General features: G+C 52.6%; 58 protein-coding genes (2 of these 58 running past the window's edge). 35 read left to right on the forward strand and 23 right to left on the reverse strand.

The features are described 5' to 3' along the window. Positions 1-410 carry the 5' portion of a MarR family winged helix-turn-helix transcriptional regulator gene (locus N9C89_RS00530; RefSeq protein WP_263951854.1) on the reverse strand. Its footprint begins 28 nt before the window's first position, so 410 of the gene's 438 nt are visible here — the first part of the coding sequence; it begins with the start codon at positions 408-410; the stop codon falls past the left edge of the window. Positions 411-574: 164 nt separating this feature from the next. On the opposite strand from N9C89_RS00530, the gene N9C89_RS00535 reads away from it, so the two are divergent. Beyond that, the gene (locus N9C89_RS00535; protein ID WP_263951855.1) at positions 575-1,426 is read left to right on the forward strand and encodes an MBL fold metallo-hydrolase; all 852 of its coding nucleotides are present in this window, start codon (positions 575-577) and stop codon (positions 1,424-1,426) included. A gap of 80 nt (positions 1,427-1,506) precedes the next feature. Here N9C89_RS00535 and serA read toward each other — a convergent pair whose 3' ends face one another. Both serA and N9C89_RS00545 read right to left on the reverse strand, forming a co-directional pair. After that, entirely contained in the window at positions 1,507-3,102 is a 1,596-nt protein-coding gene (serA, locus tag N9C89_RS00540) for a phosphoglycerate dehydrogenase (protein WP_263951856.1), read from the reverse strand. 80 nt (positions 3,103-3,182) lie between these two features. Continuing rightward, entirely contained in the window at positions 3,183-4,325 is a 1,143-nt protein-coding gene (locus N9C89_RS00545) for a phosphoserine transaminase (RefSeq protein ID WP_263951858.1), read from the reverse strand. 156 nt (positions 4,326-4,481) lie between these two features. Between N9C89_RS00545 and serB the strand changes: the two genes are divergently transcribed. After that, positions 4,482-5,360: a phosphoserine phosphatase SerB gene (gene serB / locus N9C89_RS00550; protein ID WP_263951859.1), complete on the forward strand. Its 879-nt coding sequence runs from the start codon at positions 4,482-4,484 to the stop codon at positions 5,358-5,360. After that, the gene (locus tag N9C89_RS00555; protein WP_263951860.1) at positions 5,353-6,111 is read left to right on the forward strand and encodes a TSUP family transporter; all 759 of its coding nucleotides are present in this window, start codon (positions 5,353-5,355) and stop codon (positions 6,109-6,111) included. Before serB ends, N9C89_RS00555 begins: the two co-directional genes overlap by 8 nt. Before the next feature lie 11 nt (positions 6,112-6,122). Here N9C89_RS00555 and N9C89_RS00560 read toward each other — a convergent pair whose 3' ends face one another. Further along, positions 6,123-7,130, reverse strand: a complete 1,008-nt coding sequence (locus tag N9C89_RS00560) for an asparaginase (RefSeq protein WP_263951861.1) — start codon at positions 7,128-7,130, stop codon at positions 6,123-6,125. Between the two features lie 184 nt (positions 7,131-7,314). Between N9C89_RS00560 and N9C89_RS00565 the strand changes: the two genes are divergently transcribed. The 3 genes from N9C89_RS00565 to rlmN all read left to right on the forward strand — a co-directional run bounded on the left by N9C89_RS00565 (position 7,315) and on the right by rlmN (position 9,446). After that, complete coding sequence (locus N9C89_RS00565) at positions 7,315-7,857, forward strand: invasion associated locus B family protein (RefSeq protein WP_263951862.1); 543 nt, start codon at positions 7,315-7,317, stop codon at positions 7,855-7,857. Positions 7,858-7,964: 107 nt separating this feature from the next. Then, entirely contained in the window at positions 7,965-8,150 is a 186-nt protein-coding gene (locus tag N9C89_RS00570) for a hypothetical protein (RefSeq protein WP_263951863.1), read from the forward strand. Positions 8,151-8,225: 75 nt separating this feature from the next. Next, the gene (gene rlmN, locus N9C89_RS00575) at positions 8,226-9,446 is read left to right on the forward strand and encodes a 23S rRNA (adenine(2503)-C(2))-methyltransferase RlmN (RefSeq protein ID WP_263951864.1); all 1,221 of its coding nucleotides are present in this window, start codon (positions 8,226-8,228) and stop codon (positions 9,444-9,446) included. 12 nt (positions 9,447-9,458) lie between these two features. On the opposite strand, the gene N9C89_RS00580 is transcribed toward rlmN, so the two are convergent. Continuing rightward, positions 9,459-10,304, reverse strand: a complete 846-nt coding sequence (locus N9C89_RS00580; protein WP_263951865.1) for a TIGR00730 family Rossman fold protein — start codon at positions 10,302-10,304, stop codon at positions 9,459-9,461. Positions 10,305-10,393: 89 nt separating this feature from the next. On the opposite strand from N9C89_RS00580, the gene dapD reads away from it, so the two are divergent. From dapD to N9C89_RS00620, 8 genes are all read left to right on the forward strand, one after another. After that, complete coding sequence (dapD, locus tag N9C89_RS00585) at positions 10,394-11,221, forward strand: 2,3,4,5-tetrahydropyridine-2,6-dicarboxylate N-succinyltransferase (RefSeq protein ID WP_263951866.1); 828 nt, start codon at positions 10,394-10,396, stop codon at positions 11,219-11,221. Between the two features lie 46 nt (positions 11,222-11,267). Beyond that, on the forward strand, positions 11,268-11,609 hold the full coding sequence (locus tag N9C89_RS00590; RefSeq protein ID WP_263951867.1) for a hypothetical protein: 342 nt from the start codon (positions 11,268-11,270) through the stop codon (positions 11,607-11,609). 92 nt (positions 11,610-11,701) lie between these two features. Beyond that, a complete protein-coding gene (dapE, locus tag N9C89_RS00595; protein WP_263951868.1) occupies positions 11,702-12,847 on the forward strand; it encodes a succinyl-diaminopimelate desuccinylase in 1,146 nt (381 codons plus the stop codon). Continuing rightward, on the forward strand, positions 12,844-13,266 hold the full coding sequence (locus N9C89_RS00600) for a GNAT family N-acetyltransferase (RefSeq protein WP_263951869.1): 423 nt from the start codon (positions 12,844-12,846) through the stop codon (positions 13,264-13,266). Before dapE ends, N9C89_RS00600 begins: the two co-directional genes overlap by 4 nt. Continuing rightward, positions 13,263-13,880 carry a TIGR04282 family arsenosugar biosynthesis glycosyltransferase gene (locus N9C89_RS00605; RefSeq protein ID WP_263951870.1) on the forward strand — a complete coding sequence of 206 codons (618 nt, stop codon included), beginning with the start codon at positions 13,263-13,265 and terminating at the stop codon, positions 13,878-13,880. Before N9C89_RS00600 ends, N9C89_RS00605 begins: the two co-directional genes overlap by 4 nt. Before the next feature lie 9 nt (positions 13,881-13,889). Further along, on the forward strand, positions 13,890-16,151 hold the full coding sequence (rnr, locus tag N9C89_RS00610) for a ribonuclease R (protein ID WP_263951871.1): 2,262 nt from the start codon (positions 13,890-13,892) through the stop codon (positions 16,149-16,151). Positions 16,152-16,252: 101 nt separating this feature from the next. Further along, positions 16,253-17,506, forward strand: a complete 1,254-nt coding sequence (locus tag N9C89_RS00615) for a lytic murein transglycosylase (protein WP_394358462.1) — start codon at positions 16,253-16,255, stop codon at positions 17,504-17,506. A 3-nt stretch (positions 17,507-17,509) separates the two neighbouring features. Continuing rightward, positions 17,510-18,175 (forward strand): DNA-3-methyladenine glycosylase I, encoded by a 666-nt coding sequence (locus tag N9C89_RS00620; protein WP_263951873.1) that lies wholly within the window; start codon positions 17,510-17,512, stop codon positions 18,173-18,175. Here the strand turns inward: N9C89_RS00620 and N9C89_RS00625 are convergent. After that, positions 18,172-19,218 (reverse strand): LacI family DNA-binding transcriptional regulator, encoded by a 1,047-nt coding sequence (locus N9C89_RS00625; protein ID WP_263951874.1) that lies wholly within the window; start codon positions 19,216-19,218, stop codon positions 18,172-18,174. The genes N9C89_RS00620 and N9C89_RS00625 overlap by 4 nt on opposite strands. Positions 19,219-19,476: 258 nt before the next feature. On the opposite strand from N9C89_RS00625, the gene N9C89_RS00630 reads away from it, so the two are divergent. Next, positions 19,477-20,571 (forward strand): glycoside hydrolase family 3 N-terminal domain-containing protein, encoded by a 1,095-nt coding sequence (locus N9C89_RS00630; RefSeq protein WP_263951875.1) that lies wholly within the window; start codon positions 19,477-19,479, stop codon positions 20,569-20,571. A 315-nt stretch (positions 20,572-20,886) separates the two neighbouring features. On the opposite strand, the gene N9C89_RS00635 is transcribed toward N9C89_RS00630, so the two are convergent. Further along, the gene (locus N9C89_RS00635) at positions 20,887-21,342 is read right to left on the reverse strand and encodes an NYN domain-containing protein (protein WP_263951876.1); all 456 of its coding nucleotides are present in this window, start codon (positions 21,340-21,342) and stop codon (positions 20,887-20,889) included. A 739-nt stretch (positions 21,343-22,081) separates the two neighbouring features. Here N9C89_RS00635 and N9C89_RS00640 point away from each other — a divergent pair. Genes N9C89_RS00640 through N9C89_RS00655 form a run of 4 tightly spaced genes read left to right on the forward strand, consistent with a single transcriptional unit; the run spans position 22,082 to position 27,254 of the window. Next, on the forward strand, positions 22,082-23,659 hold the full coding sequence (locus tag N9C89_RS00640; RefSeq protein ID WP_263951877.1) for an ABC transporter substrate-binding protein: 1,578 nt from the start codon (positions 22,082-22,084) through the stop codon (positions 23,657-23,659). 24 nt (positions 23,660-23,683) lie between these two features. Then, positions 23,684-24,658 (forward strand): ABC transporter permease, encoded by a 975-nt coding sequence (locus N9C89_RS00645; RefSeq protein WP_263951878.1) that lies wholly within the window; start codon positions 23,684-23,686, stop codon positions 24,656-24,658. Next, a complete protein-coding gene (locus N9C89_RS00650) occupies positions 24,658-25,563 on the forward strand; it encodes an ABC transporter permease (protein WP_263951879.1) in 906 nt (301 codons plus the stop codon). The genes N9C89_RS00645 and N9C89_RS00650 overlap by 1 nt, the downstream gene beginning before the upstream one ends. Then, a complete protein-coding gene (locus N9C89_RS00655; protein ID WP_263951880.1) occupies positions 25,563-27,254 on the forward strand; it encodes a dipeptide ABC transporter ATP-binding protein in 1,692 nt (563 codons plus the stop codon). Before N9C89_RS00650 ends, N9C89_RS00655 begins: the two co-directional genes overlap by 1 nt. Before the next feature lie 280 nt (positions 27,255-27,534). Here N9C89_RS00655 and gyrB read toward each other — a convergent pair whose 3' ends face one another. The 8 genes from gyrB to mutM form a co-directional block, all read right to left on the reverse strand. Beyond that, positions 27,535-29,952: a DNA topoisomerase (ATP-hydrolyzing) subunit B gene (gene gyrB, locus N9C89_RS00660; RefSeq protein WP_263951881.1), complete on the reverse strand. Its 2,418-nt coding sequence runs from the start codon at positions 29,950-29,952 to the stop codon at positions 27,535-27,537. Positions 29,953-30,021: 69 nt separating this feature from the next. Then, on the reverse strand, positions 30,022-30,651 hold the full coding sequence (locus tag N9C89_RS00665; protein ID WP_263951882.1) for a LysE family translocator: 630 nt from the start codon (positions 30,649-30,651) through the stop codon (positions 30,022-30,024). Then, on the reverse strand, positions 30,648-31,760 hold the full coding sequence (gene recF, locus N9C89_RS00670; protein ID WP_263951883.1) for a DNA replication/repair protein RecF: 1,113 nt from the start codon (positions 31,758-31,760) through the stop codon (positions 30,648-30,650). Before recF ends, N9C89_RS00665 begins: the two co-directional genes overlap by 4 nt. A 44-nt stretch (positions 31,761-31,804) precedes the next feature. Beyond that, positions 31,805-32,923, reverse strand: coding sequence for a DNA polymerase III subunit beta (gene dnaN, locus N9C89_RS00675; protein WP_263951884.1), 1,119 nt, complete (start codon positions 32,921-32,923; stop codon positions 31,805-31,807). A gap of 126 nt (positions 32,924-33,049) precedes the next feature. Continuing rightward, positions 33,050-34,408 carry a chromosomal replication initiator protein DnaA gene (gene dnaA, locus N9C89_RS00680; protein ID WP_263951885.1) on the reverse strand — a complete coding sequence of 453 codons (1,359 nt, stop codon included), beginning with the start codon at positions 34,406-34,408 and terminating at the stop codon, positions 33,050-33,052. Positions 34,409-35,009: 601 nt separating this feature from the next. Then, entirely contained in the window at positions 35,010-35,273 is a 264-nt protein-coding gene (gene rpsT, locus N9C89_RS00685) for a 30S ribosomal protein S20 (protein ID WP_263951886.1), read from the reverse strand. A gap of 94 nt (positions 35,274-35,367) precedes the next feature. After that, complete coding sequence (locus N9C89_RS00690) at positions 35,368-36,144, reverse strand: enoyl-CoA hydratase (protein ID WP_263951887.1); 777 nt, start codon at positions 36,142-36,144, stop codon at positions 35,368-35,370. A 61-nt stretch (positions 36,145-36,205) separates the two neighbouring features. Beyond that, positions 36,206-37,057 (reverse strand): bifunctional DNA-formamidopyrimidine glycosylase/DNA-(apurinic or apyrimidinic site) lyase, encoded by an 852-nt coding sequence (mutM, locus tag N9C89_RS00695; RefSeq protein WP_263951888.1) that lies wholly within the window; start codon positions 37,055-37,057, stop codon positions 36,206-36,208. Between the two features lie 86 nt (positions 37,058-37,143). On the opposite strand from mutM, the gene ubiE reads away from it, so the two are divergent. Then, a complete protein-coding gene (gene ubiE, locus N9C89_RS00700) occupies positions 37,144-37,896 on the forward strand; it encodes a bifunctional demethylmenaquinone methyltransferase/2-methoxy-6-polyprenyl-1,4-benzoquinol methylase UbiE (protein WP_263951889.1) in 753 nt (250 codons plus the stop codon). After that, the gene (gene ubiB, locus N9C89_RS00705) at positions 37,897-39,426 is read left to right on the forward strand and encodes a 2-polyprenylphenol 6-hydroxylase (protein WP_263951890.1); all 1,530 of its coding nucleotides are present in this window, start codon (positions 37,897-37,899) and stop codon (positions 39,424-39,426) included. On the opposite strand, the gene N9C89_RS00710 is transcribed toward ubiB, so the two are convergent. The 3 genes from N9C89_RS00710 to N9C89_RS00720 all read right to left on the reverse strand — a co-directional run bounded on the left by N9C89_RS00710 (position 39,423) and on the right by N9C89_RS00720 (position 42,819). Continuing rightward, positions 39,423-40,283 (reverse strand): aminoglycoside phosphotransferase family protein, encoded by an 861-nt coding sequence (locus N9C89_RS00710; RefSeq protein WP_263951891.1) that lies wholly within the window; start codon positions 40,281-40,283, stop codon positions 39,423-39,425. The two genes, ubiB and N9C89_RS00710, sit on opposite strands and share 4 nt — an antisense overlap. Positions 40,284-40,348: 65 nt before the next feature. After that, positions 40,349-41,011: a flagellar hook capping FlgD N-terminal domain-containing protein gene (locus tag N9C89_RS00715; RefSeq protein ID WP_263951892.1), complete on the reverse strand. Its 663-nt coding sequence runs from the start codon at positions 41,009-41,011 to the stop codon at positions 40,349-40,351. 11 nt (positions 41,012-41,022) lie between these two features. Beyond that, on the reverse strand, positions 41,023-42,819 hold the full coding sequence (locus tag N9C89_RS00720; protein ID WP_263951893.1) for a flagellar hook-length control protein FliK: 1,797 nt from the start codon (positions 42,817-42,819) through the stop codon (positions 41,023-41,025). A 109-nt stretch (positions 42,820-42,928) separates the two neighbouring features. Here N9C89_RS00720 and N9C89_RS00725 point away from each other — a divergent pair, with 109 nt between their 5' ends. The 5 genes from N9C89_RS00725 (at position 42,929) to N9C89_RS00745 (ending at position 46,959) form a co-directional block, all read left to right on the forward strand. After that, on the forward strand, positions 42,929-43,213 hold the full coding sequence (locus tag N9C89_RS00725) for a rod-binding protein (RefSeq protein ID WP_394358463.1): 285 nt from the start codon (positions 42,929-42,931) through the stop codon (positions 43,211-43,213). A 549-nt stretch (positions 43,214-43,762) separates the two neighbouring features. Continuing rightward, the gene (locus N9C89_RS00730; protein WP_263951894.1) at positions 43,763-45,289 is read left to right on the forward strand and encodes a flagellin; all 1,527 of its coding nucleotides are present in this window, start codon (positions 43,763-43,765) and stop codon (positions 45,287-45,289) included. A gap of 76 nt (positions 45,290-45,365) precedes the next feature. Further along, positions 45,366-45,743 (forward strand): flagellar biosynthesis regulator FlaF, encoded by a 378-nt coding sequence (flaF, locus tag N9C89_RS00735; RefSeq protein ID WP_263951895.1) that lies wholly within the window; start codon positions 45,366-45,368, stop codon positions 45,741-45,743. Then, positions 45,740-46,147 (forward strand): flagellar biosynthesis repressor FlbT, encoded by a 408-nt coding sequence (flbT, locus tag N9C89_RS00740; protein ID WP_263951896.1) that lies wholly within the window; start codon positions 45,740-45,742, stop codon positions 46,145-46,147. Before flaF ends, flbT begins: the two co-directional genes overlap by 4 nt. Next, positions 46,144-46,959, forward strand: coding sequence for a DUF1217 domain-containing protein (locus N9C89_RS00745; protein WP_263951897.1), 816 nt, complete (start codon positions 46,144-46,146; stop codon positions 46,957-46,959). The genes flbT and N9C89_RS00745 overlap by 4 nt, the downstream gene beginning before the upstream one ends. A gap of 31 nt (positions 46,960-46,990) precedes the next feature. On the opposite strand, the gene N9C89_RS00750 is transcribed toward N9C89_RS00745, so the two are convergent. After that, positions 46,991-48,316, reverse strand: coding sequence for a FliI/YscN family ATPase (locus N9C89_RS00750; protein ID WP_263951898.1), 1,326 nt, complete (start codon positions 48,314-48,316; stop codon positions 46,991-46,993). 82 nt (positions 48,317-48,398) lie between these two features. Here N9C89_RS00750 and N9C89_RS00755 point away from each other — a divergent pair, with 82 nt between their 5' ends. From N9C89_RS00755 to N9C89_RS00795, 9 genes are read left to right on the forward strand one after another with little or no spacing between them, the layout of a single operon-like run. Continuing rightward, complete coding sequence (locus N9C89_RS00755) at positions 48,399-48,782, forward strand: FlgB family protein (RefSeq protein WP_263951899.1); 384 nt, start codon at positions 48,399-48,401, stop codon at positions 48,780-48,782. Positions 48,783-48,798: 16 nt separating this feature from the next. Further along, on the forward strand, positions 48,799-49,191 hold the full coding sequence (gene flgC, locus N9C89_RS00760) for a flagellar basal body rod protein FlgC (protein WP_263951900.1): 393 nt from the start codon (positions 48,799-48,801) through the stop codon (positions 49,189-49,191). 12 nt (positions 49,192-49,203) lie between these two features. Then, on the forward strand, positions 49,204-49,494 hold the full coding sequence (gene fliE, locus N9C89_RS00765) for a flagellar hook-basal body complex protein FliE (protein WP_263951901.1): 291 nt from the start codon (positions 49,204-49,206) through the stop codon (positions 49,492-49,494). Between the two features lie 2 nt (positions 49,495-49,496). Next, positions 49,497-49,763, forward strand: coding sequence for a flagellar biosynthetic protein FliQ (locus N9C89_RS00770; RefSeq protein WP_263951902.1), 267 nt, complete (start codon positions 49,497-49,499; stop codon positions 49,761-49,763). A gap of 3 nt (positions 49,764-49,766) precedes the next feature. Further along, the gene (locus tag N9C89_RS00775) at positions 49,767-50,480 is read left to right on the forward strand and encodes a flagellar hook-basal body complex protein (RefSeq protein ID WP_263951903.1); all 714 of its coding nucleotides are present in this window, start codon (positions 49,767-49,769) and stop codon (positions 50,478-50,480) included. Positions 50,481-50,495: 15 nt separating this feature from the next. Next, entirely contained in the window at positions 50,496-51,281 is a 786-nt protein-coding gene (gene flgG / locus N9C89_RS00780) for a flagellar basal-body rod protein FlgG (RefSeq protein WP_263951904.1), read from the forward strand. Next, on the forward strand, positions 51,281-51,700 hold the full coding sequence (gene flgA, locus N9C89_RS00785; protein ID WP_263951905.1) for a flagellar basal body P-ring formation chaperone FlgA: 420 nt from the start codon (positions 51,281-51,283) through the stop codon (positions 51,698-51,700). The genes flgG and flgA overlap by 1 nt, the downstream gene beginning before the upstream one ends. A 7-nt stretch (positions 51,701-51,707) precedes the next feature. Further along, the gene (gene flgH, locus N9C89_RS00790) at positions 51,708-52,433 is read left to right on the forward strand and encodes a flagellar basal body L-ring protein FlgH (RefSeq protein ID WP_263951906.1); all 726 of its coding nucleotides are present in this window, start codon (positions 51,708-51,710) and stop codon (positions 52,431-52,433) included. Positions 52,434-52,441: 8 nt separating this feature from the next. Continuing rightward, a complete protein-coding gene (locus N9C89_RS00795) occupies positions 52,442-52,930 on the forward strand; it encodes a flagellar basal body-associated FliL family protein (protein WP_263951907.1) in 489 nt (162 codons plus the stop codon). Here N9C89_RS00795 and N9C89_RS00800 read toward each other — a convergent pair. The 4 genes in view from N9C89_RS00800 to flhA are tightly spaced (each overlapping or abutting the next) and all read right to left on the reverse strand, a layout consistent with a single transcriptional unit that may run on beyond the window. After that, positions 52,927-53,277, reverse strand: coding sequence for a hypothetical protein (locus N9C89_RS00800; protein ID WP_263951908.1), 351 nt, complete (start codon positions 53,275-53,277; stop codon positions 52,927-52,929). The two genes, N9C89_RS00795 and N9C89_RS00800, sit on opposite strands and share 4 nt — an antisense overlap. Beyond that, positions 53,274-54,344 (reverse strand): flagellar biosynthesis protein FlhB, encoded by a 1,071-nt coding sequence (locus N9C89_RS00805; RefSeq protein ID WP_263951909.1) that lies wholly within the window; start codon positions 54,342-54,344, stop codon positions 53,274-53,276. The genes N9C89_RS00800 and N9C89_RS00805 overlap by 4 nt, the downstream gene beginning before the upstream one ends. Then, positions 54,341-55,111 carry a flagellar biosynthetic protein FliR gene (locus N9C89_RS00810; RefSeq protein ID WP_263951910.1) on the reverse strand — a complete coding sequence of 257 codons (771 nt, stop codon included), beginning with the start codon at positions 55,109-55,111 and terminating at the stop codon, positions 54,341-54,343. Before N9C89_RS00810 ends, N9C89_RS00805 begins: the two co-directional genes overlap by 4 nt. Next, positions 55,108-56,064: the end of a flagellar biosynthesis protein FlhA gene (gene flhA / locus N9C89_RS00815; protein ID WP_263951911.1), read on the reverse strand. Its footprint extends 1,134 nt past the window's final position; the window shows 957 of its 2,091 coding nt (coding positions 1,135-2,091); its start codon lies off the right edge, out of view; the stop codon is at positions 55,108-55,110. The genes N9C89_RS00810 and flhA overlap by 4 nt, the downstream gene beginning before the upstream one ends.

The raw sequence follows: 56,064 nt of genomic DNA on the forward strand, positions 1-56,064 counted from the left end.
TCAGCAATGGCTTTGCGGAAGGAGTCCGGGCTGTCACCGAGCGATGCGAGGACCGCTTCCTCATACTCGAGCGCAAGTGGTGTAATTTCGTCGATCATTGTGCGGCCGTCAGGCGTTAGAGACAATTCGACCAAACGGCGATCCGTTTCGCTAACAAGCTTGTTGATCAATCCACGTTTTTCGAGACGCGCTGCGGCGCGGCTTATCTTTGACTTATCCATATGAACCATCTTGTGAATCTCACGCACACTTAGTGGTTCGGATTGTTGTGAAAGATGCGCAAGGATGCGCCATTCGGGAATGGTGATCCCAAATCGGTCTTGATAGATTTCAGAGAATTCCTGACTGATCTTTGCCGACAGAACGGCAAGCTGATAGGGCAAAAACTCTTTCAGGTTCAAATCGGTCAAGGGGCGGCCTTTCTCGGGGATTTATATCTGTTTGCACGAGTATACACGAGTTTTCAAGAATTCTTGCGAATGAAACGACTTGCGGGAATAGTAGAACAAGATGGTTTGCATATGCGTGAGCGTTGGGTGCGATATAGAGCCTATTCATGCATAAAAGGGAGAAAATGATGGGTGATAGAGTTGTGTTGCTTGGGACTAAAGGCGGGCCAGCTATTCGCCCAAATGGGCCAATGCCCACCTCCTCGCTGCTTGAGATGGACGGCAAGCGCATCGTCGTCGATTGCGGCCTTGGCGTTGCGAGAGGGCTCGTGAATGCGGGAATGAGCCTTAAAGAACTGGAAACGATTTTTATAACGCATCTGCATTCGGATCATCTCTTGGAGCTTGGGCCATTAATCCACACCGCATGGACGACGGGATTGGCACAGGAGGTGACCGTGTTCGGCCCAGAGGGAACGCGAGCCTATTTCGCGGGTTTCTTGCAATCGATGAGCTTTGATAACGCGCTTCGCGTGGCGGATGAGGGGCGCAGACCGCTTGAGGAGTTGGTTCAGATTGTCGAGTATGGTGAAGGTGAAATTGCAGGCTCTCCTGTATCGACCACCGCGCTGCGAGTTGATCATCCACCTGTCACGGATTGTTTCGCGTTGCGGTTTGAGGCCAATGGAAAACGCGTGACGTTTTCGGCTGATACGGCTTATTTCGAGCCACTATCCAAATTTGCCGAAGGAAGCGATTTGTTGATACACGAGGCGATGCTTGCCGAAGGTGTGGACGCATTGGTTGCCCGAACGGGCAGCGCCGATCGATTGCGCGCGCATCTAATGGCAAGCCACACGGTCGCAGAAGACGTTGGCAAGATCGCGACCGCTGCAAAGTGCAAGCATTTGGCCTTGCATCATTTGGTGCCCGCGGATGATCCGGATTTCAGCTTCAAAGATTGGGAGAAGGCGGTGCGCACCTCTTGGGATGGGGCGCTCACAATCGGTTTTGACGGTGTAGAGATACGTTACTAAGCGGCACTAATTTGGCTTAAAACGAAAAAGCCCGCCGGACTAAACCGACGGGCCTCACTGAATTTCAGTTGCCGGTGGGCCTAGGCAACATCAAACTCCAGCGGTTTCACAGACTGGAATAGTCCGGTATCGCAAAGCTCTTTGATAAGAGTTTCGTTCACTTTGCCATCGACATAGAGCAGCGCGATTGCGTCGCCGCCTTGCTCGGAACGGCCTAGGGTAAAGTTAGCGATGTTAACGCCGTTCTTACCCATGATGCCGCCCAGCGTCCCGATGATGCCCGGAGCGTCTTGGTTGGTGGTGTAAAGCATGTGCTCGCCAACTTCGGCGTCGATGTTGATGCCTTTGATCTGGATGAAGCGTGGCTTGCCATCGCTGAACACGGTGCCTGCAATAGACCGTTCGCGCAGATCGGTGACGACGGTCATCTTGATGTAAGCATCAAATGCGCCGGTTTGTTCCTGCGTGGTTTTGCTGATCTTGATGCCGCGGTCTTTTGCGATAACTGGCGCAGAGACCATGTTCACATCTGGGTTTGTGCTCTGCATGATGCCAGCAATTGCAGCACACTCGAGAGCGGCGAGGTTCATTTCGGCAACGGCGCCATCATATGTGATGTTGATCGCTTTGATCGGCTCGTCTGTAAGCTGACCGATAAACGCGCCGAGGTTCTCCGCAAGTTTAACCCACGGTCCCATGATCTTGGCTTCTTCGGCAGTCACGGATGGCATGTTGAGCGCGTTGGTCACGGCTCCGGTCAGCAGGTAATCCGACATTTGCTCTGCAACTTGCAGGGCCACGTTTTCCTGCGCTTCAGTTGTGGAAGCGCCGAGGTGCGGTGTGCAGACCACGTTCGGAAGGTTAAAGAGCGGGCTGTCCTTGGCGGGCTCAACCTCAAATACGTCAAAGGCCGCGCCGGCAACGTGGCCGGATTTCAGGGCCTCTGCGAGATCCTCTTCGATCACAAGGCCACCACGCGCACAGTTGATGATGCGCACACCTTTTTTCATCTTGGCGATGGCTTCGGCGTTGATCATGCCGCGCGTCGCATCTGTTGCAGGAACGTGCAGGGTGATGAAATCGGAACGCTCAAGCAGTTCGTCAAGCTCAACCTTGGTTACGCCAAGTTTGGCGGCGCGCTCTTCGGAGAGGAAGGGATCATAAGCGATCACTCTCATTTTCAGGCCAACCGCACGGTCGCAAACGATGCCGCCGATGTTGCCCGCGCCGATAACACCGAGCGTTTTGTTCGTAAGCTCAACGCCCATGAACTTCGACTTTTCCCATTTTCCAGCGTGGGTGCTGGCGGACGCTTCTGGAATCTGGCGCGCTACGGCGAACATCATCGCAATTGCATGCTCGGCAGTTGTGATCATGTTGCCGAATGGCGTGTTCATCACGATCACACCTTTCTTGGACGCCGCAGGGATGTCGACGTTATCAACACCGATACCAGCGCGGGCAACGACTTTGAGGTTGTCGGCAGCGTCGAGGATTTTTTCGGTTACCTTGGTCGCCGAGCGGATGGCGAGGCCGTCGTAATCTTTGATCTTGGCGAGCAGCGCGTCTTTGTCTTTGCCAAGGTTAGGCTCGAAATCAACGTCGATGCCACGGTCACGGAAAATTTGGACTGCAGTTTCAGAGAGCTTGTCGGAAACGAGAACTTTGGGTGCCATGATGAGGCTCCTTTGCTTTTCGGTTGCGCGATCTATGCGCGAAAATAAGGGGGAGAGGCGGGCCGCTTGGCCCACCGGAATTACTGTGCTTCGATTTCGGCGTTGAACGCCCAGTCAAGCCACGGCATTAGCGCTGCCACATCGGAGGCTTCAATCGTGCCGCCACACCAGATACGAAGGCCAGCTGGTGCGTCACGATAGGCGCCGATATCAAGCGCAACGCCTTCGTTCTCGAGCCGCTTTGCAACAGCTTTGGCAAAAGCCGCGCCATCTTTGATCCGCTCGTCTGTGAACTTAAGGCAAACCGAAGTTGTAGAGCGCGTGGCCGGATCAGTCGCGAGGAACTCGATCCAATCGCGCGCCTCAACAAATTTGCTAACTTCTGCTGTGTTGGCTTCGGCGCGGGCAATTAGACCCTTAAGGCCGCCTTGGGCGCGGGCCCAATCAAGCGCCACGAGGTAATCTTCAACGCAAAGCATCGACGGCGTGTTGATCGTTGCACCCGTAAAGATACCCTCGATCAGTTTGCCACCTTTGGTCAGGCGGAAAATCTTGGGGAGGGGCCACGCAGGTGTGTAGCTTTCGAGCCGCTCAACTGCGCGTGGCGATAGGATAAGAACACCGTGCGCTGCTTCGCCGCCGAGCACTTTTTGCCAGCTGAATGTGGTGACATCGAGCTTGTCCCATGGCAGGTCCATCGCGAATGCAGCCGAAGTTGCATCACAGATGGTGAGGCCAGCACGGTCCGCAGGGATTGCATCGCCATTGGGCATCCGAACGCCGGATGTTGTGCCGTTCCATGTAAAGACAACGTCATTATCATAGTTCAACGCAGCCATATCGACGATTTCGCCGTAATCCGCCACATGCGCGGTCGCTTCGATCTTAAGCTGTTTGACAACATCAGTGACCCAGCCCGAACCAAAGCTTTCCCACGCAACCATTTCCGCAGGGCGTTCGCCAAGGAGCGACCACATCGCCATTTCCATTGCGCCGGTGTCGGACGCCGGAACGATGCCGATTTTGTAGTCCGCTGGAATTCCGAGAACTTCACGCGTTCCTTCGATTGCAGCCTTGAGCTTTTCCTTGCCAATGGCAGCACGATGCGAGCGGCCAAGAGGCGCGTCAGCAAGTGATTCCAATGTCCATGTGGAAGGTTTGGCGCAAGGGCCAGAAGAAAAACGCGGATTTGCCGGCCGCGTGGCCGGGGTATTCGTAACCATTGATGCTATCCTCACAGATATATGCCCTTCGTTGGGGAAGGGTGTCCCACGGACGGACTTAGAGAGGTGAACGGGGTGGCGCAAGCCGTAAAATTGCGATAATCGGCGCCGTAGATCACAAAACTTGCGCAACGCGTCCACTATCGGAAACTTCCCATGTATATTGCAACGCTACTGACCAACCCTGAAAACCCTTCGCTAAGCCGCGAGACAGTCGAGTCGCTGCGCAATGCATGGGGTGGCGGGGATGCAATCTGGCTGGCAGTTGGTGAAGCGGCAGAATTTGCGCTGGGCGAGAAGCCAAGCAACCTTTGGGATGTATGGGAGAGCCTTCAAAGCATCGGTGTTGATCTGGTGGTGCAGCCGCGTGAGGGGCGCGTGAAAAAGATGCTGCTTGCTGATATGGACAGCACGATGATCCAGCAAGAGTGTATCGATGAATTGGCCGACGAAGCGGGTGTTGGCCCACGCGTTGCGGATATTACTGCGCGAGCGATGAATGGCGAGTTGGATTTCGACGGGGCGCTGCGCGAACGCGTTGGGCTGCTTAAGGGATTAGAAGCAAGTGTAATAGATCGTGTCCTTGAAACGCGCATCACTTTTATGCCAGGCGGCCGGGCGCTGTTGGCAACGATGAAGGATGCGGGGGCATTTGCTGCTCTTGTTTCGGGCGGGTTTACGGCGTTTACGAGCAAAGTTGCCTCTGAACTCGGATTTGACGAAAACCGTGCAAACACGCTTATTGTAAAAGACGGTGTTCTAACTGGTGAAGTCGGAACGCCGATCCTTGGTCGGCAGGCAAAGGTAGATGCGCTTGAGCAGATCACCGCGCGCCTTGGTATCTCCGAGGCCGATGTAATGGCTGTGGGCGACGGCGCGAATGATCTCGGGATGCTCGGCCGTGCAGGCTCTGGCGTTGCGCTTCATGCAAAACCGAGCGTTGCTGCGGAATGTGATATTCGTATCAATCGCGGCGACCTGACGGCGCTTCTCTATATCCAAGGTTACAGCAAGGACGAATTTAAAGGTGTTTGAAGTCGGGCTCGAGCTTCTTGCGCTTCTAATACTTGCTGGATTTTGTGCCGGATTTGTTGATGCCATCGCTGGCGGTGGCGGGCTGATAACGGTGCCTGTTTTGCTTTTGTCGGGCGCATCACCGATCGAAGCGCTCTCGACCAACAAGGTGCAGGGCGTATTCGGCGCGGGAACGGCCGCGCTTTCTTATGCCCGCGCGGGGCAAGTGAACCTGCACGAGCAAATTGGTCCTGCGGCCTTGTCTTTCGTCGCTTCCTTCTGCGGCGCGTTGCTGGTTGCTTATATTCCGGTGGATTGGATCAAGATTGTGCTTCCGTTCTTGATGGTGGCGATAGCGTTGTTTTTTGCTCTTAAGCCGGGGCTTGATGATGTGGATCGCGTTCGGCGCATGTCTATTCCGGTGTTTACCGTTGTGATGATCCCGTTGATTGCGGCCTATGATGGGCTCCTGGGACCAGGAACCGGCTCGTTCTTCATGATCGCGTTCGTGACGCTCGCTGGGTATGGCGTATTAAAAGCGACGGCGCATACCAAACTGCTGAACTTCGCCTCTAACCTTGGCGCAATCGTTGCATTTTCTGCCGTGGCCACGCCGTGGTGGTTTACGGGGCTTGCCATGGGCGCGGCGCAGATTGCAGGCGCGCAGGTCGGCTCTAAACTTGCGGTAAAAGTTGGCGCACGGGTGATTAAACCACTGCTTGTTGTCACGTCGGCGGCCCTCGCCGCGCGCCTGATTTGGGACTGGTTCTAGGGCAATTTAAGCTAGACTAGAGCCGATCCCGGCTTGATTGAGGCTGCCTTAATACCGCGACGATTCACCATGGGCGCATTCATGCGGCGCAAGGTCGCCGGATGGTTGGCATCCAGCACGCCGAGTTTCACCAGAATGGCTGCTATCGCACATTCGCTCGCGCGGGTTGCGCCATCAGTAACCTTTAGCGCGACACCAAGCTTTTGTTCGGGAAGGATTGCGGTAAACACGCCATCTGCGCCAGTCTTGATCGCAACCTTGCCCCCCATGGCCTGCATCAACTCTGTGCAAGCGCGCGTCGTTCCGGCAGCCAATTCTGGATGTGTAACCATTGCTTCTACAAGGCGTGCCGCGCTTGTCTCGCGCGTTCCTGCACCTTCACGCGCCGCTGCGAAAAACGCCATGGATCGAGCCAAACCATGCACAGAAGTCGCAAAGTTCGGTGCGCTACATCCATCTATGCCAAAGCCAGGGCTCGTTTCTTGAGTGACTTCTTCAAAGGCGTCTTTGACCGCGATTTGCAGAGGATGATCCGGCTCCACATATTCTGCCTCGCCGCCCATGTGCTTATTCAGCGTCAAGAAACCTGCGTGTTTGCCTGAACAGTTGTTGTGGCACTGGCAAGGCTCCTCATGGGCGCGGATCAGGCGATTACGCTCTTCGATGTCAGGTGCAAGCTGTGGGCCGCAGCGCAAATCACTATCGTCATATCCCAACGCCTCAAGCCAAGATTTCACGCGGGTTACATGCATTGCCGCGCCCTGATGGCTCGCGCAGGCAAGGGCAAGCTGCTCTGTTCCAAGCGAAGCCTGATCGGCAGAGCCCGAATCCAGCAGAGGTAGAGCCTGAATCATCTTACAAGAGCTTCGCGGGAAGATGATTTGATCTGGCTCCCCCCATGCCTCGACGATTTCTCCGCGCTCGTCACAGACAACAGCGTGGCCCGTGTGGATCGACTCCAATATCTCGCCGCGCCAGATCTCGGCCAGCGTTACCGGTGCGTTCTCTGTTAGTTTCATGGGCCACTCCTAAAAAACGTGATTGTCTTGGACGTAAAATTGCACGAACGGGGCTTTTAAACCGGTTCCGAATACGGATAGACTAGGCTTATCGAGATTGAAATCAGCAGGCCAGCGCAAAAGTCACCAGAGAGAGATAGCGCCCTGCATAAATTGAGGCCCTACAGTCCGGAGGCTGTGAGAGATGAATTCACTTATTGCAAATTTTCGGAGCGCTATTATCGGGAGCGCCGCATTGGCCATTGTTGCGGGCGGTGCTGCATTTGCGCAATCCTCGGAAAACCGCGTTGCAACCAACACCGACTGGAGCGTTTTTGTCGAAGATGATCCGACAGAATGCTGGGTTGTGTCCGCGCCAAAAGAAACCGTGAACAAGAAAGACGGCCGCGTTGTTGCTGTGCGTCGGAGTGATATCCTCTTGTTCGTGACATACCGTCCGGGATCAAATGTTGACGGTGAAGTTTCCTTTACCGGCGGATATCCTTTTGCGAACGGCTCCACCGTTAGTGTGAAGGTCGGAGAGTCAACGTTCGAGTTCTTTACAAAAGATGAGAATGCTTGGCCCGCGACTTCAGGCGACGACAAGAAAATCGTAACTGCGATGAAGCGCGGTACGTCCGCGATTGTCACAGGCCGCTCAACACGCGGAACAGTCACACAAGACACGTTTAGCCTTCTTGGCTTTACGGCAGCGATTGAAGAAGCTGAAAAACGCTGCGGCTCTTAATCGCTATATGTGGCTCTATTCCTGCGCTTTCGAGCGCAGGGTATGCTCAGAACATCGACGGCTTTGAGTTTTCGCTGGGCGACATTTCGCGCCGCTGCGAAATCGTCGTGATTGGTCCTGACATCGAAATTTCCTGTTCGCCCGAGCTTTGGCCGGTCGAACAGCTTTGTTCTGTTGCGCAAGATTCAACAGGGCTGGCCTATGTCGAGTGCATGGGCGGCGAGCTGGCCGAGGTTGAAGCGCGTTGCGAAGTTCTGATGTATGACGAGGACATCGGCGACCTGCTCTGTTAGTATTTCCGAAAGGCGTGATTTGGCTTTTGCGAAAATCCCCTGTATGACGCGCGCTTGAGTTTTCGGAGACCTGCCATGACTGATTCCAGCCCCAAGGGTGACGCCCCCAAATCCGCGCCAACTGCGCCGGTCACACAAGACGTGCGCACGTTTCCTCGCAAAGTTGAAGCGACCGACAAGATCAACCTTGTTGGGCTGACGCGCCCAGCGTTGCGCGAGGCGTTGATCGAGATTGGCACCAAAGAAAAGCAAGCCAAAATGCGCGCTGGGCAGATTTGGCAGTGGATTTACCAGAAAGGCGTGCGCGATTTTGATCTGATGAGCAATCTGGCCAAGGATTACCGCGCGCTCTTGGCGGAGAAATGCGAGATACGTGTTCCCGAGGTCGTGACCAAGCAGGTTTCCGAGGATGGAACGCGTAAATACTTGGTTCGGATTGCGGGCGGCCATGAGGTCGAGATCGTTTATATTCCAGAAACAGATCGCGGGACGCTCTGTGTCAGCTCACAGGTTGGTTGCACGCTGACATGTACGTTCTGCCATACGGGTACGCAGAAGCTTGTACGGAACCTGACTGCCGCCGAAATCATCGGTCAAGTTATGGTTGCGCGGGATGATTTGGGCGAATGGCCCAAGCTCGGAGAAGCCAATCCGCCCAAGGTTAGGCTCTTGTCGAACATCGTTTTGATGGGCATGGGCGAGCCGCTCTATAATTTCGAGAACGTCCGTGACGCGATGAATATTGCGATGGACCCAGAGGGCATCTCACTATCGCGCCGTCGGATCACCCTTTCTACAAGCGGCGTTGTCCCCGAGATTTGGCGCACCGCAGAGGAAATCGGATGCCAGCTTGCGGTGTCGTTCCACGCCACCACCGACGAGGTGCGCGATGTCTTGGTTCCGATCAACAAACGCTGGAACATCGAAGCGCTGTTGGAGGCTTTGCGGGCGTATCCAAAAGTGAGCAACAGCGAGCGGATCACTTTTGAATATGTGATGCTCAAGGATGTGAACGACAGCGACGAGGATGCACACAGGCTGATGAAGCTGATCGAAGGCATCCCGGCCAAGATCAACCTTATTCCGTTCAACGAATGGCCGGGTGCACCTTATCAGCGGAGCAGCAATAACCGAATTCATGCCTTTGCGGATATCGTGCACAATGCGGGCTATTCCTCGCCGATCCGCCGTCCGCGGGGCGAGGATATTATGGCCGCATGCGGACAGCTCAAATCCGAAACGGAGCGTGCCCGTAAAAGCAAGAAGCAGATCGAAAAAGAAGCGGGATTAGGCTGAATTAGAGCCTAACTATCGTCCCGGGACTTCTTTTCTCGGGGGCTGGATGTCCCAGTTTTCGATCACTTCAACAGCTTCAGCCGCAGTATCGACAAAGCGGAAGAGATCAAGATCGTCAGCAGAGATCGTTCCGGCTTCTGCCAGAGCTTCCCAGTTGATGATTTTTTCCCAGAATTCCTTGCCAAAGAGCAGAAACGGAACCGGCTCCATCCGGCCTGTTTGAATGAGGGTAAGCGCTTCGAATGTCTCGTCCAGCGTGCCAAACCCGCCTGGAAACACTGTGATGGCTTTGGCGCGCATCAGGAAGTGCATCTTGCGAATGGCGAAATAGTGGAAGTTAAAACAAAGCTCCGGTGTTACATATTCGTTCGGGGCTTGCTCAAAGGGCAGCACGATATTGAGGCCCACAGAGACACCGCCCGCGTCAACCGCGCCGCGACTACCGGCTTCCATGACGCCAGGACCGCCGCCAGTTACAATCACGTTGTCTTTGTTTCCTGTTTCCATTGACTTCAAAGTCATCAAACGGGCAAATTCCCGCGCTTCCTCGTAATAGCAGGACAGATCCGCGAGCGTTTGCGTGCGCGCCGTGTCTTTTTTCGCGGGCTCCGGAATGCGCGCGCCGCCAAACATAACGACGGTTGAATTGATACCGTGCTCGTCCAGGCCCATCTCCGGCTTGAGCAATTCAAGCTGAAGTCGCACAGGGCGCAACTCTTCGCGGCACATGAAATCGCTGTCATCAAAGGCCAGTCGATAGGCAGGAGAGCGTGTTTGCGGCGTATCTGGCGTATGGTGTGATTGCTCGCGGTCTTGGTGGCTGTCTCGGAAAGGGTGGCGGCGGCTGTCGTCGTTCATCGGGTGTTTCCTCTAACCTGCATTGCGTGCTTACCCTTAGCGGTCTATATGCTTCAACGAACTGACGCCATAGAGGATTAGGGTTACGCATGTCTAACGCACAACTGGAAACCGCAATCGAAGCAGCATGGGACGCGCGCGACACGATCACGCCCGACACCAAAGGCGAACAACGTGACGCGATCGAAGCGACACTTGCCGCACTTGATGGTGGTACGCTGCGCGTGGCCGAGCCGCGCGACAATGGCGAATGGCACGTAAACCAATGGGCCAAGAAAGCTGTGCTGCTTGGATTCCGCATTAAAGATATGGAACCACAAAGTGGCGGCCCGCAAGGTTCCGGCTGGTGGGATAAAGTCGACAGCAAGTTCCTTGGTTGGGGCGAGAACGAATGGAAATCTGCGGGCTTCCGCGCTGTTCCAAACTGCGTTGTTCGTAAATCCGCCTATATCGCACCTGGCGTTGTCCTGATGCCATCCTTCGTGAACCTCGGCGCTTATGTGGATGAAGGCTCCATGGTTGATACATGGGCAACAGTCGGATCCTGCGCGCAGATCGGCAAAAACGTACACCTCTCTGGTGGTGTAGGAATCGGGGGCGTTCTTGAGCCAATGCAAGCTGGTCCGACCATCATCGAGGACAACTGCTTTATCGGTGCGCGCTCTGAAGTTGTTGAGGGCTGCATCGTTCGCGAAGGCTCTGTTCTTGGCATGGGTGTGTTTATCGGCAAGTCGACCAAGATCGTTGATCGTGAAACCGGCGAAGTGATGTATGGCGAAGTTCCCCCATATTCGGTTGTCGTAGCAGGCTCTATGCCAAGCAAAAACGGCGTAAACCTCTATTGCGCCGTGATCGTTAAACGCGTCGATGCAAAGACACGTAGCAAGACAGGCATCAACGAGTTGCTTCGCGACTAACGCGGCATTCATTGACCATGCGCCCCTGCCTTGCTAAGCGGGGCGCATGACAGCAAAAAACGCTAAATCAAAGAAATCCTCACGCCAGAAAGTCTTTACGCTTCTGGTTGAAGTCGGCCGCAGCGAGAATGACGGCTTACCTGAAAAGGCAACGGGCGCGGCGCTGATGGTCTACGCAAGCGGTGTGGATGAGGCCGAGGCCGTTCGCGAAACGGTTGCGATCCTGAAGCAAGCTGAAATGGCTCCGCTTGATGTCTCTGGCTATGGCACTCTTGAGGAGCGCCTCAAAGAGGGGCACGACATCTCTCAGGAAGAGCGTGATCTTATGGCGCGCGCCAAAGAAGAAAACAGCGTTATCGTCGTGCAGTCGACTCCCTTTTTCGACTGAATTAGACACTGTTTTGGGCAATTCGTCGCCCGATTTTACAGTATATGCACAACGCCTGAGCGGGCATCAAACCGCAAAGACAGGAACCAGACATGACCAACACAGACCCTGTAAGCCTAACCGCAGATTTGATCCGTTGCCCCTCGGTGACGCCAGAAGAAGGCGGCGCGCTTGTCTTGCTTGAGAAACTTCTGTCAGACGCTGGTTTCGAATGCACGCGTGTGGATCGTGGTGGCGTAAGCAATCTGTTTGCGCGCTGGGGGCATCGCGGCGCAAACAAGACGTTCGGGTTTAACGGGCACACCGATGTTGTCCCTGTTGGGGATCTCGCGGCATGGACAGTTGATCCCTTCGGTGCCGAGGTGAAAGACGGCTGGCTTTATGGTCGTGGCGCGACGGATATGAAATCCGGCGTTGCGGCTTTTGTTTCTGCGGCCATTGACCTTGTCACAAATACGCCACCGGATGGCGCCATTATCATTGCCATAACAGGCGACGAAGAAGGCGACGCCATCGATGGTACGACTGCGCTTCTGGACTACATGGCCGAGGAGGGCGAAAAAATGTCGGTTTGCCTTGTCGGAGAGCCAACATCGCCGAATGTGCTTGGTGATATGATGAAGATCGGACGACGCGGTAGCTTGACTGCGTATTTCACAATCAATGGTGTGCAAGGACACTCGGCCTATCCACATCGTGCCAAGAACCCTGTGCCTGCAATGGCGCGGCTCATGGATCGGTTGGCGAGCCATACACTCGATGAAGGCACAGACCATTTCGATGCCTCAACCCTCGCGATCACAACTATTGATACCGGAAATACCGCGACAAACGTTATCCCTGCGGCGTGCAAAGGCACTGTAAATATTCGGTTCAATGATACGCACAGCGGCGCAAGCCTTGACGAATGGCTTCGTAGTGAAGCCGATAAAGTGGCGCAGGAGTTTGGCGTTGATATCGAAGTTAAGGTCACTGTTTCGGGCGAAAGCTTTGTAACTCCACCCGGAGAGCTTTCGGCTATGGTTGCCAAAGCGGTGACGGAAGAAACGGGCGTAACCCCCGAACTTTCGACATCCGGCGGTACTTCAGATGCGCGGTTCGTAAAAGACCACTGTCCTGTTGTGGAGTTTGGCCTTGTTGGAAAAACCATGCATCAGGTGGACGAATGCGTTGAGATCGACCAGATCAACCGGCTTAAGTCTATCTACGCCCGCGTTCTGAACGACTATTTTGCATGACGGTTCATATCGAACAAACAGACGATTTCGAGGCCTGCCTTGCGCTTAGGATCGAAGTGTTTGTTCGTGAACAAGGTATACCCTTTGATGAAGAGATCGATGATCTAGATGCAGAAGCTCTCCATCTGATTGCCGTTGATGATGGAAAACCAGTTGGAACGGCGCGTTTGATTGTCGACGGAAAGACGGGGAAAATCGGGCGTGTATGCGTTGCGAAAAGCCATCGGGGCACGGGCTTGGGCGCTGCTTTGATCAAGGCAGGGCTTGCGCGGTTTGAAGCCGATTCAGGCCTGAATAGAGCCTATCTTTCGGCGCAAGTTTCCGCGATTGGATTCTATGAGCGGCTCGGGTTCAAAGCCTACGGAGAGCCTTACGACGACGCTGGCATTCCGCACCGTGATATGGAGCGGCCTTTGTGAAACCAACGCTCGTGATCATGCTCAAAGAACCACGGCCCGGACGGGTGAAAACGCGGTTGGGCAGAGGTATCGGCATGGTTGGGGCCGCGTGGTGGTTTAGGCATCAGGTCTCATCGCTGTTACGTGAGTTGGCTGATCCGCATTGGCAAATTTTGCTTGCTGTCTCTCCAGATGTTGATGGAGCCAAGAGCCGTGTTTGGCCTGCGCGCTTTCAGCGTATTCAGCAAGGGCGCGGCGACCTCGGTGATCGGATGGGGCGGCTTTTTCGTGGCTTACCAGCAGGTCCAGTTGTGATTATCGGTGCGGACATTCCAAACATCAAAAAGTCCAATATTAGAGCCGCTTTTAGGGCGCTCGGACGGAATCAAGCCGTTATCGGACCGGCGCCAGACGGGGGCTATTGGCTCATCGGATTGAAGCGCGTTGCGCGCCCACCGGCCACTCTGTTCGAAGGTGTGCGTTGGTCAAGTGAGCACGCCCTTGCAGATACGTTAAAGTCGCTTGGCACTTATTCGGTTGCGATGATTGAAACCAAACAGGATGTTGATAGCGTGGACGATCTCCGCGCCCTTCGAAGCAACTCCATGCGTGACGTGCCCAATTCCCCGTGCTAGTGCAGGCGGATGGTACATATCCCTTCTAAAGACGAGATCTTACAGTGGATCTCGGACAATCCGACGAAAACGAGCAAACGAGACATTGCCAAGGCATTTGGCATCAAAGGTGCTGCGCGGATTGATCTGAAGCGCGCGCTCAAGGAACTCGAGAGCGAAGGCCACCTACAGAAGCGCAAGCGCAGCTATACCGACCCTGAAGAGCTACCACCCGTGAGCGTTCTGGAGGTCATTGGGCCAGACGCCGATGGTGATCTGACCGCGCGACCCCTTGAATGGCAAGGAACCGGTGAGGAGCCCAGAGTTGTGGTCGTTCCAAAGTCTGGCGATCCGGCCCTTGGTAAAGGAAACCGCATCCTCGCGCGCTTGAAAAAGGTAGGCGGCGATGAGTTTGATTATGAAGCGCGCCTCATACGTAAAATCGGCTCTAACCCGCTTCGAATTCTCGCAATATTCCGCGAAAGCCACGAAGGTGGTCGCCTTGTTCCGATTGATAAAGGGGCGGATAAGGAATGGCTCGTACCTGAAGGTGCGACCGATGATGCACGCGATGGCGAGCTTGTCGAAGCGCAGCAAACAGGCCCAAAAGGACGCATGGGGCTTCCGCGCGCCAAGGTCGTTGCTCGCCTAGGAGACCCTACCGAACCGCGCGCTGTTTCTCTTATCGCCATTCACCAGCATGGGATTCCCGATCATTTTCCTGACGCTGTAATCGCGGAAGTCGATAAGGCAAAGCCGGCGCCGTTGGGTGATCGGCTCGATCTGCGGGACATGCCTCTCGTGACAATCGATCCTGTCGACGCGCGCGATCATGATGATGCCTGTTTCGCCCAAATAGACACTAATCCTGCCAATAAGGGCGGCTTTATCGTTTGGGTCGCTATTGCGGATGTTGCGCATTACGTCACGCCTGGGTCGGCGCTTGACCGCGAGGCGCGCAAGCGAGGCAACTCCAGCTATTTCCCTGATCGCGTTGTGCCGATGTTGCCAGATCGGCTTTCCGGCGATCTGTGCTCGCTACACGAAGGCGTTGAGCGCCCCTGCGTTGCGGTAAAAATGGTCATCGACAAAGATGGGACTAAGATTTCTCACGAATTCCATCGCGCGATGATGAAGTCTGCGGCCTCGCTTGCATATGCCGAGGTTCAGGACGCGATGGATGGCCGCGCAAATGAAAAATGCGAGCCGCTGTTAGAGGATGTCATCAAGCCACTTTACGGTGCATATGCGGCTCTAACACGGGCCAGAGAGGCGCGGCAGCCGCTAGAATTAGACCTCCCAGAGCGCAAAATCGAGCTTGGCGAAGATGGAAAAGTTGCGTCGATTGCGTTTCGCGAGCGGCTTGACGCGCACAAAATGATCGAAGAGTTCATGGTGCTTGCCAATGTCGCAGCAGCGGAAACTCTTCTGAAAAAGAAAACGCCTCTGCTCTATCGCGTTCACGAAGAACCAAGCACAGAGAAGCTAGAAGCTTTGCGAGAGACAGCTGTTTCGTCAGGATTGGTTTTGGCAAAAGGGCAGGTGCTCCAGACGCGGCACTTGAATCAATTGCTGGCACAGGCCGCAGGCACGGATCAGGACGAGTTGATCAATATATCAACGCTCCGCTCCATGACGCAGGCCTATTACAGCCCAGAGAACTTTGCTCATTTCGGCCTCGCGCTTCGAAACTACGCGCATTTCACATCGCCCATCCGGCGTTACGCTGACTTGATCGTGCATCGCGGTTTGATCACCGCGCATGGGTGGGGCGATGATGGTCTGAGCGAACAGGATATTGAGGCACTCGAGGAAACAGCACAGCAGATTTCTGATACCGAACGTCGTTCTATGGTTGCGGAGCGTGACACGACTGATCGCTATTTGGCGTCTTATCTCTCAGAGCGATTGGGGAATGAGTTCAGTGGCCGCGTTGCCGGAATTGCGCGGTTTGGCGTGTTTGTGAAGTTGGATGAAACTGGCGCTGACGGGTTGGTTCCAATTGGAACAATCGGGCGCGAGTTCTTCGTGCATGACGAAGAAACCAACACACTTCGTGGCGAGAAAACAGGTCTCACGATTGGGCTTGGGCAACGCGCGCTTGTGCGTCTTGCAGAGGCAACTCCGGTCACAGGAGGCATCACATTGGACCTTTTGGAGTTGGATGGGAAAGCGCTTCCCAAGAGCTCCAATTCGCGTGGCGGAAAGACGCATCGAGGCCGAAAAGTGGGTCAAACACGGGCGAAAAAGGCAAAATTGAAGCGCAAGGTAAAGCGGAAGCGTGGGAACTAGGTATCGGCAAAAATCGGCGTAGCTTTGCTAAAACAAGGCTGGACAATTTACAGAGTTGAAAAACGCGATACTCTGAAGGGAGAGCAGCAAATGATAAAACCATGCAATTACTTCGAACGATACTCATTGCCCTTTCCCTTTGTATCCCGGCATTTGCATATGCCGCGGGTGAAAAGACCCGCCCAATGGCACGTCCTGATGTGACAGGAGATATGCACATGAGCGCGGCACAAGGTGAGCAGGGATTTGAGGCGTGGATTCACCAATTTCGGGCGCGTGCGCGCGGCCAAGGAATTTCGGATGCGACCCTAAACAGTGCTTTTGGCAGCATTTCCTATGATGCGGATATTGTGAAGAAAGATCGCAACCAGTCTGAGTTTACTAAACAGATTTGGGAATATCTTGATAGCGCGACCTCTGATGCGCGTGTCTCGAACGGTAAGAAAGCGTTGAGCAAACACATTGAGTTGTTGCAGCAGATCGAAGCGACCTACGGTGTTGAAAAAGAGATCGTTGCCGCTGTTTGGGGGCTTGAAAGTGCCTATGGTGCGTTTCGTGGTGATGTCCCGATTATAGAGGCACTCGCAACATTGGCCTATGACGGGCGACGCGGGCGGTTTTTTGAAAGTCAGCTGATCGCGGCACTTAAGATTTTGCAAGCAGGGGATGTTTCCCCAAGCAAAATGAAGGGAAGCTGGGCCGGAGCTATGGGTCACACCCAATTTATGCCCACGTCCTATTTGAGCTATGCCGTTGATTTCACGGGTGATGGAAAGCGCGACATTTGGGACGATAATCCTGCCGATGCGCTGGCTTCAACGGCGGCTTATCTGCGGGAGTTCGGATGGAAGACAGGCCAGCCTTGGGGTGTTGAAGTTCGCCTTCCAAAAGGGTTCGACTATCGGCAGACAAGCGAACGTGTAAAGAAACCAGTGCCGGCATGGACCGAAATGGGCGTGCGCGATGTAAGCGGCAAGTCGGTGCCGAACTATGGCCGCGCGTCAATCTTGCTGCCCGCTGGTGCGCAGGGAGCGGCGTTCATGATCTTTGACAACTTCCATGTGATAGAGCGATACAACACGGCGGATGCCTATGTGATTGGTGTGGGCCATTTGGCAGATCGAATTGCTGGTGGCCCGCCGATTAAGGCGACCTGGCCGCGTGCTGACCGTCCGTTACATTTTAAGGAAAAGATTGAGATGCAACAGCTTTTGGCCAAAGCTGGTTTCGATCCACAAGGTACGGATGGCATTATTGGGCCGAATACGATTGCGGCGATTAAAGCGTTTCAAGAGGATGTAGGTATGGTGCCCGATGGGTACGCCAGTGTTAACGTTCTGAAGAAGCTTCGATAACCAATGCGTAGCTTCGATGAGATCTACGAGATTTCGGCAAGCCGCAAGGGCGGCGTCGATGCACTTGAAGAGCTGTTAAGTAAGCCTTTGCCTCAGAGCGAGCTGTTGGAAATTCCGGATGACAGATGGTTGTCGCGGTTTAGCCAGCATGTGTTTTCTGCTGGTTTTAACTGGAAGGTGATTGAAACAAAGTGGCCGGGGTTTGAAGAAGCTTTTCACGGGTTTGATCTTGGGCGCTGTGCATTCATGGATGACGAGATGTTTGACTCCCTCATCCAAGATACGCGGATCGTGCGGCACGGGGCAAAGATCCTGTCGGTTCGAGACAATGCGGCGTTTCTGCTTGAGTTGCGTGATGAACATGGCTCTGTTGCCCAAGCATTGGCAGGATGGCCCAAGGATGACTATGTCGGGCTGCTAAAAATGCTTAAGAAGCGCGGCACACGTCTTGGCGGGAATACTGGGGCGTATGCGTTGCGGTTTATGGGCGTTGACGGGTTTATTTTCTCGCGCGATGTGGTGGGAAGGCTGGTTGCTGAAGGGGTTATCGACAAGGCACCGACGTCGCAAAAGGCATTGGCGCAAGCACAAAATGCCTTCAACACTTGGGCCGAACAATCAGGCCGCAGTTTAACGGAAATCAGTCGAGTGCTGGCGTTTAGCCTTTAATCTCTACGCTTTTTGCGCTTCAGAGTATCGCCGAGCTTCAGCTTTGGCGTAAGTTCAACGCGATCCTCCGGGCTAGGGTCTTCCCCCTGCGCGCGGCGCGCAATGATTTGCGCGGCAAGCTTGCCGATCTCGCGGCGTTCCGACCCCATAGAGGCAAGTTTGCGCGGCAACCCGTCTAAGAGTTCGACACCATTGAAGCCCGCAAGTCCGATGTGTTTCGGAACCTTGATACCTTTTTCCAGACAATAAAGAAGCCCGCCTGCGCCAATCATGTCATTGGAATAATAGAGGAAATCTAGGTCTGGTGTGCGCTCAAGCATCGCCTCTGTCATTTCGCGCCCTTTAAGGAGCGCAGAGCCGCCAGAGTAAAATTCCTGATCGGCCACCTCAAGCCCAGCTTTCGCCAAGGCTTCGGTAAACCCCTCAAACCGTTTGCGCGCACGGTGATCGAGCGGCATCTTTGTGCCCATGAATCCGATGCGTTTGTAGCCAGCCTTGATAATCGCTTGCGCCATCTTGCGACCGGCGCGGCGATGCGAAATGCCGACCATTGCATCTATGGGTTCGCCATCGACATCCATAATCTCAACGATAGGAATGCCTGCGTTCTCCATCATTGCGCGTGAAGCGTCGGAGTGCTCCAAACCTGCAATGATTACGCCGGAAGGCCGCCACGAGAGCATTTCAAAGAGAACTTCTTCTTCCTTTTCCGGCAGGTAATTCGTGACGCCAACAACAGGCTGAAGTGGCGTGTCATCAAGCACGTCTGAAATGCCCGTTAAAACTTCGGGGAATACCATGTTTGAAAGCGACGGGATGATAACCGCCACCAGATTAACCCGCTGGCTGGCCAAGGCGCCCGCGATCTTGTTGGGGACATATCCAAGTCGCTTTGCCGCCTCCTGAACCTTGACCCGCGTCTCCGCCGAGACATCGCCACGATTTCGCAGCACGCGGGATACCGTCATTTCGCTCACACCCGATGCTTCAGAGACATCGCGGAGGGTGAGGGGACGCTTAGTTGCAGGGGAGGACTGGCTCAATGTAACCACCATATGAAATTTTGATTTCTTTATTGATAGCGCGAAAATCTCTCTTGTCCAATGACGGATGCTGGAGTATGTTATCGCTAACAGTAAAGTCCGGCGCGTCCTGCAAGCTCTCTATCTCTTGGCGCAATGGATTGAGGGGGATGTGGTGGGCCAAATTCACTCCCCCTTTACTGTAACCTCCAACGGTATTTCTCTTTGCTCCGGTCTGCGGAACGTGCCACTGTTTTCGCAAGAAAAACGGAGGTAGGCATGGCGGATTTATCGGAAGTCGGGCAGCATTTTCTGATGGGGCTTCGGCCGACAACGTCGTTGCACAAAGATGACAAGCACATGTTGGCCACGCTTAAGCCGCTCGGGATTGTGCTCTTCCGCGATAATTTCCTCCAAGATGCGCCCTACGATGAATGGTTCCCTGCCTACCAGTCATTGCTAAATGAGGTTGCAGCTGCGCTTGGGCGCGATGATTTTGTTGTCAGTATTGACCATGAGGGTGGTCGGGTCTGCCGGCCTCCCGAGCCAGTAACTCAATATGATTACGCTCGAAATTGGGTGGACAAGGCTGAAAATGTAGGCGTTGCCGTTGGGCGCGAGCTGGCGTCTATGGGGATCAACCTGAATTTTGCACCGGTGCTGGATATTGACTCTAATCCGGACAATCCGGTCATTGGCCCTCGCGCGTTTGGCACTACTCCAGAAGATGTTGTTAAGGCTGGTCTGACGTTTGCGCGGGCGATGGAAGGCGAAGGGGTTGTAGCATGTGCGAAACACTACCCTGGCCACGGAGACACAGCGCAGGACTCACATTACGAACTGCCTGTTGTGAATACGCTTGCCGGAGAGCGCAATATCCGCGAGTTGGTGCCGTTCAAGGCCGCAATTGAAGCGGGAATGCAGATGATCATGACCTCGCACGTTATGATTCCGGATATTGATCCAGATTTTCCCGCGACATTATCAAGCCGAATTGTTCGTGAAGAACTTCGTGGTCGGTTTGGCTACGATGGCGTTGTGATTTCAGACGACACAGGCATGCGCGCAATGGACAGCTATTTCAAAGACCCGTCCGTAGCAGCGGATTTCTTTGCGTCAGGGCATGATATTCTAATGATCTGTTCCTATTGGGCAGATACCGACAGAGCGCTTGGCCTTGCGGAGCATCTTATTAAAGCAAAGAAATCAGCGAGCTATGCGCAAGGTATTCTCGCGCCTTCCGAGCAGCGGCTGGCCCGTTTCCGCGAAACTTTGCCAAAGAATACACCAAAGCACATGCCGCCAGAGTTCTGGGCAGCACATAAAGAAGTTGCCCCGCTATTTGCGGGGGAGCGGGCTGTTATCGTTCGGTAATTGACGTGGCGAATGCGTCGCCACCTGTGCTGGTTGGGTGCGCGTAAAGTCACGTCTTTAACATTGATTTAATTGATGAAATATTCGAATCTTCACTTGAAAGGATGTGCATGAGTTCCGCATGAATTCACACTACATTCCCAATACATTACCCAGAAGTTTATCGTTACGCGTTAGTGCTAAGCTTTGCCAAAAACTCGGTCTTTAGACACTCGAGAGTGGACGCGAACGAAGGTATTGCCTCGCTGGCTGTTCAGAGGTCGAAGTTTGCAACGCAGGATTATCCCGCGGTCTGTCAAGTCGCTTCGGTGGCTATTAAATGCGATGTTGAAGCAACCTGATTTCGTCACCCGATATTTTAACGCCCTTGCGCCAAAGGTTGTCCTTCATCACGGACGGATATTTGTGTGCATAATCACGATATCTGTCGTTGGACACAGCAAAGGATATTGGCAAATAATTGAGGCATTCGAGAATGTATTTGTCAGCTTGAACTCCGCTAGGCACGATATAGATTTCGTTTTTCTTGAGCCCGAAGATACTTTCGAGCATCGCCAATGAATGTCGCGTGCCGCTTGAAAAAGCCCCGTGTTTGCCGAGTGTGTAAAAGATATTGGCGTCAAAAAAACAAACGATACGATATCCCTGCGAACGAAGAAGGTCTACGACTTCACCAAGCGGTTGGGCGTCTAGGCCATGTTTGTGCCCAAGATGGTAAATGTTGCTTCCATCAAAAACCGCTGTTTTCTCATCCAGTCGCAATTCGCGCATGAATCCCTGACGATCATTCCGCAGCAGAAAATGTTGCTTGTGTGCGCGAGCGCTGCGATTCAGCAACCACCAGAGCATCGTCAATGTCGCTAAAAGGATCAAAACGGGGGCCATGCCCAGGTCTGTCTCTCCCAAAAACAACCACAAAAGCAGCGCAGATAAGCATGCGAGAAGGCTGAAGTTTGCGAGATTTAGAAGGGTCCGACCGATCCACGACCCAGCAATTGCGCTTGGTTGAGAGTCAAAATTATTTGTGAGCAATTCGCCCAATGTCACGGGTTTCGAGGCCAAAGTGTTTCTCATGTAAATGCTGTTTGAAGAAAGGTACTCAAGCTAATCTAAAATGTCTGTAAAGGTATGAATTGCTTTGACTGTAGTCAAAATAAGTCAATCAAACAACGCCTTGCTATAGCTCGAAACCTTCGTACTGCGGATTCCATTATCCGCCATCTTTCTTCCTGCTCATTGGCAGTCATGGCCCATCGCCGACAATCACCACGGGTTAGCGTGCTGCTCATCAAAGCAGACATTCGCTGCGAGCGCTCGGATTGACGAATTGATTTCACGGGTTCGTTCAGTAGTTGTGAGCGGCTAAAGCGAACCTCTATTTTCGAGATTAACAACGAACCTTCAATGTAATGGTCAAATTCGTTACACTTGGTAAGTTGACCAGAACCGCCTTGACCTCATTGGAATAATGCGCAGTCTCAGCGGGTAACGAATTTCAGGAGAACCGACGATGAGCCATTACCTAAAAAAATCATTTGTGCTCGGAGGAGCGCTCTCATTGGCGGCGCTAAGCGTTCAGGCTGAAAGCTTCAACTGGGCGTCGAAGACAGATCCGCAGACGATGGACCCTCACGCTGTCAACTCTACGCCAGTGTTGTCATTTCTAAACAACATCTATGAAGGTCTTGTACGACGTGCGCCGGATATGTCGATCGAACCGTCGCTCGCGACGTCATGGGAACCGCTGGAGGGCGAGAACGGCTGGCGTTTCAATCTGCGTGAAGGAGTGACATTTCAGGACGGCGCTGCCTTCACCTCCGAAGATGTCATGTTTTCTTATGAACGCGCGTCAAGTGAAGCAGCCGATACTCGGTCATGGTTCTCGCCAGTTACTGATGTGCGCATCGTTGATGACTACACGATTGAATTCCTGACGAATTCCCCAAATCCATTGTTCCCATCGTCTATCGCGAACTTCATGATCCTCGATTCCGATTGGGCAAAGTCGAACGATGCGGTTTTACCTGCCAAGGATTCCGAGAATTTCGCGACCCTGAATGTGAATGGCACCGGCCCCTTCACCGTTGCAAGCCGCGATCCTGGCGTGAAGACCGTTTTGGTACCACACGCAGAATGGTGGGACACGCCCACTCACAACATCACCGAAGCCACGTTTACCCCGATCGGTAACTCCGCTACTGGTCTGGCCGCGCTTTTGTCAGGTGACATTGATTTCATCGAGCCGATCCCGTTGCAAGACGTTGAACAGGTCGAAAGCCGTGATGGGTTCCGTGTTATCGAAGGTGAGGAAACCCGAGTCATCATGTTCGGTTTCGGACATGAACACGACACGCTGCTCTACTCAAACGATGTAACCGACACGAACCCGTTTACTGATCCGCGCGTGCGACTGGCTGCGGCACATGCTATCGATATCGCATCCATCGACCGCGTGCTATTCCGCGGTAAGATCGAAGCGGCTAGCCAGTTGGTGCCAGCAAATATTTCCGGCTACTCCGAGGCCAATCAGGACCGCCCCGCGTATGATCCCGAGCGAGCAAAAGAACTTCTTGCAGAGGCAGGGTATCCCGATGGGTTCAGCTTCGGTTTGAAATGCACAAACGACCGTTACATTAACGACGAAGCCCTGTGCCGTGCGGCAGCTTCGATGTTTGCGGCTGTCGGTCTGGATGCACAATTGTCCACAGGTCCGGTGCGCGACTATTGGGAGCAGCTGCGAGCAGACGATTTCGATATGTACCTCTTGGGCTGGTCCCCAGGCACATTCGATATCGAGCATCCGGTGCGGTTCTTGCTTCATACCCAAGACGACGAGGCCAAATTGGGATCTTGGAATTTCGGTAACTATTCCAACGCCCGCGTTGATGAGCTGTTGCCTTTGATCTTGAAAGAACTCGATCCTGCGGCACGTCAGGACATGATCGATGAGTTGGTCAAGATTACGCAAGACGAAGTTGCATATATCCCGCTATATACGCAGCCGCTGATCTGGGCAGTGAAAGACAATATCGACGTTACTCAACGCGCCGATAACTTCTTTATGCTGCGTTGGGTCACTGTGAACTGATCGAGATAGAAAAGCAGTAAGGCAATGGTGTTTTTCCTGACAAAACGGCTGATACAGTCGGTGTTTGTGATGCTCGCCGTTGCCTTTCTGGCGTTCTCTTTGTTTCGCTATGTGGGTGACCCCGTGTCTCAAATGACGGGGGTCGAAACTTCGGTGGAAGATCGCGAACGCTTGCGTGAAGATCTCGGTCTAAACGACCCATTCGTCTATCAGTTTGTGCGCTTTACTGGCGACTTGTTGAAAGGCGATTTCGGATATTCCTATCGAACGCGTCAACCGGTGGCGGAAATGATCGCATCGCGTATTCCCGCCACATTGGAGCTTGGGCTAGTTGCGCTGATGATCTCGCTGCTGGTTGGCATTCCGGCGGGTGTCTACACTGCTCTGAGGCCGCGCGGGTTTGCCACGCAAACGATATTGATGCTCACACTGGTCGGCGTTTCAATTCCCACCTTTGTCATCGGCATCATGCTGATCTTCTTTTTTGGCGTTCAACTGGGTTGGCTGCCTACGTTCGGGCGCGGCGGCACAGTGAGTGTGGGCGGTTGGGAAACGTCGTTTCTAACGATAGACGGCTGGCGCTCCCTGATTTTGCCAGCGCTGACACTCGGTGTGTATCAGCTTACGTTGACGATGCGACTCGTGAGAGCAGAAATGATGGACGTTATGCAGTCCGATTATATCCGCTTCGCAACGGCGCGCGGTGTGCCGATGGGACGTATGTATTTCCGTCATGCACTGTCAAATACCATGGTGCCTGTCATCACAATCATTGGCCTTCAGTTTGGCGGCGTTATTGCGTTTTCCATTGTCACCGAAAGTGTATTCCAGTGGCCGGGGATGGGTTTGTTATTTCTCGAGTCGATCCGCTTCGTCGATATTCCTGTAATGGGCGTGTATTTGGTCGTGATCGCATTTTTCTTTGTTCTCGTGAACCTGATCGTTGATCTTCTGTATGTGCTGATCGACCCACGTTTACGCATAAGTGATGTGTCCTGATGCTCGACTTTATCAAACGCCATGAAGGCCTTTGGCTTTTCACGCACTCACCGTCGGTGATGATCGCCGCGATTGTTGCGCTGGCCATCCTGATCGGAGCAGTTTTCGCGCCGTGGATTGCGCCGGTAGACCCCTATGACCTTTCATCGTTTTCGCTGATGGATGGATTGCTGCCTCCTGTATGGGAGGAATTCGGAACATCCAAATTCCCGCTCGGCACCGATGATCAGGGGCGAGATATGATTTCCTCCATCCTGTACGGCGCGCGGCTTTCGCTCATCATCGGGGTCTGTGCAATGGCGATCGCGTCGATCTTGGGCGTTGGGCTTGGGTTGGCTGCCGGATACATTGGCGGGCGATTTGATGCTGTTGTCATGCGCATCGCCGACATCCAACTGGCTCTACCCGCGATCCTGACTGCCTTGTTGATCGATGGCATCGCTCGCGGAATCTTGCCCCCAGAGTTACGGCAAGACATGCGCGTCGTTGTTCTGACGCTCGCAATTGCGCTGTCGCTTTGGGTAAACTTTGCGCGGACCGCACGAGCATCGACATTCGTCCAGATGAACAAGGAATACGTGCAGGCAGCAATGATGCAGGGCCAACACCCGTTGCGGATCATGTTTGTGCATATCCTGCCGAATATTCTGGGGCCGTTGCTGGTGATCATGACCGTCGATCTAGCCTCTGCGATCTTGCTTGAGGCGACCTTGTCATTTCTTGGTATTGGTCTGCCTGCCGACAGCCCGTCATTGGGCACATTGATCCGAATTGGGATGCAATTCCTCCTGTCCGGCGAATGGTGGATTTTGTGGATACCTACGCTGTTCCTGATCGCGCTGGTCGTGTCCATCAACGTGCTGGGCGATTTCCTCCGTGACGTCTTCAATCCGAGGCTGCGCTGATGTTGAGGGTTGAGAACCTAACCGTAAAATTCCCGTCTCGCTTTGGTGACTTTACCGCCGTGCAAGATTTGTCGATGACCATCAAGCCGGGTGAAATTCATGGTCTCGTCGGTGAGAGCGGCGCAGGTAAATCCACCGTCGGCGCGGCAATTATCGGGCTGCTGCAAAGCCCGGGCTATATATCGGACGGCACCATGATGCTGGGTGACACCGATTTGCGCGGTCTGGACCAGCAAGAAGCCCACCGTCTGCGCGGCAAGCGTATTTCGATGATCTTTCAAGACCCGCAGACAAGCTTGAATCCTTTAATGCGCATTGAGGACCAACTCGTAGAGACCATCCTCGCGCATGAAGATATTTCCGCCGCTGCAGCCAAGAGCCGCGCAATTGATCTGCTCGAAGAAATGGGAATCAAAGACGCGGCGTCGCGCATGCAATCATATCCGCACCAATTTTCTGGGGGCATGCGCCAACGTGTTGTTATCGCCTTAGCGCTTTGCACAAATCCCGAGTTGATTATTGCCGATGAGCCGACAACCGCCCTTGATGTCGCGGTGCAATCGCAAGTGCTGGATCTAATCCGGCGTCTTGCAGAAGTACGCAAGGTCGGGTTTATGTTGATCACCCATGATATCGGCGTGATTGCGCGAATTGCCGACACAGTAACGGTCATGCGGCACGGCAAAGGAATTGAAAGCGGTCCTACTGCGCAGGTTCTGGGAAATCCGGTTCATACCTATACCAAACAATTGATGGCGGCCGTGCCCCCACTCGATCGGAAGATAGACCGTTTCATGGTGCCGGAGAAAGACGACATTGTGACACCAAGTATGAACAGCGGTGCCCAAGCAGAGGCGTGGTTGCTTAGCGGTACAAAGTCGGACCCGATCGGCCTTTCTCTCTCTGATATCGACGTTACTTTTCCGGGTGTTCGGACATCTATCTTTAGAAAGCCGGATCCGTTTGTCGCGCTAAGCGAAATCAGTTTCGACGTTCGCCCGGGGTCCGTCATGGGAATTGTCGGAGAAAGTGGCTCCGGAAAATCTACGCTGGCGAAAACACTGACCGGACTGGTCAAACCAGCCAATGGCACGATGACACTTGGGAGTGCCGATCTGCCTGGTGGAAAAACAAGAGCACGCAAACATCCATCGCGTCAGCTGATGCAGATGGTTTTCCAAGACCCGTTCTCCTCCCTGAATTCGAGGCACAAGATTGGTGATATCTTGGCCGAACCACTTTGGCTGTATGGTCTGGTCAAGGATCAAAAGGAACGACAGGAATTGTGTGCAGACATGCTCGGCCTTGTCGGCATGCCACCCGAGGCAATCAATAAGTTTCCTCACCAGTTTTCCGGTGGCCAACGTCAACGCATCGCGGTTGCACGGGCTCTTTTGGCGCGGCCGAAAATACTGATCTGTGACGAGCCAACTTCGGCCCTCGACGTATCCATTCAAGCACAGCTTTTGAACCTGCTGAAAGACCTGCAAAAGGCGTTTGGATTAACCGTCATCTTTATCAGCCACAATCTATCGGTCGTGCGCCAGATGTCGGATGATGTTGTGGTTTTGCGCAACGGACGCATTCAAGAAAAAGGACCTTCAGAGCAGGTGTATGAAGACCCTAAAGCGGACTACACAAAGAGATTACTGGAACTGACCCCAACAATGCCAAGTCAATGGATGTCATGATGACCCAAATGACAGGTGAGCAGGCATTGCGTAGTTTGCGGCAAAGGTCTGGTTCACGCCGTTAGCGCGGAATGTCGAACTACATCTCCTTGTCGGAAGAAGCGTTCTGACTTTGAATCAACTGAGCAAGTATTTAATTGTAATCCGCATGCAAATTGATTGCGCCAGAGGTGCGTTTTAGCGCCGGTAAGGCACCTCCGGCGTGAAATTAAGCTAGCTTATGGGCCAACTACGCAGACCTTTACTGCGAATGCAGAAATTTACGTGTCTCTACGCGCACTTAGAAGTCGAGGTTTTCGACGTTCAGAGCGTTGTTTTGGATAAAGTCGCGACGCGGCTCAACGACATCGCCCATAAGTTTGGTAAAGAGATCGTCTGCCTCTGCCATATCCTCGACCTTAACTTGCAAAAGGATACGCGCGTCAGGGTCTAGGGTGGTTTCCCAAAGCTGATCAGGGTTCATCTCGCCCAAGCCTTTATAGCGTTGAAGAGACAGGCCTTTTTCGCCTTCCTTCAAGATCGCTTGCAGCAACTCGCTTGGTCCATGGATGAGAGTTTCCTTATCCTTGCGGACGAGTTTTGAAGGCTTGTTGTAAACATCCAGAAGGCTCTCGGTATAGCTTCCGAGCTTGCGTGCCTCACCAGAGCGCAGCACGTGGCCGTCAAGTGTACGAACCTCTTCAACACCGCGCAGGATACGCGCGAGACGAATACCCTTATCCTGTGTTGGACGGCCGCGCCAACCGCGCTCGTATTCAACAGCGATGCTATCCAGACGTGCAGCGATTGCGTCTGCAACAGCCTGTAGGTTTTCATCTACGGCGCCCGGTACGAAAGCGGCAGCGATAGCAGCCTGTTCGATAATGTGCTGCGGATAGTGGGTCGGGAAGGCTTGTAGGATGCGGCGCACTTGGCGCGCCTCGTCCACAACACGGCGCAAATCAGCGCCAACGATTTCCTCGCCAGATGCAAGACGCAGCACAGCGCCATCGATGCCCTGCTCGATCAGGTAATCGTCCATTGCGGCCTGATCTTTGAGGTAAACCTCTGATTTCCCGCGCGAAACTTTATAGAGCGGTGGCTGCGCAATATAGAGATAACCGCCTTCGATAAGTTCAGGCATTTGCCGATAGAAGAATGTTAACAGGAGCGTACGAATGTGCGCGCCGTCCACGTCGGCATCGGTCATGATGACGATCTTGTGGTAACGCAGCTTGCTGATGTCAAACTCGTCGCGGCCAATACCAGTGCCGAGCGCCATCACGAGGTTGCCGATTTCTTGGCTGGCAAGCATGCGGTCAAACCGTGCGCGCTCTACGTTCAGGATCTTACCCTTGAGGGGCAAAATAGCCTGTGTCATCCGATCTCGGCCTGTTTGTGCAGAACCGCCGGCGGAATCCCCCTCCACGAGGAAGACTTCGGTTTTGGACGGGTCTTTTTCAGAGCAATCCTTGAGTTTGCCAGCGAGGAAATTCACGTCGAGCGCGGTTTTGCGGCGTGTGAGTTCCCGTGCTTTCCGAGCCGCTTCACGGGCAAGTGCAGCCTCTACAATCTTACCAACGATCTGCTTGGCTTCATTCGGGTTCTCTTCAAACCACTCTGCGAGCTTTTCGTTTACGAGGCTCTCAACCGCTGGACGGACCTCGGAAGAGACAAGTTTGTCTTTGGTCTGAGAGCTGAATTTCGGATCCGGTACTTTTACCGACAGCACACAGGTAAGCCCCTCACGTGCGTCATCACCGGTGAAGGAAACCTTTTCCTTCTTCGCGATACCGCTGGATTGGGCGTAGCTGTTGATTGTGCGTGTCAACGCGCCGCGGAAACCGGCCAAATGGGTGCCGCCGTCGCGCTGTGGGATGTTGTTGGTAAAGGGCAGGACGTTTTCGTGGTAGCTGTCGTTCCACCACATTGCGACCTCAACGCCGATGTCATCTTTCTCGCCGACCATAAAGATCGGTTCTGGCATAACGGCGGTTTTGCTTCGGTCGAGGAACTTCACGAATTCCTTAACGCCACCTTCGTAATAAAGCTCTGTCTCAAGCGGTTCTACGGGGCGATTGTCACGGAGGATAATGCGGACGCCGGAGTTAAGGAACGCAAGCTCGCGAAGACGCTTTTCGAGCGTTTCAAAGCTAAAGTCGCGGTTAGAGAATGTATCGGTCGAGGCAAGAAAGCGTACTTCGGTTCCTTTGCGCCCGTTTGCATCACCAACAACGCGCAGGTGTTCAACCGTGTCGCCGTGTTCGAAGCGTGCGAAATGCTCTTTGCCATCACGCCAAATGCGGAGCTCAAGAAAATCAGAGAGCGCGTTCACAACCGAAACACCAACGCCATGAAGGCCGCCGGATACTTTGTAAGAGTTGCTGTCGAACTTACCGCCCGCGTGAAGCTGGGTCATGATAACTTCGGCCGCAGAAACACCTTCGTCTTCGTGCATTCCAACCGGAATTCCGCGTCCGTTGTCACTTACGGATACCGAAGAATCTTCGTGAATTGTTACGGTCACGGCGTCGGCATGACCAGCTAACGCTTCGTCAATTCCGTTGTCCACAACCTCATACACCATGTGGTGCAAACCAGAGCCGTCATCGGTATCACCGATGTACATACCGGGCCGTTTTCTCACGGCCTCCAAGCCCTTGAGAACCTTAATGGAATCGGCACCGTATTCTTCTGGTTGCTGCTCGTTTTCAGCCATGTTCGCGATCCTTCAAATTTTGAATATTTATACGGTGTTTCCAGAGGATTGTCACGCAATTGAGCGCAATTATACGAGGGCAGAAACCGTAAGATACGCCCCGACTCCGAGCAGGAGAGCGCCAGCAAAAATATTCAGCCTGGAAAGTGCTTTGGGCGTGCTGAGAAACCCTCTTAAACGGTGTACCAACGCGGCAAATATCAGGTTGCCGACAAAGGGCACAATAATCGACAAGAACACGATTGCGGCAATGTCTGGTGGTGTGATCTGTGTGAGATCGAAGAACCCGGGCAGCATACCCATATAGAACAGGATCGCCTTTGGGTTTCCGAGGATAACGGCGACGCCGGCCAGAAATCCGGCCAGCACTCCGGGGCGGGTCAGGCGGCTATCGGTGTCTATTGTGCGGTCTGCGTGGCGGATAAGCTGTATACCGAGATAGAGGAAAAACGCAGCAGCGCCGTAGCGCAGAATCGTCATCAACCCATCAATTTCCTCAACCAGCCAGCTAACGCCAAGAACAGCAAGCAATGGCCAGAAGGCATCGCCAATCGCAACGCCAAATGCGAGCGGCCATGCCGCAGAGAAGCCGCCAGACAAAGCGCGCGCCACAATCGCAACCCAGACAGGGCCGGGAGTTAGGAACAAGACGAGCAACGCGAAGGCGTATAGGGCGAGGTCAGAGGCCGCGAGTGTCATTTGGCAACACGAATTTCAGATGTGCCGTCATTATCAGTTACCTCAAGGTGGTCCGCTCGCGCACCGAGCTCAACAAAGAGTTCCGCTCCAGTACCTGTCATGAAGGCCTGTGCGTTAAGGGCGCAAAGCTCGTCATAGAGCGCGGCGCGGCGGCTGGAATCTAGGTGTGCAGCAACCTCATCAAGCAACAGAATCGGTGGCGCTCCGATTTCGTTCGCCAAGGCCCGCCCATTTGCGAGAATAAGGGAGATCAACAGCGCTTTTTGCTCGCCTGTGGAGCAGTCTTTGGCGGGTACGTCTTTTTCGGCGTAAACCGCACCGAGATCTGCCCGATGGGGGCCGATGAGCGTGCGTCCGGCGCGAATATCGAGCGCGCGATTGTCCGCGAATGCAGCGGCTAGGTCTTGGGCTTGTTCGGGCTTTGGGGCGGAGTCATCAATATGAAACAGGGCGAGATCGGCCTTCGGAAAGCTGGTTTCCGCCGCCTCTTGCGCGTCTGTGAGTTTGTTGACGGTATGGTGGCGATTGGCCCAAATTTGCGCGCCGACGTCTGCCATTTGTTTTTCAAGTGCGAGATACCATGACGGATCGCGCACTTGGTCTTTCAAGAGCCTGTTGCGCTCGCGCATGCATTTTTCATAAGTCAGCACTGCGTCGGCGTGTTCGGGCAGAAAGCTCAGCACCATTCGATCAAGAAACCGACGACGCCCTTCAGCGCCCTCTATCCAGAGCCGATCCATGGAAGGGATGAGCCAGAGAACGCGCGCAATCTCGCCTAAGGCGTTTTGCGGGGCGGATTTTCCGTCAATTTTGACCTGTCGTGCCGCGCCACCTTCAGACCATGTTTCAATTTCATATAGGTGGGATTGCGAGTTTAAGACCGCAGAGATTTTCCAGCCGTCCACACCGGCCTTGCGTGTCATATCAGCAGCGCTTGCGCGGCGGAGACCCCGACCGGGAGAGAGAAGCGAAATTGCCTCAAGGACATTGGTTTTGCCTGCGCCGTTTGGGCCGAAAATCGCAACGGGTTTGCCGGATAGCTCTAATCGGCTCACTTTGTGCGAGCGGAAATGGGAAAGAGTTAGCGCATGAACCGAGAGGCCTGTCATTGGCATTTTCCTGCGCTTTGTGTTTGCCCTAATACGGGCAAACCTTAGACTCGCATCGGCATGACAACATAGACCGCCGAGGTGTCATTGCCTTCGCGCATCAAAGTTGGGTCACCAGCAGAGTTAAACATGAACACTGCGTTCTCACGATCAACTTGGCTTGCGATCTCAAGAAGATACTTGGCGTTAAACCCGATCTCCAAACGTTCGTCGCCATAAGCCACGGCGAGCTCCTCTTCCGCAGCGCCACTGTCTGGCGCGTTGACGGAAAGTACCAAACGGTCTTCATCGAGTGAAAGTTTAACCGCACGGCTGCGCTCACTGCTCACAGTGGATACACGATCAACAGCTTTCGCGAATTCGGCTGCGTCGACCTCAAGCTTGCGCGTGTTACCGGCGGGGATAACGCGTGTGTAATCTGGGAAGGTTCCGTCGATGACTTTGGAAGTCAGCGTGATTTCAGGTGTGGCAAAGCGCACCTTAGTTTCGCTTACAGAAACGGCGATTTGCACATCGTCGTCCTCAAGAAGCTTGCGCAACTCGCCAACAGTTTTTCGGGGAACAATCACACCGGGCATGTCCGCAGCACCTTCTGGAAGGTCAGCATCAATGCGGGCTAGACGGTGACCGTCTGTGGCCACACAACGCAACACTTTGCCGCCTTCGGCATCAGCGATATGCATGAAGACACCGTTCAGGTAATATCTTGTTTCCTCCGTCGAAATCGCAAATTTCGACTTATCGAACAAGCGACGCAGCACGACCGCACTCGCCGTGAAGTTGGCGGTGTATTCTGAAGTGGCCATCACAGGGAAATCTTCGCGCGGGAGCGTGGCCAGCGAGAAGTTGGAGCGGCCCGCCTCGACAGTCAAGCGACCAGATGCGCCATCGTCGGTCAATTGAACAAGTGCACCGTCAGGAAGCTTGCGGACGATCTCGTGAAGCAGAACCGCCGAAACCGTTGTTGCGCCAGCGCGTTCAACTTGCGCAAGGGTCTTGTCCACAACTTCAATATCAAGGTCGGTGGCGCGGAAAGAAACGGCCTCACCCTCGGCCTCGATCAAGACATTGGCGAGGATAGGTATCGTGTTGCGACGCTCGACCACGGATTGTGCTTGCGAAACCGCTTTTAGAAGTGCGGCGCGTTCGATACTGATTTTCATTCTGTTGCTCCTACCGACAGGTGCAGGGGCGAAGAGGCAAAGCCTCCGCCCGATGTTGCGAGTTCAATGGAATGTCCGACGATATGAGGGGGGCGTCAAGGGCAGAAGCCCCCTCAGCGAAGGTTTTCAAGCCTCTAGGCTGCGGCGCAACAGTTCAAGGTCTTCTGCGATCTGGTTGTCATGCGCTTTAAGCTCTTCAATGCGCTTCACGCCGTGCATCACGGTCGTGTGGTCGCGCCCGCCGAACCGACGTCCGATTTCTGGGAGCGAACGGCTGGTGAGTTGCTTGGAAAGGAACATCGCAACCTGACGTGGACGTGCGATTGTTCGCACACGCTTTGGGCCAATCATTTCGGAAAGGCGGATGTTGTAATGCTCGCTTACTTTACGCTGGATTTCCTCGATTGTGATCTTGCGATCAGAAGCGCGGAGAATATCTGCGAGGCAGTCTTGAGCGAGTTCGAGCGTAATCTCACGACCCACGAGAGACGCGAAGGCAAACAATCGGGTCAGCGCGCCCTCAAGAACACGGACGTTCGTTGAAATGCGGTGGGCGAGGAATTCAAGAACGCCATCAGCCAGAACCAGTCCGGAATATTGTTTACGATAGAGTTCGACCTTTTGCTGCAGAATGCCAAGGCGCAATTCGTAATCGGTCGGATGAAGATCAACCACAAGGCCGCACTGCAGCCGCGATTTGATACGATCTTCAAGCTCTTTGATTTCACCGGGTGCGCGATCGGCAGAGATGATGATCTGTTTGTTCTGATCGACCAGCGCGTTGAACGTATGGAAAAACTCTTCCTGCGTTGAATCTTTGCCCGCGATGAATTGCACGTCATCAACCATCAGAACATCAACCGAGCGGAAGAGTTCCTTGAAATCCATCATCTTGCGTTCGCGAAGCGCTTGAACAAAGCGGTACATGAACTGCTCGGCAGAGAGGTACACGACATTCAGGTCGGGGCGCTCGCTCTGAAGCTCTTGAGCAATAGCGTGCATCAGGTGTGTTTTACCGAGGCCAACACCACCGTAAAGGAACAGAGGGTTGAATGAAACGGGGCCACCTTCGGCCACGCGTTTGGCGGCGGCGTGGGCAAGTTCGTTAGGTTTGCCGACAACAAAGCTGTCGAACGTAAAACGCGAATCCAGCGGCGCGCCGGGAAGCTCTACTTCGGGGGCTTGGGTTTGTGTTTGGGCAGGGGTAGCGCCTTGGGACTTCTTGGGAGCGGTGCGCGTTGCGGTTTTGGCCACAGCGAATTCCAAACGGTGAACCGCTTCTCCTGCTTCATTCAGCAGGTGTTTGATCTGCTCGCCAAAATTGCGAGAGACCCAGTTTCCCATGAAACTTGTCGGAACTGAGAAAACGGCAACGCCATCACGAAATCCGGAGAACTCAAGTGGTTCTATCCAATTTGTGAAGTTGCTCGTTCCAACAGTTCTTTGCAGCTCTTCCCGTACCGATCCCCAGGTCTCGTTGGTCATTCTTGTCTTACCCGCTTCGTCAAATATTCCTGAAACCACCGCAGCAGCGATTCCAGAATCCCCAAATAAAGCAACCACGCTCCGACTGTTTGCGTCATTGACATAACGCAAACGCCTTCCCCGTTCGGACTCACATAGAATCCGGGACTTGTGACAGCTCGCTACGCTGGAACTCCCGAATTCCAGCAAACAACCTGGCCTCACACAAGCGAGGGGGCGAAGAGGGATGCGGCGCGCTCGCGAAGAATATCTCCGCAAAATGCGCTTTAACCACTCAAGGCAGCGGCAGAACCAAGCCTTGAGAAACAAATCAACCCAGCGTTGTTCTCTCGCCGAGATGTCAAACCACTGGTTGCCCGGCGTTTGTTCTACTTCGGCTGTGTTGATGTCGACTCTTCAGACGCGACGTGAATCGCATGGACAAGCTAGCAAGGGTTCAGCGACACGCGCAACTTATCTTCGGCCTTGACTCTGTCTTTCTTCAAACGAATCTGAGAAGCCCTTTTTTAGTCTCTTTTGAAGAAACATTTTTGTCGCAACGACAAAAAAAGAGCGCCCCCATAGGGAACGCTCTCTCAATAACCAAAGCAGTCGATTCGTATTAGGCGATTGCCTTAACGCGTGCCGAAAGGCGCGACAGTTTACGAGCGACTGTGTTTTTGTGGTAGATGCCTTTAGTCACACCGCGCATCAGCTCTGGCTGAGCAGCGCGAAGTGCAGCAGTTGCATCTTCCTTGTTGCCGGACTCGATCGCTTCCTCAACCTTGCGGAGGAAGGTGCGAACGCGCGAACGGCGTGCTTTGTTTACTTGGAAACGACGCTCGTTTTGACGGGCGCGTTTTTTAGCTTGGGGCGAATTTGCCATATCTCGAATTCCCACTTGTTGGGGTCGTGTAAATCTGAAGTTGGGCTTCTAGGCCCGACTCGCTCGTAAGTCAACGGGGTTTTCGCGCTTTTTCCTACTTATCGCGGAACTGCGCTTCTCTTTTTTCCTGAAACGCTGCCATTCCCTCTTTTTGGTCCTCAGTCGCGAAGAGCGAGTGGAACAAACGCCGTTCATAGAGCAGCCCCTCGGAAAGCGTTGTTTCATAGGACCTATCGACCGCTTCCTTGGCCGCTTTCGTTGCGAGTTGGGACTTCTCCGCAATCTTGTGGGCCGCGCTCAAGGCTTCATCCATAAGTTTCTTGGCGGGGACCAATCTGCTTACCAAACCGGAGCGTTCCGCTTCTTCGGCATCCATGAAACGGCCAGTCAGGTGCATATCCATTGATTTCGACTTGCCGACGAATCGAGTCAGTCGCTGGCTTCCGCCCATTCCGGCAATAACGCCGAGGTTGATCTCGGGCTGCCCGAACTTCGCGTTGTCGGCGCAGATGATGAAATCACACATCATTGCAAGCTCACATCCGCCACCAAGAGCATAGCCCGCGACGGCGGCGATGATTGGCTTTCGGTTGTTCAGGAGGCGTGTTGTCTCGGCGCCGAAATAGTCAGAGCCAAACATGTCGACAAAGCTCTTATCCGCCATCTCTTTGATGTCTGCGCCCGCGGCGAATGCTTTTTCCGAACCTGTCAGAACAATGCAGCGGACTTTGTCGTTCTTCTCGGCAGCCTCTAAAGCATCCGCCAATTCGCCCAGAAGTGTCGAATTGAGCGCATTTAGTGCTTCGGGTCGGTTGAGTTTAATAAGAGCGACGTGGTCTTCGACATCGACGATCAGGGTCTCATAAGCCATGTTCAGGTACCAATTTGTTACAGTTAGCTCTTGGATTATCAGTCTTGCGAGACCATTCAACCTATCTTTGGCACGTGGGGCAATAGAATGTCGAACGGCCCGATTGGGAAATACGCTCGATTTTCGCGTTGCATTCTGTGTTCACACAAGACTCTCCTTCGCGGCCATAAACCTTGAAACTATGTTGAAAATAGCCAAGATCTCCGTCTGCCTGCCTGTGATCCTTTAGTGTTGAGCCTCCTGCCTCAATCGCTTCAGACAGAACATCACGGATAGCAGGAACCAGTGCAGCAATATCACGCTGCCGAAGTTTTTTTGCCTGTTTACGTGGCGATATGCCCGTGCGGAAAAGAATCTCACAGACATAGATATTGCCCAATCCCGCGACGATTCTTTGATCTAGAAGTACGGATTTCATTGGTGCTGTTTTGGTTGCGAGTTTTTCGGCGAGGTAGGTTTCGTTAAACTCATTCCCGAAGGGCTCCGGGCCAAGGACTTTGAGGAGTTTGTGCTCCTCCGCAGTGTCGGTATTTAATAAGTCCATAGCGCCAAAACGGCGTGGGTCATTGAATGTCACACGAGCGCCGTTGTCGAAATCGAGCACAACATGATCGTGTTTCTCTGGTGCGGGATGGTTGAAATGAAAATCGCCAACCGTTCCGCCGGATATCAGCATCCGACCCGACATGCCTAAATGGATCAGAAGTGTTTCTCCGGTATCAAGGTTCGCAAGAATGTATTTTGATCTGCGTCTCAACCCCAAAATCCGCGCCCCTGTTAACCGCGCTGCCATATCAGGCGGAAAGGGCCAGCGCAGATCGGGGCGCCGGATATCGGCTTTTGTTATCACCGCGCGCTCCATTACTGGTAACAACCCGCGACGAACCGTCTCTACCTCGGGTAATTCGGGCATGAAATGTTTCCTTCTGTGCGGCGTTCATTGTAACCAAGACTGAGCGCTCTATAAGAGTGGTGTGATTTAGGAATGGGCAAGTCAAAATGACCGAGAACTCCCAAAAAACAACTCACTTCGGTTTTCAGACCGTCGACGAGGATGCAAAAGCGGGCATGGTGCATGGTGTTTTCACCAATGTCGCCTCGAAATACGACGTGATGAACGACGCCATGTCGATGGGAATCCATCGCATCTGGAAGGAAGCGATGATGGATTGGCTCGCGCCGCGAGCAGGCCAGCAGCTTCTTGATGTGGCCGGCGGCACGGGGGATATTTCGTTTAAGTTCCTGAAGCGCGCCGGACATGGCCATGCAACGATATGCGACATGACCGAGAGTATGCTGGTTGAGGGCGCACAGCGCCCGCAGGCTCGCGAACGGGCGGATGAGTTGGATTGGGTCGTCGGCGATGCAATGGCTTTGCCTTTCCCTGATAACTCTTTCGATGTGTATACGATCAGTTTTGGCATTCGGAATGTAACGCGCATTCAGGATGCACTCGACGAGGCGTTTCGCGTATTGCGCCCTGGCGGTCGGATCATGGTTCTGGAGTTCTCGCAATTGCCGAATGCAGCGATGCAGAAAGCATATGACCTTTATTCCTTCAATGTCATTCCGAAAATGGGGAAGATGATCGCCAACGACGAAGAGAGCTACCAGTATCTGGTCGAATCTATCCGCAAGTTCCCCGATCAGGAAACTTTTGCAGGCATGATCCGCAAAGCTGGCTTCGACAATGTTAAGTATCGGAATCTCTCGATGGGAATTGCCGCACTTCACTCAGGATGGAAAATCTAGATGCGCGGCCCTCATAATATCTGGCGATTTGTACGAACCGGCGCAACTTTCGAGCGGACCGGTGCCATGGCCGTTATTCTCGATGCAATTGATGCGCCGCCGATCATTCGCATTCCGCTGCGCAGTCTGGTCTGGCCGTTTCGCTGGCTGGGGCTAAAAGGAGATCCGGCGCTGTCGCCTGTTGTGCGTGCGTTGAATGCGCTGGGGCCAGCCTACATTAAGTTCGGCCAGATGATCTCGACCCGTCCCGATATCGCGGGTGCCGACTTGGCGCGGGAATTGCGCGTTCTACAGGACAAGCTCCCTCCATTTCCGACCGAAGAAGCAATTAAATCCATTGAAGCAGAATTGGATCGGCCGGCATCGGAGCTGTTCAGCGAGTTTGGCGATGCCGTCGCGGCGGCAAGTATCGCGCAAGTCCATCGCGCGCGCTTGGCCGAAAACGGCAAAGAGGTTGCGGTTAAAGTTTTGCGGCCCAACATCGAAAAAGCATTCCGAAAAGACATCGATGCTTTCTATTTCGCGGCTGGCCTTTTCGAGTTTCTTTCCCCAGCATCTCGCCGTTTGAAACCGACGGATGTGATAACTCATTTCGACAAAGGCGTGATGGGCGAGTTGGACCTAAGGCTCGAGTGTGCTGCGGCGTCTGAGTTTGCTGCGAGCACAGCCAAAGACCCTGGTATTCAAATCCCCGATCCGGAATGGGATTTGTCTGGCAAACGGGTCATGGTACTTGGATGGGCTGAAGGCGTTCCAATCGGTGACAATGATGCGCTCGATGCTGCGGGCCACGACCGGACCAAGATTGCAGCGCGTGTTTTGCAACTCTTTTTGAGCCACGCGTTGCGCGACGGCTATTTCCACGCTGATATGCATCAAGGCAACATGAAGATCGCCGCAAATGGCGACATTATTGCCTATGATTTCGGTATTATGGGCCGGATCGACGAATACACTCGCCGTGTTTACGCAGAGATTTTGTACGGCTTTATTCAACGAGATTACAAACGGGTCGCGGCGGTCCATTTTGAGGCCGGCTATGTTCCTGCTGACCGTGATGTGGATGAGTTTGCCAGTGCCATTCGCGCTGTAGGTGAACCGATTTTTGGAATGGATGCTACGGGCATTTCCATGGGTCGCCTCCTGCATCACCTTTTCGAGGTGACGGAGCGCTTCGGAATGGAGACCCGCACCGAGTTGATCTTGTTGCAACGAACAATGGTTGTTGTCGAAGGGGTCGCGCGTTCGCTTGATCCGCACATCAACATCTGGAATGTCGCGCGCCCTGTTGTTGAGGATTATATCAAGACGAACCTCGGCCCGCGTGCCTTCCTTAAGGATTTCGCACAGTCCGCTCGTGTGCTTAGCCGCCTTAGCCCTTTGTTGCCGGAATTGGCGGAGCAGGTGTTGATGAAGCAAACCCAGCCTGAAGAAAAGCGTGCGAAATCGCGTGGCCTCGGGAGCGCTGGTATGTTCGCGTTGGGCGCGGGCGTAGCTCTGGCGGGTGTTTGGGCCGGAACACTTTTTTAGGCCTTTAGCGCTGTGAGTTCGGCTTGGAGCGCCTTCTCGTAGTCGCGATCCCCTTGCGAGATTTTCCACAGGCAGTAAGCCGCCATGCGCCAGTGAAACAACGGTGTCAGAAGCTGGAAGCGTTTCTGCAGCAAGGGATCGCCGTACGCTTGAAGCAGAGTGCGTGCGTCTGCGTCGCTTAACGGGCCTTCGCCATATAGGATTTGCATCGCGGGAGAGAGGAATATTGCAAAGTCCTCGCAAGGGTCGCCGATTGCGGGGCACTGCCAATCGATGAATTGGATCCCCGTTTGCGTAACAAGGATATTCGCGGGAACGAGATCCCCGTGCAGGAACACCGGAGGTGTTTCTGAAATATATGGAAGGTCAGGCGGGGGAGGAAGTAACTGCTTTTCTGCCTCTTCGCACAGAGACAGGATTTTCTGGCCTTGAAGTAAGAGTTTTGATGCAACAGGCAGGCCAGCCTTCAGCAATGACGGAGCGTTCTGGTTATGGAGAAACCGAATTGCCTTACCGAGCTTGGAGGCGCTTTCGCGGGTTGGTTTCCAAATCTCGCCATCAAGGTATTCATAGACTAGGCAAAGCCCCTCACGCGCACTGAGGAGTTTTAGCGGGTTTGGTGAAATACCTTTTCCACTGAGCTCGGTCAGCGCGGCAAACTCTGCGCCCGCTCTGTTGGGAAAGAGGGGGTTCGTGCTTTCTTTCGGGTAGAGCTTGCAAACGAGCGTTTCGGTTTCGGATTGTAGCTTCCATGAACGATTGCTCCGACCACCCTTAAGAGGCGTCCAGACCGTGCTGTCCTTGGCTAGGCCTTCGGCGCAGAGTCTATCCTGAAGAATTTGCGGAGCTTCTGCCATCTCTTGCCTGTACCAAATAAATGTCTGGGCAAGCTAGTCAGACGGGCTCGAATGATCAACACTCGCTATTCCTTACGTAGAGCCGTGACTTCATCAACAGCGACAATTGCGCCGCTATCCAAAACAAGTTTGGTTGTGCCTCCATCTTGTCGAGCTTCAACAACCTGCGAATAGCTTTCTATTTGTTTGGTCGCTAGCTGCTCCCCTTCGCTATAGCTTTCTAGCGAAAAGCTATAGTTACCGTGAAGCATTGGTGATCCCGCAGTATTCTGCCCCGTCCATTCGAAGGGCTCGTCGGTAACGGGGATCTCGGTTCTTTGAACAACGGTCCCCAATTCGTTCCGAACCAACAGGAATGTCTGGTCAGCACCGCTTGGTGGATTTGGCGCAAGTGTAATTGGGGCGCCATCAAACTTTGTTGGGGCAGATGAGCGGGCATCCATGCCGACCCAACTCGCGACTTGAGACATCCCGTTTGAACCGTAACTCGCAACAAGATTCTCCAACAATTCGTTTGTCTTAACACCCTGCTCAACATTGGAGAACGTGGCAAGCTGCGCGGCAAAATCGGTTGAGTCCGTCGGATTCAACGGGTCCTGATTGTTGATTTGCGCTGTCAGCATCGTGAGGAAGGTATCGAAGTCTGAGGCCAGTGCTTTCCGATCGGCGGTTGATTCCCTGATTGGCTCCGATGTCTGAGTTGGCGGGGTTTGAGAGGAAATTTCCATCTGTGTCCTTTCTAGACGCGGTAGTCCACACTTTCGGCGGACCCCAATTTGAGTTTTCTTGGTGGGAGAGTTTCAGAACCATTCTTGGTTGAAGCGCTGAAGTCAGAAATGTCTTCTTGGTCGCGCCTGTGTTGATCGGGGATGTGCTCCGAACCAGATTGGGAGAAGCTGAAAGCCGTACTTTCGTATCCCAGCGATTGAAAGCCTTGGGAGAGCATTTCGATGTTGCGGCGCATGAGATCGAGCGTTTCAGGCCGTTCTGCAACGATAGAAAGCATCATGCCGTGTTCAGCTGGCAGGAGCGTAAGCCGAACTTTTCCTAACTCTTCCGGCGATAAGGCAATTTCTATTGGGCGATTGGGCTCATGCGGGAATGATTGGGCGAGTTGCTGCACAATCAGTCTAGGTGTCTCTGGTCGCAAACCTGCAACTTCCCTTGAAGACGTCGTGGGTGCTGATGCTGAGGATTCAATTCGGCTAAAGCTCGTTTCGATCTCGGTCTCTCTCGGCTGCGGATCATCTATCTGAGCAATTTCAATCAATGAACTGGAGGCGAGATGCTGCGGTTCATTCGAACCAGCCTGAACATTGCTTGGTGCTTTCGGCAGCTCGAATTTCGGTCGATCCAATTGCGCTGTAGATTCTAGCTTCTCTGGGCGTGACGCAGCGGTGGTTTCGTGCGTAGAGATTCCTATAGGCGCTTCGCTATGGAGAATGTCTTTGGGAACTTCAGGTTTATGAGTCGAGTTTGTGCTCGCGTCGGTGTTTGCAACGACCGATTGATCGCGTTGGCTTGTTTGATCCTTTCGATAAGCACCAAGGGAAGCGGAAGACTCCGACGGAGTTGGTTTCGTAGTTTCTTGTGTCTGCGGTTGAGTTACAGACTCGATCTGAGCAGTTTCCGTTTCGATGTTGGTAGATTGCAAACGGACCCCTGTGGGTTCGGATGGAACGCTCGTCTGAGTTGGTGCGAACGGAGTTTGCCCGGTATTATGGGCAACTTTGTAAGTTTGTGATGCCTGCGGATTGTGTCCATCTCCACCAGCAAGCGTCCTATTCTGTGGTTCTTTAAAGTGGTAAACTGGGTTCCAAGTTTCTTTGGGTCTTTGTTGATCTGGAGGCGATTGAGTACTAACTGTTCCCGCCTGTTCGTCGCTCCAGCTCTCGTATTTCCCTTGGATCGGTGCGGGTGCCTCACGTTTTTTCTGGGACTTGTCGGTGTTAGATTCCAATGGCTGGTCGATACGTTTATCGCTTATTGCCGCCGCTAGCTCTGGAACCTCGTTTCCGATGGGTGCTGCTTCAGACTGGCCTTGCGTGCCATTCAAAGGAGTAGAGTTGTAGCCCTGTTCTTGGGCATTGGTATCGCGTGCATCGGCTGTGGTCGCTCTGGTGATTTCGATCGAGTTATTAAGCACAGAAGTAGGCGTTTCTTGGGGGACACTAATGTCATTCTGTGTTTTCTCGATCTTGCGATCATCAAAAGCTGCTTCACTTGTATGACCGACCAGCGATAATTCCTGTAGAGCGGGTGCTGTTACAGACCCCATCTTCAAGCCATCCGACGCATCCATTTGGATGAGAGACGCTCTCGGAGTTGAAACAACATCGACCGGGATTGTGCGTTGGGCCGCTGGGACTTCGCCACCAATAATCGACTCTTGAAAAGAGGCGCCTTCCAGTTGCGTCTCTGACAGAGCGTTTAAGAAGCTTTCAGCACCAGAAACATCACTTTCGCCACGCGGCTTTTCCGGTGCGGATATTGTGGGTAGCGCCGTCATGAGTTGCGCGAGAATAGTGCTTTTCATCCAAAGTCTCCGGAATTCTTCCTCGAGAGAACTTAAGCGCTAGATAGTTACTAGTTATTTACTGATCACATCGCATACTCATGAAAATGCATACAATTGCAGGTAATCTATGACGAGTATCCATCACACCACGCCCGTTGTTCCGCTGAAAACTAATGTGTCATCTGATACGGAGCTCATGAAGGTGGCAAAGGATCTGGAGGCGAACTTCTTAGCTGAGATGCTGAAGGCTGCGGGTTTAGGCAAAACCAGCGAAACCATGGGGGGCGGAGCAGGCGAGGAGCAGTTTAGCTCTTTTCTTCGGCAAGCTCAGGCGGAAGCGATGGTAGAGAAGGGAGGAATCGGGCTCGCCCAGTCTCTTTTTGAGGCATTGAAGGAGCGCGTCGATGAATAGCTCAGATACAATTTCTCAACTCTCTGACACTTTGGATTTGGAGCGTGCTCGGCTCCTTTCCGGAGATATCCTTAAATTTGAATCTATTCTGGCGGAAAAGAAGCGACTTTTTGAAATGCTTTTGGAAGGCGAAGCGCCGGACAGGTTGGCGCTCGATACTTTGCGAAAAAAGGCGTCCGAAAATCAAGCGCTACTTGCGACGACAATAAGAACGATCCGGGGCGTAAACGGGAGAATTTCCGCTCATAAGAACCGCCAGGCAGGCATTGTTTCTTATTCCCAAAATGGGGCGCGCGTACAAATCGGCGGCACAAGCATGACAAGCTTCGAATCCCGATCTTAATAACGCGCCATTTGTGTCAAATTGGCATGAAATGGACATCCGAGGTTAGGATAGTGTTCACGTTTCACCCCCATTTTTAAATCACTTCCAAGGGGAAGGCTGAAGCTCTGAAAAAGGGCTTCGAGGACATGTCAGAACGGCATTCGCACATCTTCGAGGTGTAAATTCATGACTGCGCAAAAGCGCATACAGTTAAGGAAAGCAATATGTCTAGTATTCTGACAAACACAGGTGCAATGGTCGCGCTGCAAACGCTGAAAGGCGTAAATGTAAATATGGCGACTACCCAAAACGAGATTTCGACGGGTAAGTCGGTATCTTCTGCTAAAGACAATTCTGCTGTCTGGGCAATTTCCAAAGTTATGGAAGCAGACGTGAACGGCTTTAAGGCAATTTCCGATAGCCTTGCTCTCGGAGAATCTACGGTCGCGGTTGCTCGACAGGCTTCTGAAACGGTAACCGACTTGTTGACTGACATTAAAGGCAAGATCGTTGCGGCACAGGAGGAGAATGTCGACCGGACTAAAATTCAGACAGATATTTCTGCGCTTCGTGATCAGATTACTGCGGTGGTTAGTGCTGCGCAATTTAACGGTCTGAACCTCATTCAAGGGACTGAAGACGTTGATATTCTGTCTTCTCTTGATCGTTCAGCAGATGGTTCGGTTGCAGCCACAAACATTACGATCTCTCGTCAGGATCAATCGACGGCCGCAGGGACATATGGTTCAGGCACTGACATATCCGCTAATGCGGTAATCGCAGATAGCGCATCTGCAGTGGCATCCTCGGCAAACACCGCAGTTGTATCTTATGCGAATACTTGGGCAGCGAATGATACTGCAACTTTGACGGTTGCCGGAGTTGAGCTTAGCTTTACTGCGACGGGCGCTGCAGTTGCTGATGTTGCCAGCTTTTTTGAGGGTGCGATCAATGGCCTTGGTCTTGATGGTGTCACGGCATCTTCGTCCGGTGGTGATCTTACAATTAGCTCCACGCGTGCCTTTGAAGACCTTTCCGTAACGTCTGCGTCTTCAACCGCTGGAGACGGTGACGCACTCATCACATCGTTGAACGGCACAGGTTCTCTTACGCTCGCAACGGGGGATATCAGCAAGCGCGCTGAGCAGATCGATATGTCGACTGCAGCAGCTGTTTCCGAAGGCGATAGCTATAAAGTGACTGTCGGCTCTAATTCCTACAACTACATCGCTGGCAAAGGCGAAAGTATGGAGGATGTAGCCAAGGGCCTTAAAACTGCAATTGATGGCGGTAGTATTGCTGGCGTAACCACTAAGGTTGTTCAGGATGCTACGACAAAGCAGTGGAGCGTTCAGATTGACAATGATGGAACCGGCTCAACGTCTCTTGCTTTGTCAACTGCGGCGAACCAAGACGGGAAGGCTTCGGGTGGTCTTTTTGGGCTCGATAAAATCGACGTGCGCACCGACGCAGGAGCTAGCTCTGCTTTGGATAGCATCGAAACGCTAATTCAATCATCAATCGACGCAGGGGCGAATTTTGGTTCCGCACAGGCACGGATTGAGAACCAGAGCGATTTCATCAGCAAACTCACCGACTCGCTAAAGTCGGGAATCGGGACGTTGGTTGATGCAGATATGGAAGAAGTATCAGCTAGGCTAACTGCGCTTCAAACTCAGCAACAGCTTGCCGTACAATCCCTATCGATTGCAAATCAGGCACCACAGTCGATCTTGTCTCTATTCCGTTAACTCAAACCTACAGTCGGAGCACTAAACAATAGCGCTCCGACTATTCTATGAAATTGTTCAATCGGAAGGATTCGGAGTGAACGCAATTCAAAAGGCGCAGTCCGCCTATGGAACAACTCGAGAGACAATAAGAACGCCTAAAAGCATTGAGTTTGAAGCTTTTGCACGTATTTCACACAGTTTGAAATCCGCCGAAGAAAAAGGCAAAAAAGGGTTCAATTCTCTTGTTCAAGCTCTAGACACAAACCGGAAACTTTGGACGATACTCGCCGCTGATGTTGCCGAGGAAAAAAACCCTCTGCCTCAAGAGCTTAAAGCAAGAATTTTTTATCTTGCCGAGTTTACCAATCTACATACGCGGAAGGTGCTCAAGCGAGAGGCATCAGCTCAAGTTCTAATTGAAATTAATATGTCGATAATGCGTGGCCTAAAAGCGGGAGCAGCGAACCAATGAGTGGACTTGTACTTAAGCTCGGACCGAAAGAAAGAGTGCTGATAAATGGTGCGGTAATCGAAAATGGCGAGAGGCGGTCGCGTTTGTCAATTGTAACGCCAAACGCCAATATTCTTCGACTTAAAGACGCTATTCATCCAGAGGACGCAAACACACCTGTCCGGCGCGTTTGCTACATCGCGCAACTGGTTTTGTCCGGTGATGCCGAGCCAGATGACGCCAAGTTGCAAATTCTCAGAGGAGTCGAGCAATTAAGCCAAGTACTGACCGATATTGATAGCCGCGAACAATTAACGAACGCTACAAATGCTGTGCTCGACGGGCGTTTCTATTTTGCACTCAAATCCTTGAGAGCTCTTTTGCCAAGAGAAGATAGGCTATTCGCCGCATCAAAAGCATCATGACATTCCAAGCCATTATTCCTGTAGGTGGATATGCAGGATGGAAATTTCTTGAGAGGACAAGAGAAGATCAGTCCCAACTCATGAATAAGTCACCTGTTTTGGCGCGCGAGGTGAAGTACTTCGAAGAAAAAATAGGCAGCGTAAAAAATGCCCAGGACCTAATTAGAGATCACACTCTGTTAAAGGTCTCGCTTGGAGCATTCGGGTTATCCGAGGATATTCCGAATAAAGCTTTCATTCGAAAGGTGCTCGAAGAAGGATCGGCTGCGGAAGGAGCTTTTGCAAATAGGTTGTCGGATAAGCGCTACTTTGAGCTAACAAAAGCCTTTGGATTCGATCAACAGGTTCCCAACACACAGAAAAGCAGTTTCGCAGAGCAAATCGTAAGTGCATATCAAAAACAAAGTTTTGAAACTGCGGTGGGCGAGCAAGACCAGAATATGCGATTAGGGCTAACGGTTCAGCGCAAATTAACTGAAATTGCGTCGAGCGACAAAAGTGAGAAGGCCAAATGGTTTTTGGTCATGGGAAGCCCGCCGCTAAGAGAAGTTTTTGAGACGGCGTTCAACTTACCAAAGTCCTTTGGAACTTTAGATTTGGATAAGCAACTCGAAGTTTTTTCAGAGAAAGCAGCCAAGTCGTTTGCGTCACCGAACCTCTCTCAGTTTGCAGACAAAGAAGCGCGCGATGAGCTTATTCAAAAGTTCCTAATCAATTCGCAAATCAAGCAGGCGAACCAATCGTTTAACGCTCAATCAACTGCTTTGCAGTTGCTGCAAGCCTCCAGTAGTCGCGGCCTTCTCGGCTATTGATGCGGACTTAAGATATGGGGAGCCCAACATTTCATTCCATAGTCGAACCAATGCAATTTCTAAGCTGTTCAAAACTGTTTTCAATTCCTTGTGCATCCGCCGACCCAATGAATTCGTCTAACGTTGGCCAGATTGAAATAGCTTCATCAATGAGTGGATCAGAACCCTTCGCATATAAGCCTGCTTGGATCATCGCTTCTGATCTTTCATAGGCTCCGAGAAGTTGGCGTGTTCTTTGAATAAGTTTGTTCTCATTGTCGTTCGCTGCGGATGGCAAACTACGTGAAACAGATCGAAGTAAATTAACAGCAGGATATCTTCCACGTTCAGCGATTTCTCGGTCTAGGATCACGTGCCCATCAAGCACCCCTCGCATTATGTCGGCGATTGGTTCTTCCATATTGGACCCTGCCACTAACACGGTGAAGATCGCCGTAATGTCGCCGTCGCCAACCTTTCCTGGTCCGGCTCTTTCGGAAAGTGACATGATCGCGTGTGACATCGACGCGGGATATCCATGGAGCGAGGCATTCTCACCAGCGGCCAGTGCAACTTCGCGATGAGCTTCCGCGAAGCGTGTAATTGAATCGACCAAAAGCAAAACCTGAAGCCCTAGATCACGGAAATACTCAGCAACCGTCATTGCTGTAAAGACACATTTGCGCCGCGTTAGAGGCGACTGATCTGATGTTGCGGCGATTAGAACCGCCTTATCGAGACCTTCTTTGCCAAGACCGTTTTCGATAAATTCACGAACTTCTCTTCCGCGTTCGCCAACCAGTGCAATTATCACCACATCGGCCGACATTCCTTTTGCAAGTTGGGATAGGAGTGTTGATTTGCCAACGCCAGATCCGGCGAATAGTCCCATGCGTTGCCCGCGCACAATTGGAAGTAGTGTGTTAAAAACCGCGAGGCCAGTCTCCATACGTTCGCCAAGCGCTTTTCTTTTTGTGGGCGATGGCGGAGCCCCATGAATAGGGCGCTTGTTTGGCCCTTGATGTAATTTTCGACCATCAAGCGGTTGACCAAATGGATCAATGACGCGTCCAATCCATGACGTGCTCGGAGACAATTGAAATGATCCAGAATGCAAAACACGATCACCAATTCGAATGCCATCAACATTCTCGGCTAAAAGCATTTTCGCCCGGCCGGGTGTAACGACCAGCACTTCTCCTTCAACAGATGTCCCGCATTTACGGACAACCGTGATGCTATCTCCAACACTTACATGATCTGATAAGCCTGCCACCCAAACGGTGTTTTGCGAAATTTCGAGAACACGCCCAACTGCGCGTGAAAGCTGAAGCTCTTCAATTTGTGAGGTAAGCGAATTCAGTTGCTCGAGCGACATTCTGTTCTCCTTTTGATCACTAAACCCTTTCTAAAGGAATCAGGGTTAAGAGTTGGTTGAAGCCGATCAAGGGAGAAGCCCTGTGTTTGAAAACATATCAGTTCTTCGCATGTCTCAAGCGATGACCAACCACGCATCTACGCGGCAATCCGTGATTGCTGAGAATGTAGCTCATGCGGATACGCCAGCTTATAAAGCTAAGACGGTTAAACCTTTCGCTGAGCTCTATGGAAGCAGTAGCGATACGCAGTTGAAATCAACACGCTCTGGGCATCTGGATTTCCAACATTCACCGACTTCTGTACAGGATGCGATTGTTCCATCCGAAGCTGAAGCGTCCCCCAATGGAAATAACGTCGGTCTTGAGCGAGAGCTGATGAATGCCAGCATTGCGCGGCATGATTTTGACACGGCGATCGCGATCTACAAGTCCACGCTTAACGTTCTTCGAACGAGCATTCGCTAGGAAAGGGACGAGCTAGATGAGTGATCTATTAAAAACAATGACCCTTTCAAGCAGTGGCATGCAAGCGCAGGCTAGCAGGCTGAGGCATGTGTCAGAAAATATCGCAAACTCGGATACGCCAGGCTATCGACGGAAAACCATTTCGTTCGAGGAGATTGCGGGGAAAAGCGCAGCGGCTGGTGGCGTGCAAATTGGAGCAGTGCAACTGGATAAAACTGAGCTGCAACGAGTTTACGATCCCTCTCACCCGCTCGCAGATGTTTCAGGTCACTACGAAGGCTCGAATGTCGAGCTAATTGTTGAAGTTGCAGATGCACGAGAGGCGCAACGTTCATACGAGGCGAATTTGAAGATGTTCGATCAAGCACGGCAAATGTCGTCGGCCTTGCTCGACCTACTCCGTCGATAAAGGAGAGTTTTTATGAATATCAACACAACTTTGGCCGCGCAAAATTACAACGCAATGCGTACGGCGACGGCGCCGAAACCAGCTTCGGGTGAAACCTCTGGTTCGTTTACGAAAGTTGCGCAAGATTTTGCAACCACGCTGGTCAACAGTGAAGAGCAAGCTAAAGCGGCGATGACGAGCGGAGCAGACCCGAACTCTCTTGTTCAGGCGCTCGCGCAGACCGAACTTGCAGTCGAAACAGCTGTGAGCGTGCGAGATAGGGTCGTTGAGGCATATCAGGAAATTCTACGGATGCCGGTGTAATCATGGATGAATTTCAGATCTACGATACGCTACGGCAGGGGCTTTGGATCGCAGTTGTTATTTCAACGCCTATTCTTGTCGTTGCATTGGTCGCTGGCTTGATTATCGGCCTATTCCAAGCTCTCACATCTATTCAGGAAATGACGCTGACTTTTGTGCCCAAACTGGGCGCGATGCTCGTCGTGTTTTGGATGACAATGGGGTTTATGACCGAAACGTTGGTTTCGTTCTTTAAAAGCGGCCTCGTTCCACTGATTGCGGGAGTGTAGCCAATGGACAATGCAAGTTATACCGCGCTCACTCGGCAAACAGGCTTGCGGAAAGAAATGCAAGCGGTTGCCAACAATATTGCGAACCTTTCGACCACTGGATTTCGCAAAGAAGGCGTCGTGTTCGCGGAACATATCAAGGCCCTTGATCCAGAAAGCGAAAGCCTGTCGATGGCCCATGCGAGTGTCGCCAGAACAGATTTTTCGCAAGGGGCACTGAAGCAAACCAACGGAACGTTCGATCTCGCCATCGAGGGAAACGGGTTTTTCCTAGTCGAAACGGAGGGTGGACAACGGTTGTCTCGTGGTGGGGCATTTCTTGCCAATAGCGAGGGGGATTTGGTGACACCTGATGGCGCGCGAGTCCTCGACGCGGGTCAAGCACCGATATTTGTGCCTCCGGATGCCTTGGAAATTAGCATAGGCAGCGACGGTACGTTGACCGCAGACGGTCGCCCAATATCCCAGATCGGGGTGTTCGAACCAACTGAAACCAACAGCCTATCCCGTGAAAATGGTGTTCGCTTCGCATTTGAGGGCGATCTTCGGCCGCAAACCGAAAGTCAGGTTCTTCAGGGATTTGTCGAGGATTCAAATGTAAATCCAATCATAGAAGTGTCTCGGATGATCGAGGTCCAGCGCGCTTACGAACAGGGGCAGAACTTTCTGGAAAAAGAAGATGAGCGCATTCGTTCTGTTCTGAGAACTCTCGGCTAATCGAAAGGGAAACACATGCGAGCTTTAGCAATTGCCGCGACCGGTATGTCTGCCCAACAGATGCGGGTTGAAACGATCTCCAATAACTTGGCGAATATGAACACTACCGGGTACAACGCGCGCCGCGCGGAGTTTGCGGACCTACATTACCAACAGCAAACACGGGCTGGAACGATCGTTTCCTCGGATGGGACTGCGCTTCCAACCGGCGTACAGCTTGGGCTTGGCGTTCGTCCAACTGCAGTTACGGTTCAACTTGCGCAAGGGTCGCTTGCTGAAACTGGCGGTGATCTTGACCTCGCCATCGAGGGGGCTGGATACCTTGAAGTTACGCTCCCATCCGGCGTTTCAGCTTACACTCGCGACGGTGGTTTACACCGCTCCGCTGAAGGTTTGATTGTTACGTCAGACGGCTATCCCGTGGTGCCGGACATAACCATTCCAGATGATGCTCGCAGTATTTCAATCAACGCGGAGGGCGAAGTTTATGCATATTTTTCAGATCGTGTTGAGCCAGAAGTGCTGGGTCAGTTCACGCTAGCTGGTTTTTCAAATCCGAAAGGTCTTGAGGCCATTGGTTCGAACCTTTTTCTTGAATCTGCGGCATCTGGCCAAGCTAACATTTCGGTACCAGGGGAAGACGGAATAGGAACTCTGCGCCAGGGTTATCTCGAGTCGTCTTCGGTTGATGCTGTTCGAGAAGTGACTGAACTTATTGAAGCCCAACGAGGCTATGAGCTAAACGCCAAAGTGCTTACCGCCGCTGATCAGATGCTTAGCGCAACTTCACAGGTGCGATAATGAGGCTGCTCATGTTCATTGCCGCAACTCTATTTAGCGCTGACGTTGCGAGTTCTGATATTCTTGTTGCGGCGAGAACGCTCAGAAGCGGCGACATAATCGAGGCAAGCGATTACGCCATTGCCGAGGGCAATGTTGCCGGCGCGATTGATGCAGCAACAAACATCGCAGGGCTTGAAGCTAAAACTGCAATTTATGCTGGCCAGCCAATCCAAGCGGGTTCTATCGGCGCACCTACTGTCGTTGCCCGAAACCAGCCAGTTTTGCTGATTTATTCCCAAGGTGGAATCTTCATTGCTACCGAAGCGCGCGCGCTCGGTCGGGGCGGCGCCGGAGATTCAATTAAGGTCATGAATTTGGCGTCGCGGTCGACGGTTCTGGGCGTTGTTCAGACGGATGGAAGTGTCAAAGTTAAATAGGATGATTATGAAAAAAGTACTGATTTCTGCCGGTTTTCTCTGTGGCGCTGTAGCCTGTTCACCGTTGGAGGAAGTTGGGCGTGCTCCCGACTTTACCAATTCCGTTACCGGCCCAGAATACAATGCAATGATGTCGCCTGGATTTCCGGCAACGGTTGACCGCAGCCGCAAAGACATCGCCTCGCTTTGGAGCAGAGAGCAGCAATCGCTTCTTGGAGATCGAAGAGCGCTGAAGCGGGGAGATATTCTCACTGTTGTAATTGAGATAGATGAGAAAGCAGAAATTTCCAATTCCACCGAACGGAGCCGTGATGGGCAGAAGTCTATGGGGATCCCTTCGTTCTTTGGGTTGCCCCAACGTGCAAACGAGTTGCTTCCTGTTGGGGCAAACATGGCAAACGCAGTTGAAACGAACTCGTCTACCTCGCACCAAGGCGACGGCCAAGTGAAGCGCAAAGAGAAAATCACGCTTCGAGTCGCGGCTACCGTCGTTGATGTTCTACAAAACGGCGTTTTGGCAATTCAGGGATCGCAAGAAGTTCGGGTCAATTTCGAAATTCGGGAATTGCTTGTTTCTGGTTATGTTCGACCTGGAGACATCACGCGCCAAAACCAAATTACCTATGACAAAATCGCGTCGGCCCGCATTTCATACGGCGGCCGCGGTCAAATTACGACGGTTCAGCAGCCCGCATACGGTCAGCAGATAGCCGATATTGTGTTACCATTTTGAGGCGCGCGATGAAGTTCCTACTACCAATAATATTGTGTCTATTTGGAATTGCGGTGGGTTTTGGCTCTTCTAAAGCGGTTCCACTGATGCAGGCAGCATTGAATGATGAATGCACATTGGACACAACGGAAACTCACCCATTGGAGGTGGCTGAAATTGAAAGCACCTCAAGCGAGTACTTAAAACTTAGTAACCAGTTTGTTGTTCCTATTGTTCGTGAAAATGATGTGGGAGCATTGGCGGTTCTTTCGCTGAGTCTTGAGGTGAAAGAGGGGCAGAAAGAAGCTGTATTTGAAATGGAGCCAAAAATCCGCAATGAGCTTCTGGCAGTACTTTTTGATCATGCGAATGAAGGTGGCTTTGACGGGCAATTTGCTTCGCGCAACAATCTCGACCTTCTGCAAACTAGGTTGCTTGCGTCGGTTAGAGAGGCAACAGACAATCAAGTTACCGATGTTCTTATCACCGATATCGTTAGGCAGAACATATCGAACTAGCGACTATTCTTCGATTTTGAAAGCGACTTAAGAGCTTGAGTTTGCCCAAAAGCCTTGGCCGCTTTGTTTTTCTGGGCATCAATCTCGGCCATAATATTTGAACGCTCTGTGTTTATCTCCACCGCGCGCATTGATCGCCAGTCGTTCCACCTCGAACTGAGTTCACAGTAAGCGATGGTGGTTTCGATATCGGTGTCTGTCCCGTAACAAGCTGCAGATTGAGCTAGAGACGTGAACTCTTCCGATAGAATTTGGTTAGCACTTTCCAATGCTTTTAACTTGCCGAGCTCGGTGTCGAGTTTGAGCTTTGCAAGAATCTTGAGTTTTTCTAGGTTGCGCCGCTTCATGTAAGGTTTCCTGCTTTCTTTCGAACGCTCTCTGCGAAACGGATCGCAAGCGCAACGGCCTCGTAGTGTTCCGCATGGACTTCTTCGCCAAGTTCGACAGTAGCATAGATGGCGCGGGTTGCGGGCGGGTCTCGGTGGATTGGGACGCCGTTCTCGATCGCTGTTTCGCGGATTCTCATTGCAACTTCATCTACTCCCTTTGCAACGCAGACCGGAGCGCCTCCGCTCTTTTTGTTCCAAACTAACGCAACAGCGAAATGGGTAGGGTTAACCAGCACAACATCAGCCTTTGGTACTTCTATCATCATTTTATTGAGTGCAATTTCCTGCCCTCGCTGACGACGCTGCCCTTTTTGATGTGGGTCGCCTTCGGAATTCTTCTGTTCGTCTGTTAGTTCTTTCCGAGACATCATGTTTTTCCGGTGATGTTCTTTGTACTGGAACAGATAATCAACTACGCCGATACAAACGGAAATCAACACTACGACCACAACAAATTGGACTATCAGCGACATCATTCCAATGATTGCTTGCTGCGCGGAGAGGTTTGCGATTGATAGAATTACAGCGCGCTTCTTCGCTAGAAATACGCCGAGAATAATTGAAACCAGCACCAGTTTTGCTGTGCTTTTGCCAAACTCAAATAACCCTGAACGACCAAACTTATTCTTCAAGTTCGACAGCGGAGAGATTTTGGACAGTTTGGGTTCGAGTTTTGCTGGCGCAAAAACAAAGCCTTTCTGAAAGAATACGACACCAATAACCATCACTACGGGCAAGACGAAAAGAGGGGCTAACGGAAACAGTGATGAAGCAATTGCTCCGGTCAAACTCGCAGTTGTCGTTGCAGCTACGAAGTTTTGTGGAGAATGCAGTAATATGGAAAGTGCCGCCGCTGAGCGCGGAATTGCATTTGGCCCGAACACAAACAACGCAATTAGAAAACCTGTAAAAGACGCAGCTGTTATCAAATCCGTTGAGCGCGGAATCTCACCTTTCTTTCGAGCGTCATCCAGCTTCTGCTGAGACGCTTCATATTGTTTTTCACCTTCGTCGTTTTGGCTCATTGAGGTTTCAAAAACGGATTAAAAAGAGTTTCAGAAAATGCTGCCCACCAAAGGGAGATAATTGCGGGCGAGATCAGCAGAAGAAGCACAATTCCTCCTAAGGTGATCGCTGGTGCACCGACCATCGCGACCATCAACTGTGGCATCGCACGGTTAATGACGCCGATTGCAACGTTGTAGAGGAGAGAAGCAGCGAGAAACGGAGATGAAAGGACAAAGGCGAGCGAAAATGCTCTGGCGATGTGACTAACACCTAAGTTGGTAAGATTTTCACCAGATGGAAGCTGCCCAATGGGTAAAACAGTATAGGAGAGTATGAACGCTTCGATAACGAGAAGATGAAATCCGTTTGCGAGCGCCACCGAGAGCCCCCCCCAGAACAACAAGTGCCCGATGGCGGGCTGTGGCTCCGATGATGCCGTGCCAAACATTTGCGAAAGCGAAATCGATTGAGCAACAATCGCACCAATCATTTGAAGTGCGAAGACGAATGAACGAAGAATTATGCCCAAGGACAGTCCGGCAACTATTTCGACGGCTACTTCAACAATCCCAATTTCCGCAAACGCTTGGTGCTCTGCAAACAAGATTGAATATACCGGTACAGTGAATGCTAGCGATAGGCCCAGACGTATTCGCATTGGAATTGCTTGCTCACCGAATGCTGGCAGTAGTGCCATTGTTGCGCCGACTCGCAGGAAAGTAAGGAAAAATGACGTAACAATCGCCTGATTTTGAGCTAAGAGTATGGAAAGGTCGGCTGTCATTTCGTGACAAACCCAACAAGCGCTGGTTTGGCGTCTGTTCCAATTTCCTCAAATGAAAGGACTGGGTTTGAGATGCCTTTGGCGGTCAGAACGGTTCTGAGGAAACGCCGCCGCATTCTTGAAGTTACGATTGCTGGGAACGCTCCGTTTTCTCCGGCGCGGGCGACTTTCTGAGCAATTCCATCAGCCAGAGAATTGAATTCGTCAGGAGGAAGGGCAACGTCTATTTGCCCTCGATCACCCTCGATTTGATACTGATTGAAGGTCGCTTCCCATTCCGGAGCGAGTTGGACAAGAGGGATTGAGCCATCGTCGCGGCGAATCTCAGAGACGAGTTGAAAGCCAAGCCGCTGGCGGACGTGTTCTGTAATGCCTTCGCTTTTTTGATACACAGGTCGAGCTTCAGAGATGGCTTCCAGAATGAGTGCAAGATTACGTACAGAAACTTGCTCTTCGAGCAGCTGGCGCATCACGCTAAGCAGAAGATCCACGGGCACTTTTTCGGGAATGAGTTCGTCAAGTAGCTGCTGATTTGCGCGCGCGCGAGATTCGTCTGAAAGATTTGTGAATTCCTCAAGTATGCGACGAAGAGCTTTCAGCGTTAGAAGCCGCGGGAAGTTGCTCTTAATTGTTTCTAAAAGGTGTGTGGCGAGCACTTCGCTGGGGGACACAATTGTGATGCCTGACGTGGCAACAGCCTCTTGATTCTCGGAGTTTATCCAGCGGGCCGGAGCGCCGTATACAGGTTCCTTTACATTGGTGCCTGCTTCCAGAAGATCTTGGTTGTCGGCCAGCAATGCGAGAACCTTGTCTTGCTCAACTCGGTCGCTTGCTTGTTCGACACCTTGAATTTTGATGATGTAGGTACCGTTTGGAAGCGTAGCGTTATCAGAAAGCCGTATTTCGGGAAGAACCAAACCGTAGACGGTTGCAATATGTTTGCGCATATTCTC

Origin of the sequence: Halocynthiibacter sp. SDUM655004 (assembly GCF_026015885.1) — a bacterium.
GTDB lineage: Bacteria > Pseudomonadota > Alphaproteobacteria > Rhodobacterales > Rhodobacteraceae > Falsihalocynthiibacter > Falsihalocynthiibacter halioticoli.

Bases quoted from the DNA above. Each gene is read 5' to 3' on its own strand.
- N9C89_RS00535 (WP_263951855.1), top strand. From the start codon at position 575: ATGATGGGTGATAGAGTTGTGTTGCTTGGGACTAAAGGCGGGCCAGCT.
- serA (WP_263951856.1), bottom strand. From the start codon at position 3,102: ATGGCACCCAAAGTTCTCGTTTCCGACAAGCTCTCTGAAACTGCAGTC.
- N9C89_RS00545 (WP_263951858.1), bottom strand. From the start codon at position 4,325: ATGGTTACGAATACCCCGGCCACGCGGCCGGCAAATCCGCGTTTTTCT.
- serB (WP_263951859.1), top strand. From the start codon at position 4,482: ATGTATATTGCAACGCTACTGACCAACCCTGAAAACCCTTCGCTAAGC.
- N9C89_RS00560 (WP_263951861.1), bottom strand. From the start codon at position 7,130: ATGAAACTAACAGAGAACGCACCGGTAACGCTGGCCGAGATCTGGCGC.
- N9C89_RS00565 (WP_263951862.1), top strand. From the start codon at position 7,315: ATGAATTCACTTATTGCAAATTTTCGGAGCGCTATTATCGGGAGCGCC.
- rlmN (WP_263951864.1), top strand. From the start codon at position 8,226: ATGACTGATTCCAGCCCCAAGGGTGACGCCCCCAAATCCGCGCCAACT.
- N9C89_RS00580 (WP_263951865.1), bottom strand. From the start codon at position 10,304: ATGAACGACGACAGCCGCCGCCACCCTTTCCGAGACAGCCACCAAGAC.
- dapD (WP_263951866.1), top strand. From the start codon at position 10,394: ATGTCTAACGCACAACTGGAAACCGCAATCGAAGCAGCATGGGACGCG.
- N9C89_RS00590 (WP_263951867.1), top strand. From the start codon at position 11,268: ATGACAGCAAAAAACGCTAAATCAAAGAAATCCTCACGCCAGAAAGTC.
- dapE (WP_263951868.1), top strand. From the start codon at position 11,702: ATGACCAACACAGACCCTGTAAGCCTAACCGCAGATTTGATCCGTTGC.
- N9C89_RS00600 (WP_263951869.1), top strand. From the start codon at position 12,844: ATGACGGTTCATATCGAACAAACAGACGATTTCGAGGCCTGCCTTGCG.
- rnr (WP_263951871.1), top strand. From the start codon at position 13,890: ATGGTACATATCCCTTCTAAAGACGAGATCTTACAGTGGATCTCGGAC.
- N9C89_RS00615 (WP_394358462.1), top strand. From the start codon at position 16,253: ATGCAATTACTTCGAACGATACTCATTGCCCTTTCCCTTTGTATCCCG.
- N9C89_RS00620 (WP_263951873.1), top strand. From the start codon at position 17,510: ATGCGTAGCTTCGATGAGATCTACGAGATTTCGGCAAGCCGCAAGGGC.
- N9C89_RS00630 (WP_263951875.1), top strand. From the start codon at position 19,477: ATGGCGGATTTATCGGAAGTCGGGCAGCATTTTCTGATGGGGCTTCGG.
- N9C89_RS00635 (WP_263951876.1), bottom strand. From the start codon at position 21,342: ATGCGCGAATTGCGACTGGATGAGAAAACAGCGGTTTTTGATGGAAGC.
- N9C89_RS00640 (WP_263951877.1), top strand. From the start codon at position 22,082: ATGAGCCATTACCTAAAAAAATCATTTGTGCTCGGAGGAGCGCTCTCA.
- N9C89_RS00645 (WP_263951878.1), top strand. From the start codon at position 23,684: ATGGTGTTTTTCCTGACAAAACGGCTGATACAGTCGGTGTTTGTGATG.
- N9C89_RS00650 (WP_263951879.1), top strand. From the start codon at position 24,658: ATGCTCGACTTTATCAAACGCCATGAAGGCCTTTGGCTTTTCACGCAC.
- N9C89_RS00655 (WP_263951880.1), top strand. From the start codon at position 25,563: ATGTTGAGGGTTGAGAACCTAACCGTAAAATTCCCGTCTCGCTTTGGT.
- gyrB (WP_263951881.1), bottom strand. From the start codon at position 29,952: ATGGCTGAAAACGAGCAGCAACCAGAAGAATACGGTGCCGATTCCATT.
- N9C89_RS00665 (WP_263951882.1), bottom strand. From the start codon at position 30,651: ATGACACTCGCGGCCTCTGACCTCGCCCTATACGCCTTCGCGTTGCTC.
- recF (WP_263951883.1), bottom strand. From the start codon at position 31,760: ATGACAGGCCTCTCGGTTCATGCGCTAACTCTTTCCCATTTCCGCTCG.
- dnaN (WP_263951884.1), bottom strand. From the start codon at position 32,923: ATGAAAATCAGTATCGAACGCGCCGCACTTCTAAAAGCGGTTTCGCAA.
- dnaA (WP_263951885.1), bottom strand. From the start codon at position 34,408: ATGACCAACGAGACCTGGGGATCGGTACGGGAAGAGCTGCAAAGAACT.
- rpsT (WP_263951886.1), bottom strand. From the start codon at position 35,273: ATGGCAAATTCGCCCCAAGCTAAAAAACGCGCCCGTCAAAACGAGCGT.
- N9C89_RS00690 (WP_263951887.1), bottom strand. From the start codon at position 36,144: ATGGCTTATGAGACCCTGATCGTCGATGTCGAAGACCACGTCGCTCTT.
- mutM (WP_263951888.1), bottom strand. From the start codon at position 37,057: ATGCCCGAATTACCCGAGGTAGAGACGGTTCGTCGCGGGTTGTTACCA.
- ubiE (WP_263951889.1), top strand. From the start codon at position 37,144: ATGACCGAGAACTCCCAAAAAACAACTCACTTCGGTTTTCAGACCGTC.
- ubiB (WP_263951890.1), top strand. From the start codon at position 37,897: ATGCGCGGCCCTCATAATATCTGGCGATTTGTACGAACCGGCGCAACT.
- N9C89_RS00710 (WP_263951891.1), bottom strand. From the start codon at position 40,283: ATGGCAGAAGCTCCGCAAATTCTTCAGGATAGACTCTGCGCCGAAGGC.
- N9C89_RS00715 (WP_263951892.1), bottom strand. From the start codon at position 41,011: ATGGAAATTTCCTCTCAAACCCCGCCAACTCAGACATCGGAGCCAATC.
- N9C89_RS00720 (WP_263951893.1), bottom strand. From the start codon at position 42,819: ATGAAAAGCACTATTCTCGCGCAACTCATGACGGCGCTACCCACAATA.
- N9C89_RS00725 (WP_394358463.1), top strand. From the start codon at position 42,929: ATGACGAGTATCCATCACACCACGCCCGTTGTTCCGCTGAAAACTAAT.
- N9C89_RS00730 (WP_263951894.1), top strand. From the start codon at position 43,763: ATGTCTAGTATTCTGACAAACACAGGTGCAATGGTCGCGCTGCAAACG.
- flbT (WP_263951896.1), top strand. From the start codon at position 45,740: ATGAGTGGACTTGTACTTAAGCTCGGACCGAAAGAAAGAGTGCTGATA.
- N9C89_RS00745 (WP_263951897.1), top strand. From the start codon at position 46,144: ATGACATTCCAAGCCATTATTCCTGTAGGTGGATATGCAGGATGGAAA.
- N9C89_RS00750 (WP_263951898.1), bottom strand. From the start codon at position 48,316: ATGTCGCTCGAGCAACTGAATTCGCTTACCTCACAAATTGAAGAGCTT.
- flgC (WP_263951900.1), top strand. From the start codon at position 48,799: ATGAGTGATCTATTAAAAACAATGACCCTTTCAAGCAGTGGCATGCAA.
- fliE (WP_263951901.1), top strand. From the start codon at position 49,204: ATGAATATCAACACAACTTTGGCCGCGCAAAATTACAACGCAATGCGT.
- N9C89_RS00770 (WP_263951902.1), top strand. From the start codon at position 49,497: ATGGATGAATTTCAGATCTACGATACGCTACGGCAGGGGCTTTGGATC.
- N9C89_RS00775 (WP_263951903.1), top strand. From the start codon at position 49,767: ATGGACAATGCAAGTTATACCGCGCTCACTCGGCAAACAGGCTTGCGG.
- flgG (WP_263951904.1), top strand. From the start codon at position 50,496: ATGCGAGCTTTAGCAATTGCCGCGACCGGTATGTCTGCCCAACAGATG.
- flgA (WP_263951905.1), top strand. From the start codon at position 51,281: ATGAGGCTGCTCATGTTCATTGCCGCAACTCTATTTAGCGCTGACGTT.
- flgH (WP_263951906.1), top strand. From the start codon at position 51,708: ATGAAAAAAGTACTGATTTCTGCCGGTTTTCTCTGTGGCGCTGTAGCC.
- N9C89_RS00795 (WP_263951907.1), top strand. From the start codon at position 52,442: ATGAAGTTCCTACTACCAATAATATTGTGTCTATTTGGAATTGCGGTG.
- N9C89_RS00800 (WP_263951908.1), bottom strand. From the start codon at position 53,277: ATGAAGCGGCGCAACCTAGAAAAACTCAAGATTCTTGCAAAGCTCAAA.
- N9C89_RS00805 (WP_263951909.1), bottom strand. From the start codon at position 54,344: ATGAGCCAAAACGACGAAGGTGAAAAACAATATGAAGCGTCTCAGCAG.
- N9C89_RS00810 (WP_263951910.1), bottom strand. From the start codon at position 55,111: ATGACAGCCGACCTTTCCATACTCTTAGCTCAAAATCAGGCGATTGTT.